Origin of the sequence: Moorella sp. E308F, assembly GCF_006538365.1 — a bacterium.
Lineage (GTDB): Bacteria > Bacillota > DSM-521 > Neomoorellales > Neomoorellaceae > Neomoorella.
Genome location: NZ_BJKN01000001.1, coordinates 172,341 through 230,011, shown reverse-complemented (window position 1 = coordinate 230,011; position 57,671 = coordinate 172,341). Strand labels below are relative to the sequence as shown.

Below are 57,671 nucleotides of genomic sequence, written 5' to 3'. Positions count from 1 at the left end.
ACCATCACGCCCATATGGTTTCTTGCCTGGCCGACAATGGCGTGGATGAGGAAGCAATCGGGGTAATCCTTGATGGAACCGGATACGGAACCGACGGGCGTCTCTGGGGTTTTGAGATCCTTACCGGGGATTGTGCCGATTTTACCAGGGAGTATCACCTGGCCTATGTACCGTTGCCCGGTGGCGAGCAGGCAGTACGTTACCCATGGCGGACAGCAGTAGCCTATTTAATGAAATACCTTTCGGCGCAAGGCGAGTCGCTTGCCGACCGCCTTTTTCAAAGCAGGGGGCAGGAGCTTGAGGTTATCAAACGCCTCGTCGCCACAGGCTTTAATTCACCGCTAAGCTCGAGCTGCGGTCGTCTTTTTGACGCCGTTTCGGCCCTCCTCGGCCTCTGCTACCATAATAGTTACGAAGGACAGGCGGCAATCGAGCTGGAAGAAATGGTCCTGGACCCGGCAGAGGGCAAAAAATTAATACCCTATCCATTTTTTATCGAGGGAAAGGTTATCCATCCGGGCGGGGTCATAGCCGGCGTGGCGGCCGACCTGGAACGGGGAGTTGCCAGGGAGATTATTGCCACCCGTTTCCACAATACGGTCCTGGCGATGGTACGCGAGGCGGTACGCCGGGTTGCTGAAAGAACACATATAAAGACTGTAGCCCTTAGCGGTGGTGCCTGGCAAAACCGCTATCTTTTCAGCCTTGCTAAAGAAATCCTGCCTGGTGACGGTTATCGCCTGCTGGTCCACCGGCAGGTACCGGCCAATGATGGGGGGCTTTCCCTGGGCCAGGCAGTAATCGCTTGCCGGAGGTGGCAACAATGTGTTTAGGTATTGTGGGTAAAGTAATTAAGGTAACTGCGGCTGATGAAACCGCGATAATTGATGTTCACGGCGCCCGCAGGGAGATATCCATAGCTTTACTGGGGCAGGTAAAGGTTGGCGATTATGTGCTGGTTCATGCCGGATTTGCCATAGAAAAGATTGATTTAAAAGAAGCAGAACAGATGGTAAAAATGTGGGAGGAACAATTAAACGATGTCACCCCTGGACAGGTTTTGTGATACGGAACTAAGCAGGAAACTCATGGGCCGGGTTGCCGCCCTGGCAGATGAGGTTGCGGAACGCCTAGGGCGGCCGGCAGTTTTTATAGAAGTATGCGGTACACACACAGTGGCTATTTCCCGGCTGGGATTGCGGAGCTTGCTGGCAGGTCGCGTAGAATTGCGAAGCGGCCCCGGGTGTCCTGTTTGTGTAACCGATCACCAGGAAATCGATATGATGGTCAATCTGGCCCGCTTGGCCGGGGTTACGCTGGGAACCTTCGGGGATATGTTACGCGTTCCCGGCAGCCGTTCTTCCCTGGAGAGGGAACGCGCTGGCGGTGCCGACGTGCGCATTTTTTACTCGCCCCTGGACGCAGTGGCCTTTGCTGAAGCCAACCCGGAAAGAGAGGTCGTGTTTTTAGGGATTGGTTTTGAAACGACTGCCCCTGTGGTTGCTTCGACCCTTACGAGGGCCCGGGCTAAAGGGGTGAAAAACTTTAGTATTTTTTCGGCCCATAAACTCATCCCCCCGGCCATCCGCGCCGTTCTCAGTGACCCAGTATTAAAACTGGACGGGCTTATCTTGCCGGGGCATGTTAGCGCTATTACTGGCAGGCGGGCGTTTGACTTTATCGTTAAAGAGTATGGCCTGCCATCAGTAATCAGCGGCTTTGAACCCATGGATATTCTGATTGCCCTTCATGAGCTTTTGCTTCAATTGCTCCGGGGCGAGGCCCGGGTTGTGAACAAGTACACGCGGGTAGTACGGGAAGAAGGCAACCTGGATGCCCGCAAGCGCATTGCGGAGTGTTTTGAGGAGGTCGATGTCCCCTGGCGCGGCCTTGGAGTTATTCCTGAAAGCGGACTTTCACTACGGGAAACTTTTCGGGATTTCGATGCCCGATTTAAACTAAATATAGAACCGGCCCCGCCAACATCTCATTACCCGCCAGGTTGTGCCTGTAAAGAAATTTTACGGGGAAAACTTTTACCCCCGGAATGCCGGCTATTTAGTAATGTATGTACACCTGTCCATCCTGTAGGCCCCTGTATGGTTTCCAGTGAAGGGGCCTGCGCGGCTTACTATCGATTTGAACGTTTTTCTCCAGTTGGAGGTGGCATTTAGGATGAAAGAGAATGGCAGGGATATTGTTTTGCTGGCTCACGGTGACGGGGGTGCCCTTACCCATGAACTCATTAATAACCTTTTTCTTTGTCACTTTGAAAGCAATATCCTGAAAACGCTCACCGATGCGGCGGTTTTTTCCATAAATGAAGGGAGAATGGCCATCACTACGGATTCCTTTGTTGTCGATCCGCCTTTCTTTCCCGGGGGAGATGTGGGAAAACTGGCGGTTTGCGGCACGGTAAATGATCTGGCGGTCAGCGGCGCCCGGCCCGTCTATCTCACGGCTTCTTTTATTTTAGAAGAAGGACTACCCCTTGCCGATCTTGAAAGCATTGTCCAATCTATGGCCGGGGCCTGCGGGGTCGCGGGCGTAGAAATTGTCACCGGTGATACCAAGGTGGTTGAAAAAGGTCATTTAGATAAAATTTTTATTAACACCACCGGTGTCGGTTATATTTTTCCAGGAGTAGATTTGGGTTACCACCGGATTAAACCTGGTGATAAAGTTTTAGTCAACGGCAGCCTCGGGCAACACGGTATCGCGGTACTTTGTAAACGGTATGGCTTTGATTTTGCAGGACAGGTCATGAGCGATTGTGCCCCGCTGAACGGTATAATTAGCCTGCTTTTAAAGGAAATTCGGGGGATCAAGATAATGCGGGATCTTACCCGGGGTGGCCTGGCAACAACCGCCAAAGAAATTGCGTCAGCCTGCGGTTTAGATATCTGGCTGGACGAAAATTGTATTCCTGTCGATGCCGGGGTAAAGGGTGCCGCCGAGATGCTGGGACTGGATCCCCTCTACCTTGCCAACGAGGGGAAGTTTATGGTTATTGTCACCCCGGAAGAAGCAGAAAAAGCTGTAGCGGTAATGCAAGGGCATGAATTGGGAAGGGATGCCAGGATTATAGGCGAAGTCAAACCTGGCAAGGGGAACGTTTATCTCTCCACATCCCTTGGAGGTACTAAACTCTTAGATCTTATGGCTGGAAGTCCTCTACCACGGATCTGTTGATTACTGTACCTTCTGAAATGTGATCGGCAAAGTTTTGATGATCGGAAAATCCGACATGCGTCCGGAGGATGATGGAACGCTATCTCCCGAAAAATTTTTTAAAAAAGTGTTAAGGAATAGCAGGAATCTAAATTTTAATGGCGAAATATATCAACGAACCGGAACCGATCTCGGAAAATGTACCACCTGGCGCTAAACATAACTTTATGTATCAAAGCAATTAAGCCCGGAAACCGTTTTCGGCAAACTAAATCGAACCGGGCAGAAAAGAGGGAGAAAATGCAGGATTTGCGTTATCAAACCACCCGCCGTTCACCGGCAGAGTTAATCCGGCACTTGCAAAATTTTGAGCTAAAACTGCGCTTTTCAGCCGGCATATGGTTCTTTTCCGGCAGCAACAGCCGCTTTCATACCCGCTATGGCAGGGAACTGACCATTGAGGAACGCCTGGAGAAATACGCGGCTCTGAAACAATATGGCCTGGAAGGTATTGAGGCCCATTATCCCAACGAGATCAATGAACATAACCTGACCCTTTACCGGGATTTTTGCCGGGATACCGGGATGCGGGTAGTAACGGTAGTGCCCAATCTTTTCTATGAAGAACAGTTCCGCCACGGCTCTTTATCTTCACCCCTGCCGGCGGCCCGGCAGGCAGCCATCCAGCGCGTTAAAGAAACACTGGAAATAAATAAAGAGCTGGGCACAGAGTTCATGGTTGTCTGGCCTGGAATAGATGGCTATGAAAACCCCTTCGGTATCGATTTCATAGAAATGCGCCATCGTTTCGCTACCGGACTGGCAGAAGCCATGGATGCTGTGCCCGGGGTACGGGTAGCCATTGAGCCGAAACCGTATGAGCCCCGGGGGAGAATAATCTACGGCACCACCGCGGAGGGGATTTTGCTGGCCGAGAAGGTGGAGGGGCTGCTGCAAAACCAGGAAAATAAACAACTCCTGGAGCAGGGCTATACCCTGGTCGGGCTCAACCCCGAGATCGGTCATGTCCTCATGGGTTATGAAGATTTGCCTTATGCGTTGAGCCTGCCCCTGGAGTACGGCCGGCTGGTGCATACCCACTGGAACAGCCAGCCCCTGGGTAACTACGACCAGGATTTGAATGTCGGCGTCGTAGCACCGGAACAGGCCGAGGCCGCCCTCTACGTCCTCAAGATGCACGGCTACCAGGGGTGGTTTGGCCTGGATATTAACCCGGAGCGGATGCCGGTAGAAAGGGCGCTGCTGAACTGCATAGATGCCTTACGGGCCATGAATGACCGCATAAACAGCCTGGATCATGAACGGGTAGTTACCTGCCTGCAGGATCCGGAACGCTATGCCGGCTACCTGGAGGCTATCCTCATCCGGGCCCGGGCCAGGAAGGCAGATATTTTGAGCCCTTTATCCTTCACGACATCATAATTCCATCTCCTGGAGCCCTGAACGGTTGCCAAAGTCCTTCAAGCCCCGGATAAGGTTCGTTGAGATGGGTTGTAACAAGTCCTGGCAGGAAGGGAAAAGATTATGCCGTATTTACTCGGGATCGATATCGGTACGTCAGGTACCAAAGCCGTACTGGTGGAGGAAGGCGGCAGGGTAGCGGCTTCCTCCTATGTAGAGTATCCTTTGAGCCAGCCCCGGCCGGGCTGGGCCGAGCAGAACCCGGAACAGTGGTGGCAGGCCGTGGTGGCGGCGGTGCAGGAAATCTGGGTTAAAACCGGCCTTGACGGCCGGGAGGTTGCCGGCGTTGGCCTTTCGGGCCAGATGCACGGGGCCGTAGTTTTAGGCGCCAACTACCAGGTTTTACGGCCGGCCATCCTCTGGTGCGACCAGCGCACCGGAGCGGAATGCACCTGGATGTACGAGGAAATAGGGGAAGAAAAGCTCTACCGGTGGACGGGGAACCCCGCCCTGCCAGGCTTTACGGCACCAAAGCTGGTCTGGCTGAAGAAGCACGAACCGGAAATTTATAATCAAATCCGCCATGTGTTACTTCCTAAAGACTACATCCGTTTCCGGCTCACGGGAGAACTGGCCACCGAAGTATCCGACGCTTCCGGAACGTTGCTCCTGGATGTGGCCCATCGCCGCTGGTCGGAGGATATGCTGGAAGCTCTGGATATCCCCCGGGAATGGCTGCCCCGGGTATACGAGTCGCCGGAAGTGACCGGCCAGATCACCCCGGAAGCCGCGGCCGCCACCGGCCTCCCGGCCGGAACGCCGGTGGTGGGTGGCGGCGGTGATCAGGCCGCCGGGGCTGTAGGTACAGGCATTGTGGCAGAAGGGCTTCTATCGGCGGCCCTGGGAACCTCCGGCGTGGTATTCGCCATGACCGCTAAGCCGAGTATCCAACCGGGCAGTACCCTGCACTCCTTTTGCCATGCCGTTCCCGGCAAGTGGCACCTTATGGGCGTGATGCTGGCTGCCGGGGCTTCATTACAGTGGTTCCGCAACCAGCTGGGCGGCGAAGAGGTCAGGGAAGCTGCGGCAACGGGCACGGATCCCTATGAGTTGTTGACGGCCCTGGCGGTTGACGCGGGTCCGGGTGCCGAAGGGTTGCTGTTCTTGCCCTACCTGCTGGGAGAAAGGACGCCTCATCCCGACCCGGCAGCCCGGGGCGGATTTATCGGCCTCACCATGCGTCACAGGAAGGGGCACCTGGTGCGGGCCGTCCTGGAAGGCGTGGCCTTCGGCCTGCGCGATTCCCTGGAACTTTTACAGCAGGCCGGGGTGAAGGTGGAAGAAATCCGCGTTTCCGGCGGCGGCGCCCGCAGTCCTTTATGGCGGCAGATTCTCGCCAGCGTCTTTAAGCACCCGGTGACCACGGTGAACAGTACCGATGGGCCGGCCTTTGGCGCCGCCTTGCTGGCCGGGGTGGGGGCGGGTATTTACCCTTCCGTGGAAGCTGCCTGTAGCTCTACCATCAAGGTGACCAGCCGGGCCGAACCGGTACCGTCAGAAGCTAGCACCTACGACCGCCTTTATACCCTGTATACGTCCTTGTATCCCCTCCTGCGGGGCACCATGCACGATTTGACCAAGATGACGGAGTGAAAAAGAGTTGGCAAATATCTCTGATGTTGCTAAAAGAGCCGGAGTATCGCGAACTACAGTATCCAGGGTTCTCAACGGCAAAGACGACGTCAACGAAGAGACCCGGCGCCGGGTGCTGGAGGCCATCCGGGAGCTTAACTACCGTCCCAGCGCCCTGGCCCGCAGCCTGGTGAAGCAAAAAACCGACACCATCGGCGTTATCCTGTCGGACATCACCGATCCCTTTTTCTCCCGCATCATCCAGGGAGTGGAGGATGTAGCCCATAAGTTTGGCTACGGCATCGTGTATGCCAGCATGCGCTGGGACCCGCAAATCAAGCACAACTATGTTAATTTCTTACGCAGCGGCCGGGTAGACGGCCTGCTCATGATGGGTCACACCGTAGGGAATGAAGACTATGTGCGCGAGATGGTGGAAGAAAGATTTCCAATAGTTCTGGTAGAGTACTGGATCGATAATCTGAAGGCGAACTTCATTGCCATCGACAACCGGGGTGGAGGCTACCTGGCCACCAGGCACCTGCTGGGCCTGGGGCACCGCCGTATTGCCCATGTAGCGGGGCATAAGAATGCCCGGGTGTCGCAAGAACGCCTGGCCGGCTACCGCCAGGCCCTGGCCGAAGCTGGTGTGCCCTACGACGAAAGCCTGGTAGTTTACAGCGATTTTACCACCGAAGGGGCCATACCGGTGGCGAAAAAACTATTATCCCTGCCTGAGCGGCCGACTGCTGTCTTTGCTGCCAACGACCTGATGGCCTATGGTGTCATCCATGCGGCGCGCGAACTGGGCTTAAAGGTACCCCAGGACCTGGCTGTGGTGGGTTATGACGATATTGAGCTGGCGTCCCTGGTAACGCCGCCCCTGACCACCATCCACCAGCCGCGGTACGAGATCGGCTCCATGGCCGCCTGGTCCCTGATCCAGCAGATCGAGAATAAAGAGATGCAGCCCACAGTAACCGAGTTTAAGACGAGCCTGGTTATCAGGGAATCTTGCGGTGCTGTTTTCCGGCGCGGCAGCCAGGGGTATCTAGAAGGAGGTAAACCGGCATGAGCCCCTGCTGGTGGCGGGAAATAAACTTCCGCGGCTGGGATGGCGCTGTCGAGTTCGGCAATGACCTCATCCGGGTGGTGATGGTCCCGGCCCTGGGCGGAAGAATTATGGCCTATGATCTTGGTGATTATTCCTTCCTTTACGTTAATAAAGAGTTAGAGGGCAAACTTTTCACGCCCGAAGAAAATTATGGCGATGGTTCCATTGCCGCCTGGAAGAATTACGGCGGCGATAAAACCTGGCCGGCACCCCAGGGGTGGGATACCGGGGAAGAATGGCACGGCCCGCCGGACCCGGTGCTTGATACCGGGGTATATACGGGGCGATGGCTGGAATGCAGTCCGGAAAAAGTAAGCTATGAAGTGGAAAGCCCGCCGGATCCCCGGACGGGGATTAAGATTTTTCGCAAGGTTACTATTCGGCAGGACAGCAGCAAGCTGTGGCTGGAGTTAAGGATGAAGAATGTCAGCTCCCGGCCGGTCGCCTGGAGTATCTGGAATGTGACCCAGTTAGATACACGATTGAGAAGTGACAATGGCTATGACACTAATTGCCGCCTTTATATACCTTTAAACCCTGAGAGCAGGTTCGCCAAAGGATATCGCGTGATCTTTGGCGAAGAAGATAACCCGCAATGGGGCCGAGGAGAAGACGACCTCTTAGTAGTACCTTATCTGTTCTATGTTGGTAAAATCGGCGTCGATTCACCGGCTGGTTGGATGGCCTTTGTCAATGGTACCGAAGGCTATACCTGGTGCCTGCGTTACCCCTACTATCCGGGAGAGAAAGATGCCTATCCCGACGGGGGTTGCACGGTGGAATGCTGGACGGTGGGACGCGGTGTAGTGACAGGCAAGGATTATTCGCAAGAAACCGGTTATCACCTGGAAGCGGAAGTATTGGGGCCCATCCGCAAGCTGAAGCCGGAGGAAATACAGATTCTTCCTTTGGAAATGGGAGTTGCTAAAGGGGGTGGGGGATTTGCGAGTGTAACAGCAGCGGGTTATATAGCCAGAGGGGGTGACGTCAGGTTACAACAAGGGAAATTAATAATAAATCTTTCTGGCGGTGTTTTTTATAAAGGAAGGTTGTGGGTAGTTGTAACTGATGCCAGGCATACCGTTATTTGGCAACAAGATTTAGGAGACGTATCTCCTCAAGAAGAGGTAAAAATTAACCGGAAAATAGACCTGCCCTTTTCCAACAAAAATTTGCTAACTCTGCAAGCTCATTTAGTCATTGACCATCCCGGAGGTATGGATGAATACTACCAAACGTACCTCTAATTCTAAGAAAAGGATAAATTTGACTTTAATTCTTAGTGTGAAAAGGAGGAGCTTTAAGAGTGCTAAAAAGGAGGACCTCCAGGATAATTGCCCTGGCTGCAGTTTTAATCCTGCTGGCTATGACCATTCTTATAGGTTGCGGTCAAGGTGGAAATTCGAACAAAAATGGAGGTAATCAGGGCGCTTCGGCCAAAAGTGGCGATAAGATAAAAATAGGTCTCTCAATGGATGATTTACGCCTGGAACGCTGGCAGCATGATAGAGACTTGTTTGTGGCTAAGGCCAAGGAACTCGGAGCTGAAGTACTGGTACAATCGGCAAACGGTGACGATGCTACCCAGCTTTCCCAGGCTGAGAACCTCATTTCCCAGGGTATTGATGTCTTAGTTGTAATACCCCATAATGGCGATGCTATGGCTCCTATTGTCGAAGCGGCGCATAAAGCTGGTGTGAAAGTCCTGGCTTATGATCGTTTAATAAGAAATGCAGATGTAGATCTCTATATTTCCTTTGATAATGTCCGCGTCGGTGAATTACAGGCCGAGTACCTGACCAAGAAGGTTCCTCAAGGTAAATATTTCCTTATGGGTGGATCGCCTACAGACAACAATGCTAAATTATTTAGACAAGGGCAGATGAATGTTCTTAAACCGCTTATTGATAAGGGAGACATTAAAGTTGTTGGCGATCAGTGGGTTAAAGATTGGCTGCCGGAAGAGGCCATGAAGATTATGGAAAATGCCCTGACCAGCAATAATAACCAGATTGATGCTGTGGTCGCATCTAACGACAGTACTGCGGGCGGAGCTATTCAAGCTTTGGCTGCTCAGAACTTAGCTGGTAAAGTGGCTATTTCTGGCCAGGATGCGGACCTTGCTGCCTGCCAGCGTATTGTTGAAGGAACACAATCTATGACTGTTTATAAACCTATTACGGCTCTGGCCACCCGGGCCGCGGAGGTTGCGGTAGCTCTGGCCAAGGGTGAGGATGTTAAACCTAATAGTAAAGTAAACAATGGGAAGATAGATGTGCCGTCCATTTTGCTGACACCCATTATGGTAGACAAAGATAATATGGTCCAGACCGTAATTAAAGATGGTTTCCACAAACTTGAGGATGTTTACAAAAACATCCCCAAAGAAAAGTGGCCGAAGCAATAGACAATCAAGAATACAGATGGGCAAGAGGCCACTATGGCCTCTTGCCTGTTAAATTTAAAGTCGGCTGATTCTATTGGGAAAGAAGGGGTCTATTATGGACCACTATATCCTGGAGATGCGGGAAATTACAAAGCAATTTCCCGGCGTCAGGGCACTAGACAAAGTTGATTTTAAGGCCAGGAAAGGTGAAATACATGCTTTATGTGGCGAAAACGGGGCTGGTAAATCTACCTTAATGAAAGTCTTAAGCGGTGTATATCCTTATGGCACCTACCAGGGAGAAATTTTGCTTAACGGTCAACCCCAAAAGTTCTATACCATTAAGGATTCAGAAAGAGCCGGAATAGCTATTATTTACCAGGAACTGGCTTTAGTTAGCGAATTATCTGTAGCGGAGAACATTTTTCTGGGCAATGAGCCTGTGCATCATTACTTGATTGATTGGGACAAAATGTATATGGAGGCGGCGAAATGGCTCAAAGAGGTGGGCCTGGAGGTAAGCCCGGGAACTAAGATTAAAAACCTGGGGGTAGGGCAACAGCAGCTGGTCGAGATAGCCAAAGCTTTAGTGAAGAACGCCAGTATTCTTGTTCTAGATGAACCTACCGCCGCTTTGACGGATAGTGAAGTAGAAATTCTGATGGGTATTTTACGCCAGCTAAAAAGTAAAGGAGTCACTTGTATTTATATTTCCCACAAGCTAAATGAAGTCTTTGCAATTGCCGATAATATTACCGTCCTTCGTGATGGGAGAACCATTGGTACCGTGAAAAAAGACGAAACGAACCAGGATAAGATCATATCAATGATGGTTGGCCGGGAACTGAACAGCCTTTTCCCCTCTACAAAGCATAGTCCTGGAGCAATTACTTTGGAGGTTCGTAATTTTAGCGTCTACAGTCCAGATAACCCCCGCAAAAAAATAGTAAAAGATGTCAGCTTTTATGTCCGCCGGGGAGAAATCTTAGGTATTGCCGGACTTATTGGCTCGGGCCGCACGGAATTAGTTACCAGCATTTATGGCGGTTATCCAGGTAAAAATGAAGGAGAAATATGGCTGGATGGGAAAAAGGTAAAAATAAAGAATTGTGAAGACGCCCTTTCGAATAGGATAGCTCTCGTGCCTGAAGATCGCCGGCGTCAAGGGCTGGTACTGGATATGGATATCCGCAGAAATATAACCCTTGCCAGCTTAAAAAGATCATATAATATTATGCTTAATGAAAGCGCGGAAATCAGAGATGCGGAATTCTATGTTGATAAATTGAAAATAAAGACCCCCTCCGTAGAAGCTTGTGTAGGAAACTTGAGTGGTGGCAATCAACAAAAAGTAGTCCTGGCTAAAGCCATGATGACTAAACCCAGGGTCCTAATTCTTGATGAGCCAACCCGGGGTATTGATGTGGGGGCTAAATATGAAATATATAATCTCATTAATAGTTTAGTTAGTCAGGGTGTAGCCATTGTTATGGTGTCATCCGAGTTACCTGAGATATTGGGTATGAGCGATCGTATCCTGGTGTTATGTGAAGGAAGAATAACAGGCGAGTTTTCCCGTGAAGAAGCCACAGAAGAAAAAATAATGGCCTGTGCAACTGGAGGTAAGGCAAGTGCTTAAAGTACAATCTAACCCTAAAGCAGGCGGGTTTTTAAGTAGAATAGATGTGCGCGCTTATACAATGATATTAGCCTTGCTGGGTATATGGGCTATTTTCACTTATACTACCCAGGGTGCTTTTTTAACTTCCCGTAATCTATCAAACCTCTTCAGGCAGATGTCAATGACTTCTATTTTAGCGATTGGTATGGTCTTTGTTATAGTCGCCGGTCATATTGACCTTTCCGTAGGTTCGCTCATGGGACTGACCGGAGGGGTAGCGGCAATTTTACAGGTCTGGTACGGGTGGCAGACCATTCCCGCCATTTTGGTAAGCCTTTTAATCGGCTTGCTGGCCGGCTTATGGCAGGGCTGGTGGGTAGCCTATAAAAAGGTTCCTGCTTTTATTGTCACTTTGGGCGGTATGATGATATTCCGGGGAATTCTTATAGGAATTAGCCATGGCGAAACTGTATCGCCTCTCATGGATAGTTTTAAACAGATAGGCCAATCTTATGTACCTGAAAATATAGGCTTCTTGCTAGCAGCACTCGGCATTATTTATGTGACCTATGTTACTGTAAAGCAACGGTATACTAGAATAAAGTACGGTTTTACTGTGCCTTCTTTAACTCTGGAAATAATGCGCACTACTTTTTATGCCGTTCTTATTGGCCTTTTTGTCTATCTACTGAATGATTACCAGGGTATACCTGTACCCGTCCTTATCGTAGTGGTGATGGCACTTATTTTTACGGGTTTGGCGACGAAGACACGCTTCGGGCGTTATGTCTATGCTATTGGTGGCAACAGTGAAGCAGCACGCTTATCCGGTATTAATATTCGCCGTAATGTCCTGGCTGTTTTTGCTCTCAGTGGGTTAATGGCTGCCCTGGGCGGCATCCTGTTAACAGCAAGATTGAACGCTGCTTCAGTAGCTGCGGGTCAAATGGCTGAGCTTGATGCTATTGCAGCGTGCGTTATTGGTGGTACAAGCCTCATGGGCGGCACAGGTAGTATTGGTGGGGCGATTATAGGAGCACTTGTTATGGCCAGTTTAGATAATGGCTTGAGTATGATGAATACCCCGCCTTTCTGGCAGTTTATAGTTAAAGGCTTGATTCTCGTGCTGGCGGTATGGATCGATATTGCAACTAAAACAAGGGCTCAAAATTAAGGGAAACGGATTATATTCGTCAAAGAAAGCCGGAGCATCTCCTGGAAGAATTAAGGGCCTCAATGGCAGCTTGCTTTGAGGCCCTAATTTATATTTTTCATTCCGGTCAGGAATTAACTGCCCAAGATATCGCGGCGAGTTATCTCAAGACCGGATCATGGTCAGGACCATCTTGAAATTTGTTAGCGCTCGCAGGGCGTGGGGCTGGTTGGCGGGCATGATTACGGCCTCCCCCGTCTTTACATGGAGGGGCCTGCCGGAGATGGTAATTTCCACTTCCCCGTCCAGCACGTACACCAGGGCGTCGTAGGGCGCCGTATGTTCGCTCAGGCCCTGGCCGGCAGCGAAGGCGAAGAGGGTTACCGTACCTGTCTTTTTATCAATAATCGTCCGGCTGACGATAGAGCCCTCCTGGTAACCGACCAGCTCGCTTAAAATGGCCGCCCGAGCTTCAAGGGGCTTGCTGTCAGCCTGTTTCTTATCCGGCTCCATTTCCTTCACCTCTACTTTGTTGTGAGATTTTTACTTGTTTATTATACCACCGGGAAGGAAGGAATAAAATAACAAAATAGTGCGAACAGTGCCCGGCGCCGACCTTGGCGTGCAAGTAAAGAGGGCTTTTTTGAGTGCGAAGATGTATAACCCGGACTTTGACCGGGGAAACATTAAATATATATATAACGCGAAAAGGAGAAATGGTCGTGAGTGAACTGCTGGATGCCCGGGAAGAGCGTCAGGAAATTTTAAAGGGGATTATCCGGGATTTACATGCCGGTAAGGACCTGGAAGAGCTGAAACAACGCTTTGCTAGGCTGATTCGTAACGTCAGCCCGGGTGAAATTGCGGCCCTGGAAAGCCGGCTCATAGCCGAGGGCATGCCGGAAGAGGAGATCAAGCGCTTATGCGATGTTCACGTCGCCCTGTTTAAAGAATCCCTGGCCGAACAGCAGGTGGATACCACCCCGCCCGGCCACCCCGTCCACACCTTCCGCCTGGAGAACGAGGCCATACGCAGCGTGGTGGAGGCCCTGAAGAAGCTCCTGGGGGAAATTAAGACGGCAGATAAGGAAGGCCGGGAAGTTTTCCGGCGGCGGAAGGAAGAAATTAAAAAAGAGCTGGCCCGCCTGGCGGAAATCGACAAGCATTTCCTCCGCAAGGAGCACCAGCTGTTTCCGCTGCTGGAACGGCGGGGAGTATACGGCCCGCCCAAGGTCATGTGGCAGCTCCACGACGACATCAGGGCTATGTTGAAAAAGGTAACCCGTGCCGTGGATGAAGATGATCTGGCTACTGTTATCAACCAGGGAAACGAACTGCTCACGGCTATAGCGGAAATGATTAATAAGGAAGAAAGCATCCTCTTCCCCATGGCCCTGGAAAAACTTACACCCTCCGACTGGGTTGAGGTACGCCGGGGTGAAGAGGAAATAGGCTACGCCCTGGTTTCTCCCGGGAACGAATGGCGGCCGCGCCAGGCGGCCGGAACCGCCCCGGATGCGCAGGAAAAAGAAGGCCCGGCAGGGGCAATCGAGTTAGCTACCGGCAAGTTGACCCAGGAACAGGTGAACCTCCTTTTAACCCATTTGCCTGTAGATATCACCTTTGTTGACGAGAATGACAACGTCCGCTATTATTCCGCCGGTAAGCACCGCATTTTTACCCGCAGCCCGGCTATCATCGGCCGTAAAGTGCAGAACTGCCACCCCCCGGTCAGCGTTCATGTGGTGGAGAAGATTCTGGCCGAATTCCGGGACGGTACCAAAGACCAAGCTGAATTCTGGCTAACCATGAACGGCCGTTTCATTCATATTCGTTATTTCGCCGTACGCGATGCTGAGGGTCGCTACCGGGGCGTGGTAGAGGTCACTCAGGACGTGACGGACATCCGCGCCCTGGAAGGAGAAAAGCGCCTGCTGGACTGGTAGGGAAGAAAAAACTCTGGCTTAGCCAGAGCTTTTCTGTGTACGCCCGGTATGGGCGTTGACTTGGTGGTGAAAGTCCGCTGCGGGCGGGGGAGCGCCAGCCTTCTAGAGATAGGCAAGGGTGCTTTTAAGCAACCAGGACCACTCCTTGCACGAGGGCCGGTTTTTGATGGCCATCTCTCCATCTAAGGAAGGATAGGCGAGGATATGGGAACTATGGTCAGCATATTTTAGGTATTTTTTACTCCGGGTTTTTGCCAAGAGCTTTTTACCGTTGATATACTGGAAAGTAGGTGTTTTTAACTTGACTATTCGTTTTAAATAATAATGATGATGATGAAAGGGGTGAATTGGGGATATGACAACCAAGGTGTCGGCCCAAAATATATATAAGATATTTGGACCTAACCCCGAAAAGGCTTTGAAGTTGCTGGAGCAAGGAATGAGCAAAGAGGATATTTTCCGTAAAACTGGCCACACCGTGGGGGTCAATAATGCCTCTTTCGATATTGAAGCCGGTGAAATCTTTGTTATTATGGGCCTCTCCGGAAGTGGGAAATCTACCCTCCTTCGCTGCGTCAACCGCCTTATCGAGCCAACCCGGGGTAGGATGCTCATTGATGGTGAAGATATTCTCCAGATGAACGAGGATCAACTACGTACCATCAGGCGTAAGAAGATGGGCATGGTTTTTCAACGGTTTGCCCTCTTTCCCCACCGGAATATCATTCGCAATGTAGAGTACGGGTTGGAGATACAGGGGGTTGATCCCGGCGAGCGGCGTCGGCGTTCCATGGCGGCCCTGGAACTGGTGGGGCTGGCAGGGTGGGCCGAGAGCTATCCTCACGAATTGAGCGGCGGCATGCAGCAGCGGGTTGGATTAGCTCGGGCCCTGGCCAACGATCCCGACATCCTGTTGATGGATGAAGCTTTCAGCGCCCTGGATCCATTGATTCGTAAGGAGATGCAGGATGAACTGTTGGATTTGCAGGCCAAGATGAAAAAGACAATTCTTTTTATAACTCACGATTTGGATGAAGCATTAAAAATCGGCGATCGTATAGCGGTGATGAAGGACGGTGTAATTGTTCAAATCGGCAGACCGGAAGAGATATTGACAAATCCCGCTAGCGACTATGTGGCGGAATTTGTTCAAGATGTAGACCGTAGCAAAGTATTGACCGCAGGCAGTATCATGAAAAAACCCGAAGTGATGATCTCGACCAAGGACGGCCCCCATGTAGCGTTGCGGAAAATGAGGGAGATGGGCCTTTCCAGCGTCTTTGTGGTAGATAAAGAACGGGAACTGCGGGGACTAGTGACGGTCGATAAGTTGATTCGCCGGGAAAACCTGGAGAAAAAAGATCTAAGTGAATTGATAGAAACAGATATTCCAACCACTTCACCGGAGACGCCGGTACGGGACCTCTTTGGGATGGCGGCTGAAACCAAAGTCCCTATTGCCGTGGTGGATGAGAAGAGGCGCCTGCTGGGTATAATTGCCAGGGTGCACATCCTGGCAGCCATGGCCGGAGAGGAGGTTGGTTCATGAGTATGATAGGTTGGGAGTTTCGTTTGCCCGTAGGCCAAGCCTTTGAAATCCTGGTTAACTGGCTGAATGCTAATTTAGATGTGGTCTTTAATCTTATTACCGTGGTTCTAAATACGCTGGTAGTGGCTTTGGAAAATGGCCTGGGGCTGATACCTGTTCCGTTGATGGTGGCTTTAATGGCGCTCCTGGCATGGCGGTTGGCCGGCCGGGGTCTGGCTATTTTTACAGTCATTGGTTTTACAGTTATAGCTGGCATGGACCTATGGACCGAAACCCTCCAAACCCTGTCCCTGGTGATTATATCGACCCTGGTGGCCCTGGGCATTGGCATACCCTTAGGCATCTGGGCCTCCCGGAGCAATTTGTTAAACAATTTGCTGCGCCCCATCCTGGATTTCATGCAAACACTGCCGGCTTTTGTTTATCTTATCCCTGCTATTCTTTTCTTTACCGTCGGCCGCGTGCCGGGAGTGATTGCCACCGTCATCTTTGCTATGCCTCCTGCTATCCGCCTTACCAACCTTGGTATTCGTCAGGTGCCGCAGGATGTCATCGAGGCGGCCCACGCCTTTGGTTCCACCAGCAACCAGCTCTTAACCAAGGTGCAGCTCCCCATGGCCCTGCCGACAATAATGGCCGGGATTAACCAGACAATTATGCTCGCCTTGTCCATGGTAGTAATTGCTTCTATGGTCGGGGCTCCTGGCTTGGGAAAGGAGGTGTTGTACGGTGTAACCCAGCTGGACATTGCCACTGGCTTTGAAGGCGGCCTGGCCGTGGTGCTGGTGGCGATGTTTTTGGATCGGGTAACCGAATCGCTGGGGAAGGGCGGCCATTCTAAAGGCAACGCCAATCAACACTAAAGGAGGTTATTTTATTGCGAGCTTTTAAAAGGAGTGTCATTTTAGTCGTTGTTTTAAGCTTAATAGCCCTGGCGGTGGCCGGGTGCAACAAGCCCGCTCAAAAGAAAAAAATTACGTTGGGGTATGTAAGCTGGGCGGAAGGGATTGCCATGACCCACTTGCTGGAGGCTATTATTGAAGATAAACTGGGGTATGAAGTAGAAACGGCCCAGGCGGATGTAGGTGTTGTATTTACCGGGGTAGCCAAAGGGGATTATGATGCCTTTGTCGATACCTGGTTGCCGGTAACTCACGAGAGCTACATGGCCAAAGTAAAAGATCAAGTGGACAACTACGGCACAGTTTACGAAGGGGCCCGCATTGGTCTGGTGGTGCCTGCTTATGTAAACATTAACTCCATCGAAGAAATGAACCCTGTGAAAGATAAGTTTAAAGGTAAAATCATAGGCATCGACGCCGGGGCAGGTATTATGAAGGCCACCAACAAAGCTATTCAGGAATATGGCCTTGATTACGAATTGGTCGCCAGCAGCGAGGCGGCCATGACAGCCAGCCTCAAAGACGCTATCGACAAAAACGAGTGGGTGGTAGTTACCGGCTGGACTCCCCACTGGATGTTTGCCCGCTGGGACCTGAAGTTTTTAGAAGACCCGAAGGGTGTCTATGGCGCAGCCGAGCGCATCGACAAGATAGCCCGCAAAGGTCTGGAGAAAGACGCCCCGGAAGTAGCCAGGCTATTAAAGAACTTTAAAATGAATGACCAGCAGCTTGGCGTACTGGAAGGTTATATTAACGAAGGCATGGAGCCGGTGGAGGCCGGTCGCCGCTGGATGAAAGAAAACGCGGACGTGGTTGAGAGCTGGTTGAAATAAACGGGGGTAAGATAAAATCTACTTCACTGGACCTACTAAAAGCTAGTAGGTCCTTTTTAATGTATGCCCGGGATAGTATTGAACCTCATGATGTGGACCCGCATGCCGGGTGGAAGGAGGGGCGGGGATAACCGCCCCGTCAAACTCGATTTTCAGGTGGGTTGAGGCCCATCTTTAGGACCTGGGCCAGCATACGGCCGGTAAACTGCTGGAATTCCGGGGTGCGAATGAGGTTCCACACTAATTGTAAGGATGAAGCCGGCAGCTGCATAGAAGTGGTGCTGGTGGTACTGGTGGCCGGAGTCAGGCCCAGTTCCTTTTCCAGGGTGCCTTTAGCGATGTTAACAATGTTACCGGTTGTCTCGATACCGGTATCAGCATACAGCAAGAAAGCCCGGATTTTTTCGATCCAGACCCGCAACTCATCCAGCAACTGGTTAACGGTGCCGTTTAAAATAGCTTCCCGGAATAGGGCCTGGCTGTGGGCGGCCAGGGTCAGGGGCTGGCCATGGCCTGGCGTTGGGCAGGGCGGCTCTTCTTCTGCGGGTGCAGGAGTACTGTCTGCCAGCTGGTTGGAGACGCTGGCATTTTTACCGCCTTCCTGGTAATCTTCTTCCAGGCCGGTCAGTGTAGCCGCGATGTCTTTCTCTTGCTGAGGAGCATTCAGGCGGAATACTTGCTTCTCTGCGTCCCTTATAAACAATTTGTTCACCTCACATATACTTTATTATCTTCTGCATTATATGCAGCACTGTCCTGGATGGAGAGAAAGAAAAGAACCGCGTAGCAGGTTTTTTATCTATCGGGGCGAATATAAGTTATGTTTAGGAGTGTGAAGATCTTGGCAGACTTTATGGCCTTGCTTAACAAGCCCCAACAAGAAGCCGTAAAGCACCGCGGTGCGCCCCTCCTGGTGCTGGCCGGTGCCGGGAGCGGCAAAACCAGGGTTTTGACCTACCGGGTAGCCTCCCTGATCCAGGAAGGGGTGGCACCGGAAAATATCCTGGCGGTGACCTTTACCAATAAAGCGGCTCAGGAAATGAAGGAACGCCTGGAGGGGCTGGTGGGTAACGCGGCCCGGCGCCTCCAGGTCAGCACCTTCCACTCGGCCTGTGTGCGCATTTTAAGGCGGGATGCCCACCTGCTAGGTTACCGGTCCAATTTCACCATTTACGACACCGATGACCAGCAGGCGCTCATTCGCGAGGTATTAAAGGAGTTAAACCTGGATGAGAAAAAGTTCCCGCCCCGCTCGGTAGCCCATGTTATCAGCAATGCTAAAAACTCCTTGCAGACACCCGAACAATACCTCGGCTGGAGTGCCACTGTAAAAGAACAGCAGCAGGGCACTATCTACCGTCGTTATCAGGAGAGGCTTAAAGCCGCCAATGCCATGGATTTTGATGACCTCATCATGCAGACGGTGGCCTTATGGCAGAATAACCCCCTGATTTTGCGTTACTATCAGCAGCGCTGGCAGCATATCCTGGTGGACGAGTACCAGGATACCAACCATGCCCAGTATGTCCTGGTGCGCTTGCTGGCCGGTAAAGGTGAAAACCTCTGCGTCGTCGGCGACCCGGACCAGGGCATTTACGGCTGGCGCGGGGCCGACATTGGTAATATCCTGGCCTTTGAAGAGGATTTCCCCAATGCCCGGGTAATCCTCCTGGAAGAGAATTACCGTTCCACCCAGCCCATCCTCAAGGCGGCCAATGCCGTTATCCAGCATAATGTGGGCCGCAAGGAAAAGCGCCTCTGGACGCGGCGGCGGGAAGGGGAACTGCTGCACCTCTACAGCGCCGCCGATGAGCGCGATGAAGGCAATTATATCGCTGCTGAAATTTACCGCCGCCACAGCCAGGAAAGCCGGCCCTTCAGCGATTTTGCCGTCCTCTACCGTACCCATGCCCAGTCGCGGGCTTTAGAAGAGGCCTTCCTCCAAGCGGGTATTCCCTATGAAATCGTCGGCGGCCTGAAATTCTACCAGCGGAAAGAGATCAAGGACATCCTGGCCTACTTGAGGGTGATAGCCAACCCCGATGACGCCACGAGCCTCTTAAGGATAATCAATGTCCCGCGGCGGGGCATCGGCGAAACTTCCCTGGCCCGCCTGGAAGCCTTCGCTGCCAGCAGGGCCTTAAGCCTTTACCGGGCTTTACAACAGCTGGAGAACATCCCCGGTATTCCCGCTAAAGGCCGGCAGGCACTCCAGGAAATGATAACCCTCCTGGATAACCTGCGCCAGCAGCAGGAAAACTTAACAATAACGGCTATGGTGACCGCCATTTTGCGGGAAACCGGTTACCAGGCGGAGTTAGAAGCGGAGAAAACGCCGGAAGCTCAGGCGCGGCTGGAAAACCTAAAGGAGTTCCTGACGGTCACCAGGAATTATGACCAGGGTAGTGAAAAACCTGAGCTCGCCGATTTTCTGGCCCAGGTGGCCCTGGTGGCCGAAAGCGATACCTACAGCGGCGGTAACGCCGTGGTCTTTATGACCATGCATACGGCCAAGGGCCTGGAGTTCCCGGTGGTCTTTCTGGCGGGCCTGGAGGAAGGGGTCTTCCCCCACTTTCGCTCCCTGGAGGACCCGGAGGAAATGGAGGAAGAACGCCGTCTCTGCTATGTGGGTATGACCAGGGCGAAAGAAGTCCTCTACCTGACCCATGCCTGGACCCGCAACCTTTACGGCAATACCATGAGCAACCCTCCTTCCCGTTTCCTGGCGGAAATACCGCCTGATTTAATCGCCAGGGATGGACAGGCGGGGCCGGCAAGTCCCGGGGGTGGTATGACCGGCCGCCAGCAGAGCCGGCACGGGAACGAGACGGCTCCCCGGGTCCAGTATGACTGGCAACTGGGGGATAAAGTCCAGCATAATAGTTTTGGCCTCGGCGTTGTTGTAAAAATCAGCGGCGAAGGCGAGGATACAGTTATCAGCGTAGCCTTTCCCGAAAAAGGTATCAAGCACCTCATGGTCCGCTACGCTCCCGTTAGGAAGGTGTAAGGGGAGGTAATACATGGATATCCAGACTGCCCGGCAGAGGGTTGAAGAACTGCGGCGCCTGATCGAAGAACACAATTACCGCTACTACGTCCTTGACCAGCCGGTGATCAGCGACCGGGAATACGACGCCCTGATGCAGGAATTAATAGCCCTGGAAGAGACCTACCCGGAACTACTGACACCGGATTCCCCCAGCCAGCGGGTAGGCGGGGCGCCCCGGGAGGATTTCAATCCCGTCCGGCATCCGGAAGTTTTATTGAGTTTAAATGACGCCTTCAATGAGGGCGATTTGCTGGATTTCGACCGCCGCGTGCGGGAAATAACCGGCGGCGAGGTGTCCTATCTTATCGAGCCCAAAATAGACGGCCTGACGGTTGCCCTCACCTATATTGACGGGGTTTTTAGCCTGGGGGCCACCCGCGGTGACGGCCAGGTAGGGGAAGAAGTGACGGCGAATCTACGGACCATCCCGTTGCTCCCCCTGCGCTTGCGGCGCCCCCTGCCCCACCTGGTAGTGCGGGGGGAAGTTTACATGCCCAAGGCAGCTTTTGCCCGCCTGAACGCCGAGCGGGAGGAGGCCGGGGAGCCCCTTTTCGCCAACCCCCGCAATGCCGCGGCCGGTTCTCTGCGCCAGCTGGATCCAAAAGTGACGGCCGGCCGCAATTTAAGCCTTTTTGTCTACCAGGTTATCAGCGTCACCGGGGCACAAGTTACTACCCAGGAAGAAGCCCTGGAATTTTTGGCCGGACTGGGCCTGCCCGTCAACCCCTACCGTTTTCTGGCCCCCGACATCCGGGCCGTGCTGGCAGAAATTAAAAACTGGACGGCGGAGCGCCGCGCTGCCTTACCCTATGAAATCGACGGCCTGGTGATCAAGGTTAATGACCTGGCCCTGCACCCCGTCCTGGGAGCGACGGCCAAAGCGCCGCGCTGGGCCGTGGCCTATAAATTCCCGGCCGAGCAGGCGACGACCCGGGTGGAAGGGATTATCCTCCGGGTAGGGCGTACCGGCGTCCTGACACCAACGGCTATTTTAACGCCGGTGCGCCTGGCCGGAACTACCGTCAGCCGGGCTACCTTGCATAATGAAGACTACATCCGGCAAAAGGACATCCGCATCGGCGATACGGTAGTTATCCAGAAGGCCGGCGACATCATCCCGGAAGTGGTGGAGGTTCTGCCTGAACATCGTACCGGAGCGGAAGAGGTTTTTACCATGCCGGAGAAGTGCCCGGCCTGCGGCGCGGCAGTCACCCGCCCCCCTGGAGAAGCAGCCCACCGCTGCACCGGGGGGTTAGCCTGCCCGGCTCAGGTTCTGGAGGGGATCATCCACTTTGCCTCCCGGGGAGCCATGGACATCCAGGGCCTGGGTCCGGCCATCATTTCCCAGCTCCTGGAGGCCGGCCTCGTCCGTGATGCGGCCGACCTCTACTACCTGAAAAAGGAAGACCTGTTAAAACTGGAGCGCTTTGGTGAGCAGTCGGCCAGCAACCTCATTGCGGCCATTGCCGCAGCCAAGGACAGGCCCCTGGAACGCCTGCTTTTCGGTCTGGGCATTCGCCATGTGGGCGAGCGGGCGGCGCGGACCCTGGCCAGCCACTTCGGCTCCCTGGAGAAGCTAATCGCGGCTTCAGAGGAGGAATTGACTTCCCTGCCCGATATAGGCCCCCGTATTGCTGAGAGTATCCGGGAATTTTTTGCCGAACCAAGAAATCTGGCCGTCCTGGAGAAGCTGAAAAAAGCCGGGGTACGGATGGAAGCTGAAAGAGCGGCCGCTCCGACCGGGCCTTTAAGCGGCAAGACCTTTGTTATCACCGGCACCCTGCCGGGCATGACCCGCCAGGAGGCAGAAGAGCTCATTACCCGCGCCGGGGGCAAGGTTGTAAGCAGCGTGAGCAAAAAGACCGATTACGTGGTAGCCGGCGAAAAGCCGGGTTCCAAGTACACCCGCGCCCTGGAACTAGGGGTGCCGGTAATAGATGTTACAGAGTTAAAGGAATTATTGAAGGAGGTATAGTTGAATTAGCAGATAATGTATAATATAATGTACAAGCGAAAGAGGTGAAAAACTAATGGAACGTATGATACGTAAGCAGTTATATCTCAATGCTGAACAGAATTTTATTCTAAAACAAAGGGCCAAGGAAATGGGGATAACAGAAGCGGAACTGGTCCGCCGTGCAATTACCAGTCATATAAGTACCGCTAAATGGCAAAAAAAAGATGTTAGAGCGTGGGAGGAAGAAAAAAAATTTATCCAGCAATTAATTAAACAAGGACCGGCTAAAGGACAGCGCACATGGAAGCGGGAAGAACTGTATGAACGCTAGCATATTTGTTGATACCAATGTTATGGTATATGCCTATGATCGTTCTGAACCAGAAAAACAAGTAAAGGCCCTACAAATCCTTGATTTATTAGCGACCAGGAAGATAGGTGCCATCAGTGCGCAAGTTCTGGCAGAGTTTTTTGTTACTGTAACCCGTAAAATTAAAGAACCATTAACTTTAGAACAGGCACAAAAACGGATTCAAAATTACCTTGCTTCTTGGACCGTTTTAGATGTAACGCCGTTAATTATAATTGAAGCCGTACGGGGTGTTCGCGAATATCAACTATCATACTGGGATGCCCAGATATGGGCTACGGCCCGTCTTAATCAAATTAGTACTGTTTTTAGTGAGGATTTTGCCACTGGTTCTATTTTAGAAGGCATTTCTTTTGTTAATCCCTTTGCAGCAGATTTTGATCTCGCCTCATGGCTTTAAAACTTTTAACTCGGAGCAATTGCTCCCTGATGCTCCGTTTGTTATAATTAGGCAAAAACCTTAACTTAAAAAGGTGGTTATATTATATATGCCTATCACGACAGCCGAGGTAGAACACGTCGCCCTGCTGGCCCGCCTGAAACTCACTCCCGAAGAGAAGGCGGCCTACACCGAACAGCTAAATGCCATCCTGGAATATATGGATAAATTGAACGCCCTGGACACGGAAAATGTGGAGCCTACAGCCCACGTGTTGCCCTTGCGCAATGTATTCCGCGATGACGTAGCGCGGCCCGGGCTACCCCGGGAAAAGGCCCTGGCCGGGGCACCGGCAGCCAGTGAAGGGCAGTTTAAAGTGCCGCGGGTAGTTTAGACCGGGAGGTGTGGAAGATGGATTTACACTATTTGACCGTCCATGAGCTGGGCGATCTTTTACAGCGCCGCGAGGTGAGCGCCGTAGAGGTTACCGAAGCCATGCTCGAGCGCATCGAGGCCGTCGATGGCCGGGTGCAGGCTTATCTAACCCGGACGGCCGAAGAGGCCCTGGAGCAGGCTAAAGCCGTTGATGCGGCCCGCGCCCGGGGCGAGGACCCTGGTATTCTAGCCGGCGTGCCTATGGCCTTAAAGGACAACCTCTGCACCGAAGGAGTGCGGACGACCTGCGCTTCCCGGATGCTGGCCGAGTGGGTACCGCCCTATGACGCCACCGTGGTCCGACGCCTCAAAACGGCCGGGGCGGTAATACTGGGCAAGCTCAATATGGACGAGTTTGCCATGGGTTCCTCCACGGAAAACTCCGGCTTTTTCCCGACCCGTAATCCCTGGGACCTGGAGCGGGTGCCGGGGGGGTCCAGCGGCGGTTCGGTAGCGGCCGTGGCCGCCGGGGAGGCCTGTTATGCCCTCGGGTCCGATACCGGCGGTTCCATCCGCCAGCCAGCCTCCTTCTGCGGCGTCGTCGGTATGAAGCCGACCTATGGCCGGGTATCGCGCTACGGCCTGGTGGCCTTCGCCTCATCCCTGGACCAGATCGGCCCTATTACTCGGGATGTCACCGACTGCGCCCTGGTCCTGGGGGTCATTGCCGGTCATGATCCCTCTGATTCCACCTCGGCCGACCTGCCGGTACCTGATTACCGGGCGGCTCTGCAACCGGAAATTAAAGGCTTAAAAATAGGTGTACCGCGGGAGTATTTCGGCGCCGGCATAGAACCAGAGGTTGAGAAGGTCGTCCGCCGGGCCATTGCCAAACTTGAGGAAATGGGGGCCATTTGCGAAGAGACTTCCCTGCCCCATACGGAATACGCCCTGCCGGCCTATTACCTGGTGGCCCCGGCGGAGGCTTCCTCCAACCTGGCCCGTTATGACGGTGTCAGTTACGGCCTCCGGGTGCCGGGCAAAGACATCATTGAAATGTATATGAACACCAGGAGCCAGGGCTTTGGACCAGAGGTAAAGCGGCGTATTATGCTGGGCACCTACGCCTTGAGTTCGGGCTACTACGACGCTTATTACCTGAAAGCCCTGAAAGTAAGGACCCTTATTCGCCGGGATTTCGAAGCCGCCTTTAGCAAATACGACCTGCTGGCAACACCGACATCGCCTACAGTCGCCTTCCGTTTAGGAGAAAAAGCAGGGGATCCCCTGGCTATGTATATGTCTGACCTCTGCACTATTCCTGTTAATATGGCCGGGTTGCCGGCCCTCTCCATCCCCTGCGGCTTTAGCCAGGGGCTGCCCGTTGGCCTGCAGTTGATCGGTAAAGCCTTTGATGAGGCAACCCTGCTGCGGGTAGCTTACGCCTTTGAACAAGCTACCGAATATCACCGGCGGCGGCCGGAGCTGGGAGTGGCTTAAAGTGGAATACGAAGCAGTAATTGGCCTGGAAGTCCATGTGGAGCTGAAAACCAATGCCAAGGCTTTCTGTGGCTGTACCACGGCCTTCGGCGGTGAACCCAACACCCATGTCTGCCCCGTCTGCCTGGGTCTGCCGGGAGTGCTGCCGGTCATTAACCGGCAGGTGGTGGAGTTCGGGCTAAAGACGGCCCTGGCGCTGAACTGCCAGGTGGCAACCTTCTGCAAGTTTGATCGCAAGAATTATTATTACCCGGATCTACCCAAAAACTACCAGATATCCCAGTACGACCTGCCCCTGGCCAGGGGGGGCCATTTAAAGATTACCGTTGACGGCGAAGAACGGGTTATCGGCATCACCAGGGTGCATATGGAAGAAGACGCCGGCAAGCTAATCCACGTCGACGGTCCCGACGGGGGCTATTCCCTGGTAGATTACAACCGGACGGGGGTGCCCCTTTTAGAGATCGTTTCCGAGCCGGACCTGCGCTCACCGGCCGAAGCCCGGGCTTACATGGAAAAATTGCGAACCATCCTCCAGTACCTGGACGTGTCCGACTGCAAGATGGAGGAAGGATCGTTACGCTGTGATGCCAATGTGTCGGTACGGCCCCGGGGTAGCCAGTCCTTCGGTACCAAGACGGAAGTAAAGAATCTGAACTCTTTCCGCTCTCTGCAGCGGGCCCTGGAGTATGAGATTGAGCGCCAGATTGCCATCCTGGAAAGCGGCGGCCGGGTGGAGCAGGCCACCATGGCCTGGGATGAGAATCGCGGCGTGACGTATGTCATGCGCACCAAGGAAGAAGCCCAGGATTACCGCTATTTCCCTGACCCCGACCTGGTGCCCTTAGAGATTGATGCCGCCTGGATCGAGCGGGTGCGCAGGGAGCTTCCCGAGCTGCCCGACGCCCGCTGCCGCCGCTTGATTGACGATTATGGCCTGCCGGCCTACGATGCCGGGGTGATTACCAGCTCGCGGGATCTCGCCGATTATTTTGACCGGGTGGTGGCCCTCTATCCCGACGCCAAGACCGTCAGCAACTGGATCATGGGCGACTTCCTGCGCCTTTTAAATGCCGGCAACCTGGAACCGGGACAATCTCCCGTACCGCCGGAAGAAATGGCGAGTCTCTTGCAACTGCAAAAAGAAGGGACCATCAGCGGCAAGATTGCCAAGCAGGTCCTGGAAGAGATGTTTGCCACCGGTAAAGGGGCGCGCCAGGTAGTCGAGGAAAAGGGCCTGGTCCAGATCAGCGATGTGGCCGCCCTGACGCAGATTGTCGAGGAAGTCCTGGCCGCCAACCCGGGTGTGGTTGAGGATTACCGCAACGGTAAAGACAAGGCCCTGGGCTTCCTGGTGGGCCAGGTGATGAAGGCCACCAGGGGCAAGGCCAACCCCGGTCTGGTGAACCAGCTGCTGAAGGAACGGCTGTAAGGGGTGAGGGTTTTGTTCGCCGGCGTACTTTTTGATTTTGACGGCACCCTGGTGGATACCTCCGAACTGGTGATCAAGTCCTTCCAGCATACCCTGGCGCCATACCTGGGACGGACGGTAGCCCCGGAAGAGATTTACCCTTATTTTGGCATCCCCCTGCGGGACGGCTTGAGCGCCTTTGTACCCGGTCAACCCAATCTCGTAGAAGAGATGATCCCCATTTACCGCCGCTTCAGCGAGGAACATTTTGCCACTCTGGTACGGCCCTGCCCGGGGGTGCGGGAAGGCCTGGAAGAGCTCCGGGCGGCAGGTATCAAGCTCGGTATCGTTACTTCTCGCGTGCGGGATACCACCCTCTATGGCCTGCGCCTTTTCAACCTGGAAAAATTTTTCCCGGTAGTTGTTACCATGGAAGACGTGCGCAGCCACAAGCCGGCCCCGGAGCCGGTCCGGCGCGGTCTCGAGCTATTACAGCTTGCTCCAGCTGATGTAGCAATGATCGGCGACAGCCCCCACGATATTCTGGCAGCAAGGGCGGGTGGGGTAACGAGCGTGGCAGCAGGGTGGAGCAGGATCCCGCGGGAACGCCTGCTGGCCGCCCGTCCGGACGCTTTCGTAAATACCATGGCGGAGTTTGTAGATTTTTGCCTGGAAGGCAATTTGGCAGCGGCCGATGTTTGCGGCCGCCTCTCTCATGAAGGCTGACCATGAGCCCCCCGGTAAGCGGAAAATGTTTTGGGAGTCAGGTTAAGAGGCCTGCAAAAGTTTAGGTTGACGGAGGAAGGAGAGCAGCCATGGATAAATTGGCCTTTTTCCGGCAGCTGCTGGCGGCCCTGGAGGGTCAGCAGCCGGGGGTAGCCGCTATGGTAGTTAAAGTAGAAGCAGGCCTGCCGGGAGTGGCACCTGGCAACCGTTTCCTATGGACTCCGGAGGGTCATTACGGCAGCCTGGGATCGGTAAATCTGGAAGCCGCTGTAGCTGAACGGGCCAGGGAGGTTTTAGCCGGGCGCCGGCCCCGGTTGGAAACCATAGACCTGGATGCGGGTAGCGTAACCCTTTTCCTGGAACCGGTGCTCCCCGAACCGGAAGTTATCGTCCTGGGGGGCGGCCATGTGGGCCAGAAGGTTGCTACAGTTGCCAAACTGGCCGGCTACCGGGTAACCGTAATTGACGACCGTCCTGACTTCGCAAATCGCGCCCTTTTCCCAACAGCCGATAGAATAATTTGTAATAACTTTACGGCGGCCCTGCAGGATATTAAGATCACTCCAGCCACTTTTATCGTTATCGTCACCCGGGGGCACCGCTATGATTATGACTGCCTGCGGGCCGTAATCGCCTCCCCGGCGGCCTATATCGGCATGATCGGCAGTCGGCGGCGCGTCCAGGGGGTTAAAGAACGCCTGCTGGCCGAGGGTGTAAGCGAAGCGGCCCTGGAGCGAATTCATGCTCCCATCGGCCTGGACATCGGTGCTGAAACGCCGGCGGAAATCGCCGTCAGTATCCTGGCGGAGATTATCCGGGTCTACCGGCGTGGAGCTTAAATCTACCGCCCCTCTTTAAGAGCCGGCGGTTATTTTTTGGCAGCGAAAAAATAAGGATAAAGATCGCCGGCGAAGAAGGAAAAGAGTTAAATATGTTGTAATAAATACTTAAGGAGTTCAGTTGCCTTAAGCGGGGGAGCCCAGAAGGTGGACCGGGAACTTATTCGAGGGGCGGTTAAATTAATAGAGCAGGGAAAGCCTTGTGCCCTGGCTACTATAATCCGGGTCAAGGGTTCGGCGCCCCGGGAAGCCGGCACCCAGATGCTGGTTACCACCGGGGGCCAAACCCTGGGAACCATCGGCGGCGGTTGTGCCGAAGCGGCCGTTCGCCAGCGGGCTTTGCTGGTCCTGGAAAAGGGGGAGCCGGAAATATATCACCTGGACCTGACGGCCGACACGGCTGCCGACGAAGGCATGGTCTGTGGCGGGATTATGGATGTATTTATCGAGCCACTGGGAGGGTAAAGAGTGCTTGGAGAGAAGATACGCAACTTACGCCGGGAGCGAGGCATGAGCCTCAAGGAGGTAGCGGAAAAAACCGGCCTTACTTCCAGTTTTTTGAGCCAGGTGGAACGGGATCTGGCCGATCCCTCTATTACCTCTTTACGCAAAATTGCCGAGGCTCTCGATATCCCTATTTTTTATTTCTTGTTAAACCATGAAGACCACAGCCCGGTAGTGCGGAAAGACCAGCGCAAGGTCCTGCGTTTTCCCCAGTCCCATTTGACCTATGAACTCTTGTCGCCGGATTTAAACCGTAAGATGGAAGTGATGATGGCCCGCCTGGAGCCGGGAGCGGCCAGCTGCGACGAGCCCCTGGCGCACCCGGGGGAAGAGTGTATTGTCGTCCTCGAGGGAATTATGGAAATCGACATCGGCGGGGAAGTATACCGGCTGGAAGCGGGGGACAGCATCTACTATTACGCCTCCATCCCCCACAAGCTGTGGAGTGTCGGCAACGAAGACCTGGTCTTTATTTCGGCCATTACGCCCCCCCAGTTTTAGAATCCCTGATGGAGGCCGGCGCCCTTAGCTGTTTATAATGCCGGTTTATTATTTATGTAAGTGTTCTTTTTGGGGGATTTTTTCGATGCGCTTATACCAGGCCCTGGGGTTGCAGGCCAGAGAGATCATTACTGTTGTCGGGGCAGGGGGTAAAACCTCGGCCCTTATTTGTCTGGCCCGCGAACTGGCAGCCGCGGGGCGCCGGGTTGTTGTTGCCCCGACCACAAAAATGCTTTTAAGCCAGCTCCGGCAGCTGGCAGAACCGGTCATTACCAGCGATACCGCCAGCCTGGCAGCAGGTGTGGCAACCGGTCTAAAGAGGGGGAATCTGGTCACCTGCGGGTCTGGGGTTACTGACCAGGGCAAGGTTAAGGGCCTGGACGCGGCAGGCGTAACGGCGCTGGCAGAACTGGATATTGATTACCTCCTCCTCGAGGGAGATGGAGCGGCGGGAGCCCTCCTCAAGGTCCCGGCGGGCCACGAGCCGGTCATCCCGCCGGTAACAACCATGGTGGTGACGGTGGCCGGCCTGCCGGTGCTGGGGCGGCCCCTGGCTGCCCCCTTTGTCCATCGCCCCCGGCTGGCAGCAGGGCTGCTGGGACGGGAAGAAGGCTTCCTGGTGACGGCGCATGATGTGGCCCGGCTCCTGGTCCATCCTCGCGGCGGGCGTAAAGGGGTGCCACCGGCAGCGCGATGGGTGGTTTTGTTAAACCAGGCTGAAGATTATGAACTGCTGCGGGCGGGCAGGTCCGTGGCCGGGGCCGTCTTCGCCGCCGGCGGCGAGAAGGTTATCCTGGGTGCGGTGGCCACCCCGGCGCCGGTGCGCCAGGTAATACTGCGACAGGCAACGAGAACGCCCGCGCCGGTGGGATTAGTTGTCCTGGCCGCCGGGGCCGGGGAGCGCTTTGGCGGCGGCAAGCAACTATTGTCAATAGCCGGCCAGCCTATGGTACGACGGGTGGTAGCCACGGCCCTGGCAGCTTTACCGGGGAATGTTGTCGTGGTCCTGGGTCACGAGGCCGGCAGGGTGGTAGCGGCCCTGGAAGGCTTACGGGTAAATCTGGCTTACAACCCCGGCTACCGCCAGGGCCTCAGCACCTCCCTGCAGACCGGGCTGGCCGCCCTCGGGCCGGAAAGCCGGGCCGCCCTTTTTGTCCTGGCCGACCAGCCGGGAGTCACGCCGGAAGTCATCACCCGGTTGTGTGACGCTTACCGGCAGGGAGGGAAAAAGATTATTGTCCCCGTTTACCAGGGACGGCGGGGCAATCCGGTTCTCATCGACCGCGCTCTCTGGCCGGAAATCATGGCCCAGCAGGGAGATGTGGGGGCCAGGGAGATTATCCGGGTTCATCCGGAGGAAGTGCTGGCGGTAGAAGTGGACTGCCCCGGAGTGGTGCAGGATATCGATACCCCGGCTGATTACCAGGACTGGCTGGGGAGGCAATAACTTTTGCCAAAAAGCGGGTCGATATTTCTACCAACACCTCTGATTTCTAATTTACAGGGGGCAGGAAAGTGCGGCATCTGGTGGTTATCAAAGGGGCGGGGGACCTGGCCAGCGGGGTGGCCCACCGTCTCCATCAAGCCGGTTTTCCGGTAATCATGACGGAGATACCCCGGCCAACGGTAATCCGCCGGGCCGTGGCCTTTGCGGAAGCGGTTTATTCCGGCGCCGTTACTGTAGAGGGAGTTACGGCCCGCCTGGTGACCGGCCCGGAGGAGGCCCTGACGAAAGCCACGCGGGGAGAAATTGCCGTGCTGGTGGATCCCCGGGCCGGGGTTATTGCGACCCTCCGGCCGGAAATTGTCGTAGATGCCATCATGGCCAAGACCAACCTGGGGACAAGTATGGAGCAGGCTCCCATTGTTATCGCCCTGGGGCCTGGCTTTACGGCCGGCCGGGACGCCCACGCGGTAGTGGAGACCAGGCGCGGTCATTATCTCGGCCGGGTCATCTGGCAGGGCGAAGCCCTTCCTAATACCGGTATCCCGGGTGAAGTCATGGGCTATACCGAAGAAAGGGTCTTGAGGGCGCCGGCAGATGGAATATTTATGGGTTGCAAGGCAATCGGTGACTTGGTAACCACCGGCGAAACAGTGGCCATGGTTGGCGAAGTGCCCTTGCCGGCGCGGATCAGCGGCGTGCTGCGGGGTATCCTCCACGACGGCCTGGAAGTCACCAGAGGAATGAAGGTCGGCGACATCGACCCCCGCGGTGAACGGGACTACTGCTTCACCATTTCCGATAAAGCCCGGGCCATCGCCGGGGGTGTGCTGGAGGCTATTTTGCACCTGCGGGAAAAGCTGCGGTAAAAATAATGAATTTATGTTATAATAGGGTTACTTCTTATAACGAGGGGGGACAGGAGTAGTGAGTGTGGCACAGCCGAAGGAAAATCAATATGCCAGTTCCCTGCTGCTCAAGCAGCTGGCCATAACCTGGATGGAACGGCGGGGGGTATCGCTGGAAGATATCGCCTGCCTGGTATATGAAGTCCAGCAAAAATATATTCCTAACCTTACCATGGCCGCCTGTCGCGAAAGCGTTGAGCGGGTGCTGGAAAAGCGGGAGGTCCAGAACGCCGTTTTTACCGGCATAGCCATTGATGAGCTGGCCGAAAAAGGGCAACTGGCCGAACCCCTGGCCACCATGCTAAAGAGTGACGACGGCCTTTACGGCATTGACGAGGTGTTGGCCCTGAGCATCATCAATATTTACGGTTCCATCGGTTTTACCAACTTCGGTTACCTGGACAAGGTCAAGCCGGGCATCATCGGCGTGGTCAACAGCAAGAAAAACGAGAAGGTCAACACTTTCCTCGATGACCTGGTGGCCGCCATCGCCGCCGCCGCTTCCTCCCGCCTGGCCCACCGCGACCGGGACGGGCTGCTGAAGTGAGGATGAAAAAAACCCTCCTTTTTAGCAATAAAAGGAGGGTTTATTTTTTCCACGTCGAACTATACCATAAGTATGAGTGAAGTTTTTTGCACTCAGTAATATTACATTTAACTGGAGGGAACCATATGGCGGGTAAAATTCCCTTTGGCCCGACCTTCACGGAGATGTGCGACCCGGCGCAAATTGACCCGGCAATAAGACAGCGGGCCTTAAAAGCCCTCAAGGAGGATGAGCTGGACCCCATTAACCTGTTCAACATCACCTGGAAAGACGGAAACAACCAGGTGCGGAAAATGGTGCTGCCCCCGGAAGTAACTGGGGTGGACGCCAATATCGTTGTCCTCCTGGGCCGGGGCTTCCCATCCGGCTCCCACAAGGTGGGCCCGGCCTACGCTACCCTGATTGAAGGCTGCGTTGACGGCGTCATCAAGCCCGGTGAACATACCATCCTGGGGCCCTCAACGGGTAATTTCGGCATCGGCGTGGCCTATATCTGCAAGCTCCTGGGCTTCCGGGCGGTAGTCATCATGCCCGACAACATGAGCAAGGAACGTTATGAACGCATCCGCAAGTACGGCGGCGAGCTGGACCTCACTCCCGGCACGGAGTCCGACGTTATTTTGACCCTGCAGCGCACCTATGAGCTGAAAAAAGATCCGAAAAATTATGCTCTGGCCCAGTTTGAGCTGTTGCCCAACTACCGCTTCCACCGCCACGTTACCGGTAATGCCGCCATTGAGGCCGTCCGGGGTATCGGTAACGGCCGTATCGCCTGCTTTATTTCGGCTCCCGGTTCGGCGGGGACGCTGGGTGCCGGCGACCAGATTAAGAAGGCTTTCCCGGAATGTAAAGTGGCGGCCCTGGAGCCCTATGAGTGTTCCACCCTGTATAACGGGGGCCGCGGCCAGCATCGCATTGAGGGTATCGGCGACAAGATGTGTACCCTCATCCATAACGTCCTCAATACGGATTTTATTGTCCTCATCCACGATGAAGATACCGTCCGGGGCTTGAAGGTCTTTCAGGATGGTACCGAAGTCCTGATGAAGAATGGTGTCAAAGAAGCCGATGCCCTGGCCTTACGCGACAATTTCGGTCCTTCCGGCATTTGCAACATCCTGGGCGCCATTAAGATGGCCAAATACCTGCGTTTAGGCCCCGGCGATAATGTGGTGACCGTTGCCACCGACGGTTTTGACCGCTATCCTTCCGTGCTGGAGGACCTGGCTCGGCGGACCCTGGAAATTGAGGACTTTGTCCTGGAACGCTGGTTTAAAGATATTTTCCTCAAGGCCCATACCCATTATATTCTGGACACCCGCAGGGCGGAGGCCAAGGAACGGCTCTTCCAGCAGAAGGAGAAAGACTGGTTGCCCTTCGGGTACACCAGAGAATACCTGGACGCCATGAAGAGCCCCTCCTTCTGGGATGACGAGTACGCCAAAGTTGAATATTACGACGCGAAAATAAAAGAGATGCGTTAAAATCCCTTTTACCTGCAGGAGGGGACTGCACCTAGCAACCGGGAAACCAAGCCGAACGGGGGGAACGGCATGCGGCTGGAATTGCAGGTTAATGGCCAGCGACGGGTGGTTGATGTTCACCCGGACGCTACCTTGCTGGAAGTGTTACGGGAGGATTTACGGCTAACGGGGGCCAAAAACGGTTGTGGCGAAGGTACCTGCGGTGCCTGCACTGTACTCCTGGGGGGAAAGGCGGTTCGGGCCTGCCGGACGCTGGCCGCCAGGGCCGCCGGTCGGGAGATCATTACCATCGAGGGCTTGAGCCCGCGGGAAAAGGAGATTTATACTTTTGCCTTTACGGCGGCCGGGGCCGTGCAGTGCGGCTTTTGCACGCCGGGGATGGTCATGGAAGCCAAAGCCCTCCTCGAACGGCAGCCTTTCCCAAGCGAAGAGGAAATCCGCCAGGCCTTCAAGGCCCACCTCTGCCGTTGTACCGGTTACCAGAAGATAATTGACGCTGTACTGCTGGCCGGCCGCGCTTTAAGGGGCGAGATTGAGCCCCGGGCAGGTGAACCGGCCGGTATGGGCAAAGCCTTTTTCCGGCCCGATGCCAGGGCAAAAGTCCTGGGGGAAGCCGTCTTTGTCGACGACATGCAGGTGCCCGGCATGCTTTACGGCGCCGTTTTTCGCCTGCCCTGTGCCCGGGCGAAGGTAAAGGCCATTGATGTCACGGCGGCTAAGGAGCAGCCCGGAGTGGTGGCCGTCCTCACGGCGGACGATATCCCGGGAGAGCGCTATCAGGGGCATATCTTTAAAGACTGGCCGGCACTAGTGGCGGTAGGTGAGGAAACCCGCTATGCCGGCGATGCCCTGGCCCTGGTGGCGGCCAGAAGCTTACAGGAAGCCCGGGCGGCACTGGACTATATTAAAGTTGATTATGAAGAATTGCCCCACCTGACTTCGCCCCAAGACTCCCTGGCGCCGGGGGCGCCGGCCCTGCACCCCAAAGGTAATTTATTAAGCGAAACGGTGGTCAAAAAAGGTGACGCTGAGGCAGCCTTAAAGTCCTGCGCCCACGTGGTAACCAATACTTATACCACGCCCTTTACGGAACACGCCTTCCTGGAGCCGGAGAGTGCCCTGGCGGTACCGGAGGACGGCGGCCTGACGGTATACACTAGCACCCAGGGCGTTTACGAGATCCATACCCAGCTGGTTTCTCTCCTGAACTTACCGCCGGAAAAGGTACGGGTTGTCAACAAGTGTGTTGGCGGCGCTTTTGGCGGCAAAGAGGACCTGAGCGTCCAGCACCATGCCGCCCTGCTGGCCTGGGCAACCAAGAAACCGGTGAAGCTCACCTGGACCCGACGGGAAAGTATCCTCTGCCACCCCAAGCGCCATGCCATGACCATTACCATGACGACAGGGTGCGATGAGAAAGGTAACCTGGTGGCCCTGGTGGCCGATCTGGTGGCCGACACCGGCGCTTATGCCTCCCTGGGGGCTCAGGTGCTGGAGCGGGCTTGCACCCATGCTACCGGTCCCTACCGCATCCCCAACGTGACCATTCGCGGCCGGGCCGTCTATACCAATAACCCCCCGGCCGGGGCTTTCCGCGGTTTTGGGGTACCCCAGTCCAACTTTGCCATGGAGAGCCAGATGAACCTCCTGGCAGAAGCTGCCGGCCTATCCCCCTGGCAAATCCGCTGGCAGAACGCCCTGGAACCGGGCGACACCCTGGGCACCAGGCAGGTAGTCAGCGCCGACATCGGCTTGAAAGACACCCTGCTGGCCGTCAAGGAAGCCTTTGAAAGCAGCCCTTACGCCGGCATTGCCTGCGGTTTTAAAAATGTCGGCCTCGGTGTTGGTACTCGCGATGTGGGCCGGGCCAGGCTGGCGGTCAGCGGCGGAAGGGTAAAAATCTACTCCGGTGCGGCCTGCATGGGTCAGGGACTGGAGGCGGTCCTCATCCAGATTGTCGCCGAGACTACCGGACTGCCGGCAACGCTCATTGATTGCGTCCTTGCCGATACGGCCCGGACTCCCGACGCCGGCTGCACCACGGCTTCCCGCCAGAGCCTCTTTACCGGGGAAGCAACCCGCCGGGCGGCGGCGGACCTGGCGGCAGCCTTGAAAGGCCGAACCCTTGCCGACCTGGAAGGCCGGGTTTTCCAGGGCGAATTCTACGGCGCCACTGATCCCCTTAATTCCAACAAGGAGCACCCTGTAACCCATGTCGGCTACAGCTATGCCACCCAGGTAGCCATTCTGGATGAGGAGGGACGCGTGGCTAAAGTAGTGGCTGCCTATGATGTGGGCCGGGCCATTAACCCCTTAAACCTGGAGGGTCAGATTGAAGGGGGCATTGTCATGGGCCTGGGCTATGCCCTGACGGAAGACTTTCCGGTACAGGATGGAATACCTGTACGCCAGACTCTCGGCAGGCTGGGGCTCTTGCGGAGCCACCAGGTACCGCAGATGGAGGTGCACCTGATTGAAAAGGGCGGCACTCCCTATGCCTATGGCGCCAAGGGTATTGGCGAGCTGGCGACCATTCCCACGGCGGCGGCCGTCGCCGGCGCCTACTACCGCCGCGACGGCAAATTGCGCCTGCACCTGCCCCTGGAAGGAACACCGTATGCGCGAAATGGGAAGTAAGATTGATCAGTTATTTTCGTAGGAGATGACCTGAGGTGAGCAATATAACCCAGTTGCGCTGCATTAATTGCAGCCGGACTTATCAGCCCCGGCCCGGCTTTTATACCTGCCCCATCTGCGGATCAACTGACGGTATCTTAGACGTGGAATATGATTATGACTATATTAACAAATATATTTCTAAAGAGAGCCTGGCCGGCAACAGGGAGCCTTCTATGTGGCGCTACCGTCCTTTCCTGCCGGTGGCCCAGGAGGGACCCCTGCCGCCTTTAAGGGTAGGCTGGAGTCCCCTCTACCGGGCCGGGCGCCTGGCGGCCGAGCTGGGTTTAAAGGAGTTATATATTAAAGATGATGGGATTAATCCTACTGGCTCCCTGAAGGACCGGCCCTCGGCCGTGGCCGTGGCCCGGGCCCTGGCTGAAGGGGCGGGGGTGGTGGCCTGTTCTTCCACCGGCAATGCCGCTTCCTCCCTCGCCGGAGCGGCGGCTTCCGTGGGCCTAAAGGCCGTGATCTTTGTCCCCGGCCGGGCACCCCAGGGCAAGGTGGCCCAGCTCTTGATCTTCGGGGCTACGGTCATTAGCGTCCAGGGCTCCTATGAAGACGCCTTTCGCCTGTCGGCGGCCGCCATAGAGGAACACGGCTGGTATAACCGCAATGCAGCCATTAACCCCTACCTGGTGGAAGGCAAGAAGACCGCTTGCCTGGAGGTGGCCGAACAGCTGCAATGGGAAGTACCCGACTGGGTAGTGCTTTCAGTGGGTGATGGCTGTACCATGGCCGGGGCCTGGAAGGCCTGGGTGGACCTGAAAAAAGCTGGCTGGATTGAGAAGCTGCCACGGATGCTGGGGGTCCAGGCCGAAGGCTGCTGTCCTATTACCCGTGCCTTCCGGGAGGGCACCAGGGTGCGTCCTATGGAAGAAAATACCCTGGCAGACAGCATTGCCGTCGGCGTACCCCGCAATCCCGAAAAGGCCCTGCGGGCCGTTCGTGATTCCCGAGGGACTATGATTAATGTTAGCGATGAAGAAATACTGGCGGCCATGCGGGTCCTGGGCCGGACGAGCGGCGTTTTCGGTGAACCGGCCGGGGTGGCCGGTACGGCCGGCCTCATCAAAGCCGTCCGGGAAGGGATTATTAAGCCGGGGGAAAGGATAGTCGTCCTGGTAACCGGCAATGGACTCAAAGACGTGGCCAATGCCATCAAGGCTGCCGGGGAGCCCGTCCGGGTGGCACCCTCCCTGGAGGCCCTTCATAAAGCACTGGGGGATTTAAAATTGCCCAATTATGGGTAGGGATATGTCCCGGAGCTTCTGAGCGGCGCAGGGTCATATCCCCACCAGAAGGTACATTTCTGGCAGAACCCTACTTTTGGGGGAGGGGTTAAAGTGGACCTCTTGCTGAAGGGCGGGTGGGTTGTCACCGCCGAACGGGTCGAGCAGGCCGACGTGGCCATTAAGGGAGAAAAGATTGCCGCCGTAGGTGCGGATTTGACTGCGGAAGGTGCGGTAGTCCGGGACGTAACCGGCAAATATATAATGCCCGGAGCCATTGATGCCCATGTCCATTACCAGATGCCCATCGGTGAGCTCATGACGGCCGACGACTGGTTTACCGGGACACGGCTGGCTGCCTGCGGTGGCGTCACTACCGTCATCGATTATGCCGAGCCGGCAAGCCCGGCGGAATCTTTGACTGCATCCCTGAACAAGCGCCTGGATGAAGCCAGGGAACAGGCCTGCGTCGATTACGGCCTGCACCAGGTGGTCCTGCCCGGCCAGGAGGAAGATGAAGCGGAACTCAAGGCGGTCGTTGACAAGGGTGTTACCAGCTTCAAGGTATTTACCACCTATGCCCAGCGCCTGAGCCTTGCCGCCATAGGCCGCCTGCTGAAAATAGCGCGCCGGCTCGGGGCCCTGGTCACGGTTCACTGTGAGGATCATGAAATAGTTACAGCTAAGAGGGAAGAGTTAATCGCCGCCGGCCGGACGGACCCGGCCTACCATGCCTTGAGCCGCCCGGCAACGGCAGAGGTCAAGGCTACCCAGGACGTTATTGCCCTGGCCGGGGAAGCCGGAGCACCTGTCTATATCGTTCACGTCTCAACCATGGGCGGCGCGGAAGCCATTGCCGCCGCTCGCAGCAAAGGCCAGCAGGTCTACGGCGAAACCTGCCCCCATTACCTGCTCCTGACCGGGGATAAATACGCCGGACCGGACAGCCGCCTTTACCTGATGTGCCCGCCTTTAAGAACAGCAGCCGATAACGAGAGCCTCTGGCGACACCTGGCCGCCGGCGCCCTCCAGGTGGTGGCTACCGATCACTGCAGCTACAGCCGGGAGCAGAAGGCCGCCGGTACGGCCTTTTATAACACTCCCTCCGGCGTACCTGGGACGGAAACTTTATTACCCCTGCTTTATTCCTTTGGGGTCCGCAACGGCTGGCTGACCCTGCCCCAGCTGGTGAGGGTGCTATCCACCAACCCGGCCCGCCTTTTCGGCCTTTACCCGCGCAAGGGAAGCCTCAGGCCGGGGAGCGACGCCGACGTGGTAATTTTTGATCCCCGCCGGCAGATTACCCTGACGGCGGCAAACCTTCATTCGGCGGCCGGTTACACTGTCTTTGAAGGTTTTAACCTTCTGGGCTACCCGGAAGCAACCTACCTGCGGGGCCGGCTTATTTATGATCACGGACGTTTCCTGGGTCAGGCCGGCCAGGGCCGCTTTATTCCCGGCCGTGTTTAAAATTTTTTCTTTACCCGGCAGGATTTTACTAAAAAAAGTTGAATTGGATTAAACGTGATTTAATTAATTAAGCAAAATTTAGCTTAACGGGGGGAACAATATGCAGACCGATTTACGCGGGAGACACCTGATTACCCTGCAGGAGTGGACCAAAGAAGAAATCGATACGGTGCTGGATATTGCCTTTGATCTAAAAAGGCGTAAAGCCTTAGGAGAAAAACACCGCCTTCTCGAGGATAAAACCTTTTATATGCTTTTTTTTGAAAACTCCACCCGTACCCGTAACGCCTTCGAAACCGGTATGACCCAACTGGGCGGGCATGCCATTTTCTTGACTCCCTCGGCAACCCAGATTGGCCATGGCGAGACGGCCAAGGATACGGTAGAAGTCTTAAGCCGCTTTGGTGATGGTCTGGGCGTACGTTACTGCACTTACAAACAAGGAAACGCCTATATCCGGGAGCTGGCCAAATATTCCCGCATCCCCGTTATCAACATGCAGTGCGATTTATACCATCCCACCCAGGCCCTGGCTGATATCATGACCATCCAGGAGAAGTTCGGTAAAAACACGCGAGGCCTCAATTTCACCATTAGCTGGACTTACGCACCTAATTATATCCGGCCCCTGTCCATGCCCCAATCCCTTATCCTCCTGATGAGCCGTTTTGGCATGAATGTCACCCTGGCCCATCCGCCCGAGTTCCATTTATTACCTGAAATTGTAGAACAGGCGAAGAAAAATGCGGAAGAAAACGGCGTCAAATTTAATATTGTCCATGACATGGACGAAGCCTGTAAAGATGCCCATATTATTTATGCCAAGAGCTGGGGCCCCATTGCCTATACCGGCAGCAGGGAGGAAGGCCTGGATCTGATTGAAAAATACAATACCTGGGTAATGGATGGCCGCCGCATGAAGCTCGGCCATAAGGATGCTATTTACATGCATTGTATGCCGGCCGACCGGGGCGTTGAAGTGACGGAAGAAGTTATGGACGGCCCGCAATCGGTAATCTACGATGAAGCCGAAAACCGTCTGCACACCATCAAGGCCCTCCTGGCGGCAACGATGAGGTAAAGGTTGCAACTACGCCGGAGCCGCCCGGTTTGCTGGCTGCGTGGCTCTTGCCCAGCAGCGAGGCCGCCTTGCTTCGAGAGCGAAGCGAGGCGGCTTTTTTCTATCTAGAAAGCTGGTATGCCTACTTCATCACCTTAAAGGTTACATAATCACCGCAGGTAAAAAAGGGCTGTAAGACCTGCGGATTTTTTTGCGCCCAGCGGTAATAAAGGGAGGTAGTTGTTGTTAAGAAATACTGGCTGTCCCAGGCTTGCAGTTGGGCCAGCATGTCCGCTTCCGAAGTAGCAATGACGCGGTAGACCCGGTTTTCCAGGCGGGGGCCAAACAGCAGGTAGGGGAAGGCTGTTTCCGTAAAAGCGATGCGCGAACCAGGAGGCACCCGATCAACCCAGGCCAACTCATCACCCCAGGGTGTGATCTGGAAAAAGGTACGTTGCTCCGAGGGCAGGGCCAGGAAGCGGGCTATTACCTGGGGGGTGAAATAACCGTGGGTTAAGCTGCCGGCCAGGGAGATGAGAACCAGGGCCAGGGTAGCGGCCCGCAAGGGCTGCGCCCAAAAACGGGGCAACCTCTCCTCCAGGTAAGCCAGGCTCAAAGTCCCGGCGGCGACAATGAAGATGGTATAACGTGTCCACCAGCTGGACGGCTGGAGCGAGAACAGCAGGGTCAGAGGCAGGAGGATGAGCAGGAGGCGCCGCTGCCTCTCGACCAGCGCCAGGATAAGGGTCACAAGCAGGGCCGGCGCTTCCAGGTAGAGCCACTGAGGGCCGAAGCCTCCCAGGCGCTGGTCAAAGGTGTAGGGACCACTGGTTTCCTGCCAGGAACGCAATAACTGCTGCCAGAAAGGCAGGCCTGCCAGTTCCGGAGGCGTATTTTTGACCATAACCAGGTCGGTTACGCTGCCCTGGCCTGGCCAGAGGGTATACCCCAGCACTTTAAACGTAAAGGGGAAAAAGGGGTTGCCGTACGCCAGCCAGTTACGCAGGTACCAGAAACTGCCCCACACGAGCAGGGCTCCGGCAAAGATAACCAGGGAAAGGAGCAGGTTTTGCCTGTAAGGCTGGTTGGCTGCCCGCCTGGCCGCCCGGTTGCCCGCGATGATAAAGAGAAAAACTACCGCCACATAGGGAGCGGCGGAAGCCTTTATCCCGAAAGTCAGGCCGCCGGCCAGGGCGGCCAGGAGTAAATAGGCGCGCCGCGGGTCATGGTAATAGCGGTAAGCAAAGTAAAAGGCCACCAAGAACATGCCCGCAAAGGCGACATCCACATAGCAGGTCTTGCTCTGGACCAGGACAATGGGCGTCAGGAAAAAAAGGCAGGCTGCTACGGCGCTGTTGGTCTGTCGCAAACCGGTTGCGCGCCCCAGGGCATAGACGGCCACTCCTCCGGCCAGGGCAAAGGGCAGCTGGGTCAGGTCAACCAGAAGGTCGCTGCCGGCAAGCAGCATGTTCCAGGCAAAGATAAGCTCGGTATTCATGGGATACACGTTGGCCCAGATGGTATAGGGGCTTAAAACAATCCGACCGGCCTTTAGCCAGGTGGCCACTGCCGTCAGGTGATAATAGAGGCTGTCCCAGGCATAGGGGGGAAACAGGTATCCCAGGAATATGAGCCAGATGGTTTCCAGCAAGGCCAGGAAAAGTAAAAGCCTGGCCCAGAAATTATGGCGCCAGCAGGCATAAAGCCGGAATTGGTAAGGATACCGGGGGCCAGGGAAGAGGCGCTCCATGAGGATTGCAGCGGCAAGCAGAATTAAATTTAACACCAGCAGGTTGGCAGTTGTCAGGCGCAATACGGTACCGGCCAGGAGCATGGTGAATACGATTTGCCCCGCAGCCAGGGTAAAAATAGCCAGAAACTTTTCAGCGGGGGCCAGACTCCGGCGACGGGTCAAGAAAAAGGCCGTGAGAAGAACTATTAAATTGCCGCTAGTAAAGGCCATCCAGTTCAAATACCAACCCTCCGGTTGCCGCTCGCTGCTGCTGTTTTTATTTTAGGTATCAGAGGCTTCACAACCTTATAACCAGTACAGGATGACAAAGCAGCTGGCCGCCCAGAGGAGGATGGTGGCTGCCAGGGGCTTATCTTTGAGGACCAGGCTTTCCGGCTCGCCGCCGCCCTGGCGGTGGTAGGTCAGGTACAGGTAGCGGCAGATGCCAAAGAGAACCAGGGGTACGGTATACATTAGCTGGGGCCGGGCAGCGCCGATAAAGGTGTAAATGGCATAGACGACAACGGTGGCCGAGGTAACTGTGGCGATAAGCTGGTCCAAGAGTACCAGGGAATACTCAGCCAGGATTCGCCGGTGGGCGGTAGCGTTGTCCAGGAGGACTAATTCATGGCGGCGTTTACATAAAGCCAGGAAAAGGGCCAGAAGGATAACAGCAATGAGCAACCAGGCCGAAACCGGTACCATGATGGCCGCCGCGCCGGCCGTCACCCGTAGGACGAAACCAAGGGCGACGATGAAGACATCAATGAGGACCATATCCTTTAAATAAAAGGAATAGGCCAGGGTCTGGAGGGCATAGGTGAGGCTTATTAGGCCCACCTGCCAGCTCAAAGTGAAGGCCCAGGTGAGGCTACCGGCCAGGATGATGACGGCTGCCGCAGCCGCCGGTAGGGAAGCCAGCAGGCCGGCGGCAATGGGGCGGTGCTTCTTGCGGGGATGGCGGCGGTCCCTTTCCCGGTCGACCAGGTCATTAACCAGATAAGTGCCTCCGGATAGGAGGCAAAAAATGACAAACACCTGGATGGTGCGTACCAGAAGGGGAAAATCCAGCAGGTGGCGGGAAAAAAGGATGGGGGCAAAGACAAAGGCATTTTTCGTCCACTGTTTGGGACGCAGGCTTAAAAAAAGATAACGCCAGAAGTAGCGGCTCATTATAGCTTGCGCCCTGCCGGAGGTTTCCAGTAAACTCATATATCTTTTGACCTCCACGTTACGTGCTGTGTCCCTACCTATTTTATCCTAATTTACATGGGCATAACAACACTCTTGGTATACTGCTGCCTTAAAAAACGTATCCAGTTGCCGCTGATAATAATGGAAATGAAAAGGGACAGGTGGAAACCTGTCCCCGCTATAACCTGTAAAATTAGCTCTGGCAACCCCTTATCCCAGCACTTTCTTCTTGACGTAAGGAATGATAATGGGCATGGTAATAATCATGGTCAAGATGAAAACCCATATCGTTCCGCCTATACGGGCCACAGCCGTATAGGTTCTCCCGTCAAGGAAGGTGATTACCAGGAAAAGCAGGGCCAGCGCCAGCGAGATACCGGTGTAAATTGTCGCCGCCTGCCTTGCGGCTTTCGCTTCCAGATCTTGCATCCTGTTTTACCTCCTCATTAACCCATTTGGTGGGCCAGCTGCCTATGATGTTCTGCTTTGGCGGCATCTTTCCGCAGGGAGGGCTGGAAGCGCTTTAAAAGGAGTGTATTTAGTGTAACCGAAACCGAACTTATGGCCATGAAGAACGCCGCCAGTTCGGGGCTGACAATCAGCCCGGTAAAGGGGTACAGCAGGCCGGCTGCAATGGGAATACCCGATATATTGTAGATAAAAGCCCATACCAGGTTCTCCTTGATCTTGCGCATGGTGGCGCGGCCGATTTCGAGGGCTCCCACCACATCGCGAATATCGTCTTTGATGAGGATGATGTCACCTGTTTCCTTGGCCACATCGGTTCCGGAGCCAATGGCAATCCCGACGTCAGCCTGGGCCAGGGCCGGAGCGTCGTTAATGCCGTCACCCACCATGGCCACTTTAAGACCCTGGGCCTGGAGTTTCTTTACTTCCTCGGCTTTATCCCGGGGCAAGACCTCGGCCAGGACGGTCTTGATACCGAGCTCACGGGCAATAGCCTGGGCCGTACGTCGGTTATCACCGGTAATCATGGCCACCTTAATGCCCATCCTGTGCAACCGTTCAATAGCGACTTTCGCGTTTTCCTTCAGGGTATCGGCCACGGCAATAATACCGGCGGCTTTACCGTTTACGGCTATCAGCATAGCGGTTTTGCCCTGCTCTTCAAGTTTTTCCATCTGCGCGGTCAGATCGCCCACATTGATGTTATGCTGCTGCATCAAACGGCGGTTGCCTAAAAGGATTTCCTGACCCTGGTAAGTGGCTCTGACACCATGGCCTGGAATGGCTTCAAAGTCCTGTACTTCCTCTAATCCTAAGCCTTCCTCCCCGGCGCCGCGGACAATGGCCTCGCCCAGGGGATGCTCGGAGGGTTTTTCGGCCATGGCGGCCAGCCGCAGGACCTCGCGTTTCTCAAAACCCGGGGCGGCGATCACATCGGTGACCGAAGGCTCGCCTTTAGTCAAGGTCCCCGTTTTATCAAAAACAATGGCATTCAGCTTGCTGCACGCCTCCACAGCATCGGCTCCCTTAAAGAGGATGCCGTTTTCAGCCCCCTTACCTGTACCGGCCATAATCGCACTGGGGGTGGCAAGACCTAAGGCACAGGGGCAGGATATGACCAGAGTGGTTACCGAAAGCAGAAGGGCGAAACCGAAGACGCCGATTTCAGCCAGGCTATAGGGCGAGAGGATAAAGCGGCTATCGGGCAAGAAGAAGGCGTTATAGCCAATAAAGAACCAGAACAGGAACACGATCAGGGCCAGCACGTGGACACCGGCGATAAAGTGGCCGGCCACAAAATCGGCCAGTTTTTGAATGGGAGCTTTGGAAGCCTGGGCTTCCTCCACCATCTTGATAATCTGGGCCAGGGCCGTTTCGCTCCCGACCCGGGTGGCCCGGAACTTGAAGGAACCGGTCTTGTTGATAGTCGCCCCCACGACCTGGGAACCAGGACGTTTTTCTACCGGAATACTTTCGCCGGTAATCATGGATTCGTCCACGGCCGAATAACCTTCGATGACTTCTCCGTCCACCGGGATGCTTTCACCGGGACGGACCACGACAACATCTCCTACCTCGACTTCATCGGCAGCAATCTCCATTTCCCGGCCGTCCCGGATAACCCGGGCGGTTTTGGCCTGCAGGCTCATGAGCTTGCGGATGGCCTCGGAAGTACGGCCGCGGGTAATAGCTTCCAGGTAACGGCCCAGGACGATGAAGGCGGTAAGCAATGCGGCAGACTCGAAGAAAGTGGCTCCGCGCCCCCCGAAACCGGCCTCAGGCCAGAGGGTATTGATGGTGGCGATGATATAGGCCGCACCAATACCCGTCGCATAGAGGAGGTTCATATCCGTAGTTCCACGTTTAAGGCCGTTCCAACTGTGAACGAAAAACTGCCAGCCGGGGATAAAAGTGACAGGTGTGGTTAAAGCCCACAGCACATACACGTTCCCCAGCCATTCTGGTATAAAGTAGGGGAAAATCCATACATCGCGGAACATACCGAGCATCACCAGGGTTGCCAGGGGCCAGGCAATCCACATATTGCGGCGCTGGAACCGGATCTCCCTCTCCCGGGCCTCTTTCTCCTGGTCCAGGGCGGCCTGGCCGGTGAGCTTCTCCGTAGCTTCATACCCCAGGGCGTTGATTTCCTTTTTAATGCGCCCCTTGTCCACGGCCCCGGGGTAGAACCGGACTCTGGCCGATTCTGCTGGCAGGTTCACTACTACTGAAGTTACGCCGGGCAGGGCTTTAACGGCTTTTTCCACCTTGGCCACACAGGCGGCACAACTCATTCCCCTTACTGTCAGGAGGACTTCCTCTTCCGGTACCTCATAGCCGAGGGCCTGGATGGTCTTGGCCATCTGAGGCACGCTGACCTGGTCCGGGAAATATTCCACGGTTGCCTTCCCGGCAACCAGGTTGACACGGGCGTCCACTACACCCGCCATATTTTTTAGAGCCTTTTCCACTTTGGCCACGCAGGCCGCACAGGTCATACCATGGACGGCGAAACTTACCTTGACAGGGCCAATCTTTTCACTGTTAGACACTATTTTTCACCACCGGGTAAGTGATTATAAAATATCAGATAAAATGAGTCTTGCCGGCTAGGTCAACATTTAATCTACCCCCCACCGGTATCTTTATCTTGATTATATTTTGATGGCCACATACTGTCAATGAACTTCACAAAAACTACAAAATTTTTTTGGGCGTTTTTCCCAACCGGCGTTACAATTTCCCGGGCGATTAAGTCTATTGAAATCTATTGCAAATAACACCTTCCTTTTTGGGTGATTAGCCGTCCTGTCCGGTGCATTATAAAAGCCTTCCCCTTTCTTTTAGGGAAGGGGAAGGCCGGCTCCTTGGTTTCAACTGGGCAGTTTAACGTCATGCCCGGGACTAAATTCAGCAGCCTTCTTTGCAATGGGCAACTGCCCTCAGCATCCAGCGCTTCCTGGTCAATTTTGATCCCTCCTCGTGGTGGTAGCCTATATAAAATTGTACTAGAACATGTTTTATCCTGTCTATAGTTTGCGGCATGGAGATCTTATGGTCCCAGGCTATAAAAGACTGTGAGGGACAGACCAATCAGCAAAACCAGGACTAAAAGTTGCACCGCAAGCCGGTCTTCTATAGCTGCTACCAGGCCTCGGAGTTCAGCTGTGGCGTCCACCACGGGAGCGTCGGAGTTTTCCGGCGGTCTGGTACGTTTCTTCAAGATCATACCGGCCAGGGCGGCAGTAGCAATAAACACCAGGCTGGTCACATGGGCTACGGACAGGGGGCCTAACACCAGCGGGTTGTAACGTACAAACTCTACTAGTCCCCTGATGGCAGCATAGAGGATAATAAAGTGGATAAAGAGCTGGCCCTCATAGGTAATTTTCTTCCTTCGCCGCCACAGGTAGAAGAGAAGGAGGTAGTCGAGGATAAACTCATAGACCTGGGCCGGGTGGAGCAGTTGCCCGTTGACCATAACCCCCCAGGGCCAGGCGCTGCCCATTGGGCGGCCGAAAACGTCACAACCTACCCTGCCAATAGCAATTCCCAGGGCCAGTCCTGGTGCAACAATATCGGCCAACCGCCAGAAGGGTATGCGCTGGCGTCGGCAAAAGATTAGGCCCGCTAATACGCCCCCGACCAGCGCTCCCTGGATGGAAAGACCGCCAGCCTGGAGGTGGAAGAATTGCCATGGATTTTGCCAGTAATAGACGGGATCGGCAATAACTACGTAGCCGACCCGGGCGCCGATAATACCTAAAATAAGGGCCAATAAAGTAAAATCAAGGACCTTATCTTCGTTTAATCCTTTCCGCCTGGCCTCCCGTAAAATGATAAAGACGGCTGCCAGGACGCCCAGAGCGATCATAAAACCGAAAGTGTTTATTGGCAAGGGACCTAAAGAAAAAAGTACCCGTCGCATTCGCTACCCCTCTAACTTTAGCATCTTCGTGCCGGCATCTAAATGTTTCTCCCTGTTACCTCGTTACCGGGCCACTTTCTGGTGCGATCCCTGGGGCAACTTTCGTCCTACGCCAGTTTTCTAACAGGTGATCTCTCCAGAAACGCTCCATTCAGATCGATATACTCGTTAATACCACCATGAAGAATAGCAATTCTATATCCTAACAGGGTTAGCAGAGACCCTATCAGTGAGGCTCTCTGTCCGGTATTACAGACAAGTAGCAAAGTCTTGTCTTGAGGAATGGATTTCAGGGCAACGCCAATTTGATCCCAGGGTAGATTCCAGGAATATCTTATTCTTACTGCTTGGAAGGCTTCAGCATTACGGATATCCAAGATGACCATATTTGCACACGGCCCGTTCTGCAAAAGTTCATCCAGTTCATCAGCTTCAATATAAATCCGTTGGGAAGTAATTTGTTCTAAGATTTCCATGACTTTAGCTGGTTCCACTTTGTATACCCCCATCGCTTTCGACTACCCACCACCGGTATCCTATGCCGATTATATTTATCAAGCTATCCGGTGTCAAGGAACTTCACAAAAACTACAAAATCTTAGCACATCATATCGGTCCCGCCGGGTGGGTTCATTTTAAAGGCAGGGTTAATTCCTTTTACCGTTGTAAGGAGTCTTTATACTATCTTCTATTTTACATCAAAAACATATCACAATTAGCAGCTACAATAGAGGCAACAATATTACTACAGGGGGCGGTTGAATGAGTGCAGCTAAAAACTTGGGCTTAAAATCAGCAGTAATAACCGGAATCATAGCGGCCCTCGCCTTAATGGCTTTCTATTTTTTGCTGGTTGGTATCAGCTCCCGTTCATGGCAACATAGCCTTGAACTCCTGAGGCAGGATCGCTTTTATGTTGGGGCCATTGCGGTCGGGTTTGGGATTCAGGTAGGCCTTTTTGTCTATATCCGGCAACTACAAAAACTGGTGCGGGTAGGTGGTGCAGGTGCAGTGGCTGCTTCGGGCACCGGTACCTCGACAGTTTCCATGCTGGCTTGCTGCCTGCATCACGTTGGGGACTTGTTACCTGTTATTGGTGCTTCTGGGGCGGCAATCTTTTTTGAACAGTACAGATATCCTCTTATGTGGCTGGGTATCAGTATCAATTTGCTAGGTATTTATCTTATGTTACGGATCATCGCCAGAAATAACCTCTGGCCATCACGGGTGGCGGCCAAAATTACGGTACCTCCAGTTGCCAGGTAGAGGAAGGTGGAGCACGCAATGAAAAAGCACAGAAGCCTATTATTTATAATTTTTACTAGTACCGTTATCGTGATAGCTGTCTTCCTGTCTGGCTGCGGACAGAGCAAAAAAGAAGTTAAAGAAGTACCCCGGGTTTCCCAGGAGCAGGTAAATACTGGAGGAACAAATGCCCCGGAAAATTCCCGGACAGGTCAGGCCGGAGAAGAAAAGACAGCGGCCACCGCAAGCCAGCCGAAAACTAACCCCGACCAAAATAACCAGGATAAGAGTCAAAAGCCGCCAGGTAATCGGTCGCCGCTACCCGGCAGGCCTTCTGATACCAGGTTTTATGAACGTCAGGATTTCCAGGGCGGGATTGAGGTTGAAGTTATCTGGTTAACACCTGAATATTTGCAAGCCCTTGGACAAATATTGACTCCAGAGGAGGAGAAGGACCTGGCTACCAACTTTGTTTTTAATATAGCTTTGACAGCCCATTCCGGCAACCTGATGGAATTTAACTTTAGCGGAAACACGTCTTTAAAGGTCAACGGTCGCGATGCCGGCCAGGGCACCTGGGAATTTGTATACCAGGATTTCCATCATCCGGAAGGCATGATCCGTTTCAAAGTTCCTGCCAACGAACCTGTAAGAGAGTTAACCTTAAGTATCAATAACCTAGGTGGTGTACCAGTACGCGAGTTTAAATGGGAATTATAGGGCCAGTTGTCCTTTTAATCCGGACGGAAAAGCAGACCACCGGTTTTAAGACAACAATATTGCAGGCAATTAGCAGGCGTATTGGCAACTGCTTACGCCTGTTTTTGTTTTAATCCCGTTCTGGAATACTCGGCTCTCGCCCACAAAATAACTTTTCAGGTATACCCATTATCATACCTGCTCTCGACAAGTCGCCCCTTAAATAAAAGTGTTTTTATCTGATAGCTTGACATTGGCAGGAGTGGTAAATATAATTAGTAACGTAAAGAATGAAAATCATTATCAATGAGAGGTGATATCAAAGTGAGCCTGAGATTGAGATTTTTAAACATGAAGCCATTTTAACATAGATTATGTCAGGCTTTATATTTTTACAATGAGATTGATAATCAATATCAATTAAGGCAAAAACCCATGGCCCGGCGTTTTCTTTGCTGGCGGCATTGTTTTTCCTGTTATGACCGCCAACGGCCAAGGCGCCGCCTTCACACCGGCAAAAGAAGTTTTGGGCCAAACTACCCGTGGTCGGCCGGCTTAATGGCTCTACGGGCAATAGTAAAGAATCTTGACAGAAAGTGGGTAGGGATAATGCGTCGAGTGTTGCTAACCATTCTGGTGTTACTGATACTTATCCTGGCCTGGCAACGCACGGGCCTGGCGGCAATAGCATGGAAAAAAGTTGCACACGATATAGAGGATGTGATGCAGCATTCCCTCAATGCCTACCGGCAGGGAGATATAGAGAAGGCCAAAGGACTGGTTAACGATGCGTACTTTGACTTATTTGAAAAGGAAGGCATGGAAAGGGCGATACTCTCCAACATTTCAGGTCGCCGGGCTGCCATGCTGGAAGATGAGTTTAGCAACATTAAAAAGATGATGACTAACCAGATGCCCGTTGCCCAGGTTGAACGGGCCATCGGGGAACTGGTTGTGATGCTGCGGGAAGATGCTGCCCGGCTGGACGGTACGGAACAAAACCCATTTGAGATATTCCTTTCATCCTTTCTTATTTTAATCCGCGAAGGCTTTGAAGCTATCCTGATCATCGGTGCCATAATCGCCTACCTGATCAAATCAGGTAACGGCCACAAAGTAGGTACTATCTACTCCAGCTCCGTCCTGGCTGTGCTGGCCAGTCTCGTGACGGCCATAGCCTTACAAATAGTCTTTCGAGTCAGCAGTGCCAGCCAGGAAGTCCTGGAAGGCATAACCATGCTGCTGGCAACAGTAGTCCTTTTCTCCGTCAGCCACTGGATGGTAGGGAAGGCCGGAACAAAAGCCTGGCAACGTTATATTGAAGATAAAGTTCAGGACTCTTTGAGCAGTGGCAGCACCCTGGCCCTGGGGGCCGCTGCTTTCCTGGCCGTCTACCGTGAAGGAGCGGAAACGGTTCTCTTCTACCAGGCCTTATTAAGTAACACCGGTAGCGCTACAGGTATGATTTGGCTGGGCTTTGCCCTGGGTTGTGTGGCCCTGGTCGCCGTCTTTCTGCTGGTCCGTTACGGGAGTTTAAAGATACCCATGAAGCCTTTCTTCCTGGGCACCAGCCTCCTGCTTTACTACCTGGCTTTTGTTTTTGCCGGCGATGGCGTTAAAGAACTGCAGGAAGCCGGATTTGTAGGCGTAACGCCTGTACCGGGCGTTCCAGCAATAGACCTCCTGGGGATTTACCCCACCTGGCAGACCCTTTTCCCACAAATAATTCTCCTGGCGATGGCAATAGGCGGGGTGATGTATCAACGGCGGAATGACCGAAGCTTCTCGGCAAGGGAATAACATTATGGCTATGTATTTAACGTGAGCGGCGTGAAACTTCACGGCCGGCGGGATATATACCCGGCCAGGAGGAAAAGGTTCCTCACTGGCCGGCATTCTCCTGGGTTCAGGCCTGGCGTTAATGGCCGGCTTGGCTGTTCTCCGGGTGGCACCTGCCCTGCCGGAAAGTATATTATTAGCCGTCATTACGGCAGGCTTCATGACTTAGCAGCTTGCTCCCGGAGTTGACGGGTATTTTTGTGTATAAATTAACCTTTAAAGGGTATTCTATCTCTAGCGGAGGAGGTGATAGTAGTGCCCCGTATCAAGTGCTCGGTAGACGATTGCCTTTACCAGGAAGGAAGCGAGTGCAAGGCCTCCAGTATCCAGGTTCGCCCGACAGCTATGGATCACATGATTACTGTATCCGACGATACGGCATGTGGAACTTTTGTCCCCCGACATACTATTACCATGAAAAAGTAAGAGTTAAAGGCTCCGCCACCAGGGACGGAGCCTTTAATCTTAAAGTGCACCGGTATACCACATTACAGGCGTTCAGATATAGTATTCCAATTCTTCCTTGTGTTTCATCTGGAAGGCAGTGAAGATCTGGTCCCGCAGGTCAGCAAAATCTGAGCGGCTGCGATCCCGGGGCCGGCTGATATCAACAGGGATTATATTTTTAATCCGGCCCGGGTGGGCGGTAAAAAGTACTACCCGGTCCGCCAGGAAGACCGCCTCGTCAATATCGTGGGTGACGAAGACGATGGTCTTTTGTTTTTCCTGCCAGATACGCACCAATTCCTCTTGCATTTGGATGCGGGTGATGGCATCCAGCGCGCCAAACGGTTCATCCATAAAAATAACATCGGGGTCTACCGCTAATGCTCTAGCGAGGGCTACCCGCTGCTGCATGCCCCCGGATAGCTGGTGCGGGTGGTGGTAAGCAAATGATTCCAGTTTTACCAGGCGAATATACTCCATAGCTGTGGCGCGCCGCTGGGGGGCGGGCACCCCTTTTACCTCCAGGCCGTATTCCACGTTGCCCAGCACCGTGCGCCATGGAAACAGGCCGTAGTTTTGAAAAATGGTGATGTAACGAGGGTTCGGTCCGGTTACCGGCCGCCCGTCAATCAGCACCTGACCCTGGTCGGACCGTTCAAACCCGGCCATGATGCTTAACAGGGTGCTTTTACCGCATCCGCTGGGACCCAGCAGGCAGAGAAATTCGCCGTCCTGCACCTGAAGTTGGATGTCAACCAGTACCGGACGGCGTTGCCCCTTACTGTCGGTGTAGGCCTTGTTTATATGCTGGACATCGATCTTTACTGCTGCCAAATCCCTTACCTCCTATCGCGCTGCGCCCCAGCGGCGGTGGGCCTTTCCCTCCAGCCAGGCAAACATCCGATCAATGGTGAGACCCAGCAGGCCGATAATTAGCATGGCGGCCACCACCAGCCCGGTTTCCATGCTGTTGCGGGCATCAATAATGAGAAAACCCAGTCCCGATCTAACCCCCATCATTTCCCCGGCTACCAGGAACACCCAGGCAGTACCCAGGGCGATGTGCAGTCCCATGGTAATGTAAGGGAAGGCGGCCGGAATGACAACCCGCCACAGGATGTGGCGCCCGGGGGTACCGAAGTTTTGGGCCACCTTCAGGTACACCGGGTCAACATTTTTGACCGCCGTTACGGTGCCCAGCAGGATGGGGTAGAAGGCGGCCATGAAAATGATGACCATAGCCGGCAGATCGCCGATACCGAACCACAGGGTGACCAGCGGCAACCAAGCGATGGGGGATATCGGTCGCAGCACCTGCACCAGCGGGTCAGCAGCAGCCCACAGCCGCCGCGACCAGCCCAGCAGGAGCCCCAGGGGCACACCTGTTGCCGCGGCGGCCAGATAGCCCCCGGAGAAACGGTACAGGCTGACACCGATATGTTCCCAAAGAGCACCGTTTTTGATTTGCTGGGACAGGCCCAGCACCACATCCGCCGGCCAGGGGAAAAGGTACCTGGGATAGATGCCGGACCAGGCCACTGCCTGCCAGATGATTATGGCGGCTGCCGGGCCGGCCAGCGGCAGCAAAAAGCGTTCGAGGCGTGTCAATCTAATTCACTCCTCCGGCGGCCTGCCGGGCAAACCGGTCGTTGACCAGCTCTTCCACTTTGATTTCAGATGGTAACAGGCGCCCCGGGTGACCGTCCCAGGGGATTTCCCGTAGGTTTTGCTGGATAAGATCCAGATCGGATACTGCCGGTAGCAAATTGTCGTAGTCGATCCACTCCAGGGATTGCTCCCAGGTCTCCTTGGATACGGGCATGTATTGCTGGGCAATGGTGATGGCGCCGGCTTTATTGGTCATGATGTAGCGGCCGGCTTCCACCAGGCGGCTTACCAGCTCCTGGACGGCGGCAGGATTATCCCGGGTCAGCCGGGGGTTGAGCACCAGCCCGCAGCAGGCCCAATCAGGGATAATGTCCTGGGCTCGTTTCAACACCCGCGCCTTTCCCGCCACCACCGACTGGGCGCCGAAGGGTTCAGCGACAATGTACGCTGCCACTTCCCCCCGGGCCAGGGCAGCTGGCATTTCCGGCGGGGCCATCTCTATCTTTTCCACGTCCTCATAAGCCAGGCCGGCCTTTTGGAGGGCTTGATGGAGGAGGATGTTGTGGCCGGACAGGCGGTGCGGGATGGCTACCTTTTTCCCTTTCAGGTCCTTAACCTCGCCAATGGACGGATCCGCTACCAGGACATCGCCGTTCCTGTGGCTTAACAGCACCACTTCGGTAGGAATACCTTTCCCTTTGCTCACCAGAGCCAGCTCCAGCATGGTGATGGCACCCTGAATCTGGCCGGAATTGAGGGCTTCGGTCAGGTCCGGCCAGGAGCCGAATTTGACCAATTCCAGTTGGAAATTTTGAAAACCGGCTTTATTCTGGGCCTCCGCTACTAAAAGTGGCAGGGAATGGGTAATGGGCAAGTAGCCTATTTTAATCGTCAGTTTTTGGCCCTGGGCCGTGTCCGGCTTGTTGCCTCCACACCCGGTCACCAGGCCGGCTACCAGTAATAATACCAGTAACAGGAGGATGATTTTTCTGCCTCCCATAATCTTCGCTCCGCTCCCTTCGTTCGTTGCAGCCGTTATATCCTCCAACTGCCGACCGGTTTATTGGCCGGTTACCGCCACCCCAGGCCCAGGCGCTGGCGACGAATTAACAATCGGATGGTCTGAGCAGCCAGCTTCGGGTAAGGCTCGGTATAAATCCGCGCCCCCACCTTTGCAAACAGGCCGTCACCGGCAAAAAAGTCGGCTACTTCGTTGCTACCGCGCTCATATTCATCGGGTGCCGCCCCCTCTTTGGGCCGCGGCTGGGGGACGGGGATAGGCCCGGGAAAGCCGATGACGTTGGATACCCCGTGGGCCAGGAAAGTAACCCCCTGCCCAACCGTCTTTTCGTTGCCGGGTTCCGGGCCGACGAAGACAAAGGGCATTTGTTTGACGGCTACACCAGCTGCTGCTGCCAGATCGATAAACAAGCGCAAAGTGCGAGTATTATCTACACACCCACCTACTGCCAGAACCGGCGGGATGCTCCTGGTACGGCATACTTCCTTGAGGCCGGCACCGGCCAGGTCTGCCGCCTCCGGGTCACAAAGTCCGGCATTTAAAAGAGCGTGAGAACAGCATCCGGTGGTGGTTACCAGGATGTCAGCCTCGATGAGGCGCCGGACCACCGTTACGTGATTATATTCATACGGGACCTTCGGGGTATTGCAGCCTACCACTGTAGCAATACCTTTAATTTTCCCTTCCCGCAGGAGGTTAAGCAAACCTGTAATACCGTCAAATGTATCGACGATGGCTTCGTAACTCCAGCCAACCATAGCTCTGCTAGTGACCCTGGGGATACGAATTTTACTGCGGTCCCGGCGGGCAAAAGCTTCTACCGCCAGCCGCGCAACTTTTAGGGCATCTTCCTCCAGAGTTTCCGGCCGCTCCGCGTCAAAGGGAATGTGCACCGCCCCGGGGATGCGGTTGGAGTTGCAGGTGGTGATCACCTGGGTGCCGAAGCAGTCGGCGATGATCTTCATGCCGGGAATAACGCATTGCATGTCCACCACCACCGCATCCACCGCCCCGGTGCCCAGGGCCAGTTCCTGGCCCATAATATTGGTTACGGTGGGGATGCCGTAGCGTGCCAGCAATTCGTCGCCGGTGCAGCACATGCCGCCAATCACGATGCCTTTGGCCCCCAGGCTCTTAGCCAAACTCTGGATTTCCGGGGTGGCTATTTTCTCCAAGATTTTTTCCACCATCACGGGGGAGTGGCCGTGCACCAAGATGTTAACGTGGTCTTCCCGCAGGATGCCGTAATTCACCGTGGCCAGTTTGGGCCGGGGGATGCCGAACAGCATCTCGGTGGCCAGAGAGCTGCCGAACAGGGTGCTGTAGCAGTATGCCAGGGCGGAGCGGAGTTCCTGTTCCGCCAGTGACATCCAATCACTGGTACCGCCCAGGGTGGTCATGTGCAGGGTTTCCATGATCTCATAGGCGGCCGAACGCGGCAGCACGCCGAGGGTTCGCCAGGTCTCCAGCCTTTCCGCCGGGGCGTAGGCTTCCAGGGTGCGCAAGGGGCCCATGGTCATCCGGCTCAGGTCGTCCAGCAGCACCTGGGCCACCTCACGGGCTACTTCCTCCGGCTTTCGCCCTTGTGTTTGAAGCCCCAGCCGCCGGGCCAGGTCCCACACCCGTTCTTCCCCTTTGAGGGGGAGGTGGGCCTTACCCTCCGCCGCCGCCATCACCGCCAGGATAACTTCATGGGCGTGCCGGCCGTGTGCCGCCATGCCGGCCACCAGTGCCCGCACCAGGTTGGCCATAATGACGGTGCTCATATCCCGGCCGCAAATGCCCCGGGGGCGTTTGTCACTGAGCCGGCAGGGACCCCACTGGCACATGCGGCAGCAGAGTCCCCGAAGGCCGAAACCGCACATGGGCTGCTGGGCCTCATAACGGTCCAGCCAGGTTTCCACCCCCTGCTGGTGCAGGTGCTGCAGCAGGTCTTTGCTGGCCGGGTTGGGGGTCAGGTTCAGGACGTCTTCCCGGTCCGGCATTTCGGCATTTAATTGGGGATACTGGTACTTCATGGACAAGACCCTTTCTGCAAAGTTTAAATGTCCTTGAAAAGGGAGGTTGACAGGTAGCGCTCGCCGGTATCCGGCAGCACGGCCAGAATTCTCTTGCCGGCATTTTCCGGCCGGGCCGCGAGGCTCAGTGCCGCGTAACAGGCGGCCCCGGAAGAGATGCCCACCATCATTCCTTCTTCCCGGGCCAGGCGCCGGGCTGTTTCAATGGCATCTTCATCGCTGACCTGGATGATTTCGTCAAAAACCTCGATATTCAAAACCTCCGGTACGAAACCGGCTCCGATGCCCTGAATCTTGTGGGGTCCGGCCATACCTCCGGAAAGGACCGGCGAGGCGGCCGGTTCCACCGCCACCACCCGCAACCCGGGAATGCGCTCCTTTAATACTTCACCGGCACCGGTAATGGTACCGCCGGTCCCTACCCCGCAGACCAGGACATCCAGCCGGCCGCCGGTATCGGCGTAAATTTCTTCTGCCGTAGTGCGGCGGTGGACAGCCGGGTTGGCCGGGTTTTCAAACTGCTGGGGGATAAAAGCCTTGGGATATTTGGCTGCCAGTTCTTCCGCCCGGCGGATGGCACCTTTCATGCCTTCTGCCCCCGGTGTAAGTACCAGCTCGGCGCCGTATCCCTTTAGAAGCTTGCGCCGCTCCAGGCTCATGGTCTCCGGCATGGTGAGGATTAGCTTGTACCCTTTGGCGGCCGCTACCATGGCTAGGCCAATCCCCGTATTGCCGCTGGTCGGTTCGATAATCACCGTCTCCTTATCCAGGAGTCCCCTGGCTTCGGCGTCTTCGATCATGGCCAGGGCAATCCGGTCTTTGACGCTGCCACCGGGGTTAAACAGTTCCAGTTTCACCAGTACTTCTGCCGCCGTCTGGTTAATGCGGTTGAGCCTGACCAGCGGCGTTCCTCCGATGAGGTCGATTATGTTCTGGTAAATGCGCTCCATGAAAATCCTCTCCTTAGATAAGTATTATTCCAATCAAAATACACGGAATTAATGTCATAGTAATTTTATCATTTTAATATACTTTAGATCAAGGGGATTTTAACGCCTGCTCCAGGTCGGCCTGAAGATCCGCGGCATCCTCCAGGCCTACCGACAGGCGTACCAGGTCAGGGGTAATCCCCAGGCGCTTTTTAAATTCTTCCGGGAGGCTACCATGGGACATGGTAGCAGGCAGAGAAATGATGCTCTCTACTGCGCCCAGGCTGGAGCCGATGATCGGCAGGCGCACCTTATTGATTACCTGGCGGGCCAGCTCTGAAGTTGCCAGGCGGAAGGAGAATACACCTCCGGCGCCAAGGGC

At 54.8% G+C, this 57,671-nt stretch carries 53 protein-coding genes (2 of these 53 cut by a window edge); 38 read left to right on the top strand and 15 right to left on the bottom strand.

What is annotated here, in order from left to right; translation table 11 throughout:
• The 11 genes from hypF to E308F_RS01015 all read left to right on the top strand — a co-directional run.
• Nucleotides 1-833 carry the 3' portion of a carbamoyltransferase HypF gene (gene hypF / locus E308F_RS01065; protein WP_141262839.1) on the top strand. Its footprint begins 1,471 nt before the window's first position, so the window shows 833 of its 2,304 coding nt (coding positions 1,472-2,304); its start codon lies beyond the left edge, outside the window; its stop codon occupies nt 831-833.
• Nucleotides 824-1,066 (top strand): HypC/HybG/HupF family hydrogenase formation chaperone, encoded by a 243-nt coding sequence (locus E308F_RS01060; protein WP_071549727.1) that lies wholly within the window; start codon nt 824-826, stop codon nt 1,064-1,066. Before hypF ends, E308F_RS01060 begins: the two co-directional genes overlap by 10 nt.
• Nucleotides 1,041-2,174 (top strand): hydrogenase formation protein HypD, encoded by a 1,134-nt coding sequence (gene hypD / locus E308F_RS01055; protein ID WP_141262838.1) that lies wholly within the window; start codon nt 1,041-1,043, stop codon nt 2,172-2,174. The genes E308F_RS01060 and hypD overlap by 26 nt, the downstream gene beginning before the upstream one ends.
• Before the next feature lies 1 nt (nt 2,175).
• Nucleotides 2,176-3,192 (top strand): hydrogenase expression/formation protein HypE, encoded by a 1,017-nt coding sequence (gene hypE / locus E308F_RS01050; protein ID WP_141262837.1) that lies wholly within the window; start codon nt 2,176-2,178, stop codon nt 3,190-3,192.
• 279 nt (nt 3,193-3,471) lie between these two features.
• On the top strand, nt 3,472-4,614 hold the full coding sequence (locus E308F_RS01045) for a TIM barrel protein (RefSeq protein ID WP_141262836.1): 1,143 nt from the start codon (nt 3,472-3,474) through the stop codon (nt 4,612-4,614).
• Nucleotides 4,615-4,716: 102 nt separating this feature from the next.
• On the top strand, nt 4,717-6,246 hold the full coding sequence (gene xylB / locus E308F_RS01040; RefSeq protein WP_141262835.1) for a xylulokinase: 1,530 nt from the start codon (nt 4,717-4,719) through the stop codon (nt 6,244-6,246).
• A gap of 7 nt (nt 6,247-6,253) precedes the next feature.
• Nucleotides 6,254-7,300, top strand: a complete 1,047-nt coding sequence (locus tag E308F_RS01035) for a LacI family DNA-binding transcriptional regulator (RefSeq protein WP_141262834.1) — start codon at nt 6,254-6,256, stop codon at nt 7,298-7,300.
• Nucleotides 7,297-8,586: a DUF4380 domain-containing protein gene (locus E308F_RS01030; protein WP_141262833.1), complete on the top strand. Its 1,290-nt coding sequence runs from the start codon at nt 7,297-7,299 to the stop codon at nt 8,584-8,586. The genes E308F_RS01035 and E308F_RS01030 overlap by 4 nt, the downstream gene beginning before the upstream one ends.
• 119 nt (nt 8,587-8,705) lie before the next feature.
• A complete protein-coding gene (gene xylF, locus E308F_RS01025) occupies nt 8,706-9,746 on the top strand; it encodes a D-xylose ABC transporter substrate-binding protein (RefSeq protein ID WP_141264058.1) in 1,041 nt (346 codons plus the stop codon).
• 94 nt (nt 9,747-9,840) lie between these two features.
• On the top strand, nt 9,841-11,364 hold the full coding sequence (locus tag E308F_RS01020) for a xylose ABC transporter ATP-binding protein (protein ID WP_141262832.1): 1,524 nt from the start codon (nt 9,841-9,843) through the stop codon (nt 11,362-11,364).
• A 61-nt stretch (nt 11,365-11,425) separates the two neighbouring features.
• Nucleotides 11,426-12,520, top strand: a complete 1,095-nt coding sequence (locus E308F_RS01015) for a sugar ABC transporter permease (protein WP_253256548.1) — start codon at nt 11,426-11,428, stop codon at nt 12,518-12,520.
• 144 nt (nt 12,521-12,664) lie between these two features.
• On the opposite strand, the gene E308F_RS01010 is transcribed toward E308F_RS01015, so the two are convergent.
• Nucleotides 12,665-13,012: a cupin domain-containing protein gene (locus E308F_RS01010; protein WP_141262830.1), complete on the bottom strand. Its 348-nt coding sequence runs from the start codon at nt 13,010-13,012 to the stop codon at nt 12,665-12,667.
• Nucleotides 13,013-13,221: 209 nt separating this feature from the next.
• Here E308F_RS01010 and E308F_RS01005 point away from each other — a divergent pair, with 209 nt between their 5' ends.
• From E308F_RS01005 to E308F_RS00990, 4 genes are all read left to right on the top strand, one after another.
• Nucleotides 13,222-14,445: a DUF438 domain-containing protein gene (locus E308F_RS01005; protein ID WP_172613794.1), complete on the top strand. Its 1,224-nt coding sequence runs from the start codon at nt 13,222-13,224 to the stop codon at nt 14,443-14,445.
• Between the two features lie 355 nt (nt 14,446-14,800).
• Complete coding sequence (locus E308F_RS01000) at nt 14,801-15,994, top strand: quaternary amine ABC transporter ATP-binding protein (protein WP_141262828.1); 1,194 nt, start codon at nt 14,801-14,803, stop codon at nt 15,992-15,994.
• A 2-nt stretch (nt 15,995-15,996) separates the two neighbouring features.
• Nucleotides 15,997-16,857, top strand: a complete 861-nt coding sequence (locus E308F_RS00995) for an ABC transporter permease (RefSeq protein WP_141264057.1) — start codon at nt 15,997-15,999, stop codon at nt 16,855-16,857.
• Nucleotides 16,858-16,865: 8 nt separating this feature from the next.
• Nucleotides 16,866-17,729 (top strand): glycine betaine ABC transporter substrate-binding protein, encoded by an 864-nt coding sequence (locus tag E308F_RS00990; RefSeq protein WP_141262827.1) that lies wholly within the window; start codon nt 16,866-16,868, stop codon nt 17,727-17,729.
• Between the two features lie 139 nt (nt 17,730-17,868).
• Here the strand turns inward: E308F_RS00990 and E308F_RS00985 are convergent, their stop codons facing one another.
• On the bottom strand, nt 17,869-18,441 hold the full coding sequence (locus tag E308F_RS00985) for a hypothetical protein (protein WP_141304831.1): 573 nt from the start codon (nt 18,439-18,441) through the stop codon (nt 17,869-17,871).
• A 108-nt stretch (nt 18,442-18,549) separates the two neighbouring features.
• Here E308F_RS00985 and pcrA point away from each other — a divergent pair, with 108 nt between their 5' ends.
• From pcrA to argF, 19 genes are all read left to right on the top strand, one after another.
• Complete coding sequence (gene pcrA, locus E308F_RS00980; RefSeq protein ID WP_172613793.1) at nt 18,550-20,736, top strand: DNA helicase PcrA; 2,187 nt, start codon at nt 18,550-18,552, stop codon at nt 20,734-20,736.
• Nucleotides 20,737-20,749: 13 nt separating this feature from the next.
• Nucleotides 20,750-22,753, top strand: a complete 2,004-nt coding sequence (gene ligA / locus E308F_RS00975; protein WP_141262824.1) for an NAD-dependent DNA ligase LigA — start codon at nt 20,750-20,752, stop codon at nt 22,751-22,753.
• Nucleotides 22,754-22,808: 55 nt separating this feature from the next.
• Entirely contained in the window at nt 22,809-23,066 is a 258-nt protein-coding gene (locus tag E308F_RS00970) for a CopG family transcriptional regulator (RefSeq protein ID WP_141262823.1), read from the top strand.
• Nucleotides 23,056-23,505 carry a PIN domain-containing protein gene (locus E308F_RS00965; protein ID WP_141262822.1) on the top strand — a complete coding sequence of 150 codons (450 nt, stop codon included), beginning with the start codon at nt 23,056-23,058 and terminating at the stop codon, nt 23,503-23,505. The genes E308F_RS00970 and E308F_RS00965 overlap by 11 nt, the downstream gene beginning before the upstream one ends.
• 88 nt (nt 23,506-23,593) lie before the next feature.
• Nucleotides 23,594-23,878 (top strand): Asp-tRNA(Asn)/Glu-tRNA(Gln) amidotransferase subunit GatC, encoded by a 285-nt coding sequence (gene gatC / locus E308F_RS00960; protein ID WP_141262821.1) that lies wholly within the window; start codon nt 23,594-23,596, stop codon nt 23,876-23,878.
• Nucleotides 23,879-23,895: 17 nt separating this feature from the next.
• Entirely contained in the window at nt 23,896-25,359 is a 1,464-nt protein-coding gene (gene gatA, locus E308F_RS00955) for an Asp-tRNA(Asn)/Glu-tRNA(Gln) amidotransferase subunit GatA (protein WP_141262820.1), read from the top strand.
• Nucleotide 25,360: 1 nt separating this feature from the next.
• Nucleotides 25,361-26,791 carry an Asp-tRNA(Asn)/Glu-tRNA(Gln) amidotransferase subunit GatB gene (gatB, locus tag E308F_RS00950; protein ID WP_141262819.1) on the top strand — a complete coding sequence of 477 codons (1,431 nt, stop codon included), beginning with the start codon at nt 25,361-25,363 and terminating at the stop codon, nt 26,789-26,791.
• 12 nt (nt 26,792-26,803) lie between these two features.
• Nucleotides 26,804-27,496, top strand: coding sequence for an HAD family hydrolase (locus E308F_RS00945; RefSeq protein ID WP_141262818.1), 693 nt, complete (start codon nt 26,804-26,806; stop codon nt 27,494-27,496).
• A gap of 89 nt (nt 27,497-27,585) precedes the next feature.
• Nucleotides 27,586-28,335, top strand: a complete 750-nt coding sequence (locus E308F_RS00940; protein ID WP_141262817.1) for an XdhC family protein — start codon at nt 27,586-27,588, stop codon at nt 28,333-28,335.
• A 147-nt stretch (nt 28,336-28,482) separates the two neighbouring features.
• The gene (locus E308F_RS00935; protein ID WP_141262816.1) at nt 28,483-28,800 is read left to right on the top strand and encodes an XdhC family protein; all 318 of its coding nucleotides are present in this window, start codon (nt 28,483-28,485) and stop codon (nt 28,798-28,800) included.
• Between the two features lie 3 nt (nt 28,801-28,803).
• Nucleotides 28,804-29,340: a cupin domain-containing protein gene (locus E308F_RS00930; RefSeq protein ID WP_141262815.1), complete on the top strand. Its 537-nt coding sequence runs from the start codon at nt 28,804-28,806 to the stop codon at nt 29,338-29,340.
• An 85-nt stretch (nt 29,341-29,425) separates the two neighbouring features.
• Nucleotides 29,426-30,787, top strand: coding sequence for a selenium cofactor biosynthesis protein YqeC (gene yqeC / locus E308F_RS00925; protein WP_141262814.1), 1,362 nt, complete (start codon nt 29,426-29,428; stop codon nt 30,785-30,787).
• 68 nt (nt 30,788-30,855) lie between these two features.
• Complete coding sequence (yqeB, locus tag E308F_RS00920; RefSeq protein WP_141262813.1) at nt 30,856-31,653, top strand: selenium-dependent molybdenum cofactor biosynthesis protein YqeB; 798 nt, start codon at nt 30,856-30,858, stop codon at nt 31,651-31,653.
• A 130-nt stretch (nt 31,654-31,783) separates the two neighbouring features.
• A complete protein-coding gene (locus E308F_RS00915; protein WP_172613709.1) occupies nt 31,784-32,239 on the top strand; it encodes a phosphatidylglycerophosphatase A family protein in 456 nt (151 codons plus the stop codon).
• A 125-nt stretch (nt 32,240-32,364) separates the two neighbouring features.
• Nucleotides 32,365-33,723 (top strand): PLP-dependent cysteine synthase family protein, encoded by a 1,359-nt coding sequence (locus E308F_RS00910; protein WP_141262811.1) that lies wholly within the window; start codon nt 32,365-32,367, stop codon nt 33,721-33,723.
• Nucleotides 33,724-33,792: 69 nt separating this feature from the next.
• Nucleotides 33,793-36,360, top strand: coding sequence for a selenium-dependent xanthine dehydrogenase (xdh, locus tag E308F_RS00905; RefSeq protein ID WP_141262810.1), 2,568 nt, complete (start codon nt 33,793-33,795; stop codon nt 36,358-36,360).
• A gap of 35 nt (nt 36,361-36,395) precedes the next feature.
• A complete protein-coding gene (locus E308F_RS00900; RefSeq protein ID WP_141262809.1) occupies nt 36,396-37,652 on the top strand; it encodes a threonine synthase in 1,257 nt (418 codons plus the stop codon).
• 93 nt (nt 37,653-37,745) lie between these two features.
• Entirely contained in the window at nt 37,746-39,101 is a 1,356-nt protein-coding gene (gene hydA, locus E308F_RS00895) for a dihydropyrimidinase (RefSeq protein WP_141262808.1), read from the top strand.
• 100 nt (nt 39,102-39,201) lie between these two features.
• Nucleotides 39,202-40,182: an ornithine carbamoyltransferase gene (argF, locus tag E308F_RS00890; RefSeq protein ID WP_141262807.1), complete on the top strand. Its 981-nt coding sequence runs from the start codon at nt 39,202-39,204 to the stop codon at nt 40,180-40,182.
• Nucleotides 40,183-40,303: 121 nt separating this feature from the next.
• Here argF and E308F_RS00885 read toward each other — a convergent pair whose 3' ends face one another.
• The 6 genes from E308F_RS00885 to E308F_RS00860 form a co-directional block, all read right to left on the bottom strand.
• Nucleotides 40,304-42,133, bottom strand: coding sequence for a glycosyltransferase family 39 protein (locus E308F_RS00885; protein ID WP_141262806.1), 1,830 nt, complete (start codon nt 42,131-42,133; stop codon nt 40,304-40,306).
• A gap of 66 nt (nt 42,134-42,199) precedes the next feature.
• Nucleotides 42,200-43,105 (bottom strand): decaprenyl-phosphate phosphoribosyltransferase, encoded by a 906-nt coding sequence (locus E308F_RS00880; RefSeq protein ID WP_141262805.1) that lies wholly within the window; start codon nt 43,103-43,105, stop codon nt 42,200-42,202.
• Nucleotides 43,106-43,297: 192 nt separating this feature from the next.
• Complete coding sequence (locus E308F_RS00875) at nt 43,298-43,516, bottom strand: hypothetical protein (RefSeq protein ID WP_141262804.1); 219 nt, start codon at nt 43,514-43,516, stop codon at nt 43,298-43,300.
• A gap of 17 nt (nt 43,517-43,533) precedes the next feature.
• Complete coding sequence (locus tag E308F_RS00870) at nt 43,534-46,107, bottom strand: heavy metal translocating P-type ATPase (RefSeq protein ID WP_256369508.1); 2,574 nt, start codon at nt 46,105-46,107, stop codon at nt 43,534-43,536.
• A 500-nt stretch (nt 46,108-46,607) separates the two neighbouring features.
• Nucleotides 46,608-47,483 (bottom strand): prolipoprotein diacylglyceryl transferase, encoded by an 876-nt coding sequence (gene lgt / locus E308F_RS00865; protein ID WP_141262803.1) that lies wholly within the window; start codon nt 47,481-47,483, stop codon nt 46,608-46,610.
• Nucleotides 47,484-47,590: 107 nt separating this feature from the next.
• On the bottom strand, nt 47,591-47,977 hold the full coding sequence (locus E308F_RS00860) for a rhodanese-like domain-containing protein (RefSeq protein ID WP_172613792.1): 387 nt from the start codon (nt 47,975-47,977) through the stop codon (nt 47,591-47,593).
• Between the two features lie 268 nt (nt 47,978-48,245).
• Between E308F_RS00860 and E308F_RS00855 the strand changes: the two genes are divergently transcribed.
• Both E308F_RS00855 and E308F_RS00850 read left to right on the top strand, forming a co-directional pair.
• Entirely contained in the window at nt 48,246-48,749 is a 504-nt protein-coding gene (locus tag E308F_RS00855; RefSeq protein ID WP_172613531.1) for a hypothetical protein, read from the top strand.
• An 18-nt stretch (nt 48,750-48,767) separates the two neighbouring features.
• Complete coding sequence (locus E308F_RS00850) at nt 48,768-49,448, top strand: hypothetical protein (RefSeq protein ID WP_141262801.1); 681 nt, start codon at nt 48,768-48,770, stop codon at nt 49,446-49,448.
• Nucleotides 49,449-49,746: 298 nt separating this feature from the next.
• Here E308F_RS00850 and E308F_RS15665 read toward each other — a convergent pair whose 3' ends face one another.
• Complete coding sequence (locus E308F_RS15665) at nt 49,747-49,923, bottom strand: hypothetical protein (protein WP_172613791.1); 177 nt, start codon at nt 49,921-49,923, stop codon at nt 49,747-49,749.
• Nucleotides 49,924-50,036: 113 nt separating this feature from the next.
• Between E308F_RS15665 and E308F_RS00845 the strand changes: the two genes are divergently transcribed.
• Nucleotides 50,037-51,227, top strand: a complete 1,191-nt coding sequence (locus E308F_RS00845; RefSeq protein ID WP_141262800.1) for an FTR1 family iron permease — start codon at nt 50,037-50,039, stop codon at nt 51,225-51,227.
• A 294-nt stretch (nt 51,228-51,521) separates the two neighbouring features.
• Nucleotides 51,522-51,692: a DUF1540 domain-containing protein gene (locus E308F_RS00840; RefSeq protein WP_141262799.1), complete on the top strand. Its 171-nt coding sequence runs from the start codon at nt 51,522-51,524 to the stop codon at nt 51,690-51,692.
• 72 nt (nt 51,693-51,764) lie between these two features.
• Here the strand turns inward: E308F_RS00840 and E308F_RS00835 are convergent, their stop codons facing one another.
• From E308F_RS00835 to E308F_RS00810, 6 genes are all read right to left on the bottom strand, one after another.
• On the bottom strand, nt 51,765-52,547 hold the full coding sequence (locus E308F_RS00835; protein WP_141262798.1) for an ABC transporter ATP-binding protein: 783 nt from the start codon (nt 52,545-52,547) through the stop codon (nt 51,765-51,767).
• 12 nt (nt 52,548-52,559) lie between these two features.
• Entirely contained in the window at nt 52,560-53,321 is a 762-nt protein-coding gene (locus E308F_RS00830; RefSeq protein WP_141262797.1) for an ABC transporter permease, read from the bottom strand.
• 1 nt (nt 53,322) lies between these two features.
• A complete protein-coding gene (locus E308F_RS00825; RefSeq protein ID WP_216364422.1) occupies nt 53,323-54,369 on the bottom strand; it encodes an ABC transporter substrate-binding protein in 1,047 nt (348 codons plus the stop codon).
• Nucleotides 54,370-54,392: 23 nt separating this feature from the next.
• Nucleotides 54,393-56,360, bottom strand: a complete 1,968-nt coding sequence (cooS, locus tag E308F_RS00820; protein WP_141262795.1) for an anaerobic carbon-monoxide dehydrogenase catalytic subunit — start codon at nt 56,358-56,360, stop codon at nt 54,393-54,395.
• A gap of 23 nt (nt 56,361-56,383) precedes the next feature.
• On the bottom strand, nt 56,384-57,310 hold the full coding sequence (cysK, locus tag E308F_RS00815) for a cysteine synthase A (RefSeq protein ID WP_141262794.1): 927 nt from the start codon (nt 57,308-57,310) through the stop codon (nt 56,384-56,386).
• A gap of 88 nt (nt 57,311-57,398) precedes the next feature.
• On the bottom strand, nt 57,399-57,671 hold the final stretch of the coding sequence (locus E308F_RS00810; protein ID WP_141262793.1) for a trans-sulfuration enzyme family protein. It continues 867 nt past the right edge of the window; the window shows 273 of its 1,140 coding nt (coding positions 868-1,140); the start codon falls outside the window, past its right edge; its stop codon occupies nt 57,399-57,401.

Coding starts and splice junctions, on each gene's coding strand:
- E308F_RS01060 (WP_071549727.1), top strand. CDS start 824: ATGTGTTTAGGTATTGTGGGTAAAGTAATTAAGGTAACTGCGGCTGAT.
- hypD (WP_141262838.1), top strand. CDS start 1,041: ATGTCACCCCTGGACAGGTTTTGTGATACGGAACTAAGCAGGAAACTC.
- hypE (WP_141262837.1), top strand. CDS start 2,176: ATGAAAGAGAATGGCAGGGATATTGTTTTGCTGGCTCACGGTGACGGG.
- E308F_RS01045 (WP_141262836.1), top strand. CDS start 3,472: ATGCAGGATTTGCGTTATCAAACCACCCGCCGTTCACCGGCAGAGTTA.
- xylB (WP_141262835.1), top strand. CDS start 4,717: ATGCCGTATTTACTCGGGATCGATATCGGTACGTCAGGTACCAAAGCC.
- E308F_RS01030 (WP_141262833.1), top strand. CDS start 7,297: ATGAGCCCCTGCTGGTGGCGGGAAATAAACTTCCGCGGCTGGGATGGC.
- xylF (WP_141264058.1), top strand. CDS start 8,706: ATGACCATTCTTATAGGTTGCGGTCAAGGTGGAAATTCGAACAAAAAT.
- E308F_RS01020 (WP_141262832.1), top strand. CDS start 9,841: ATGGACCACTATATCCTGGAGATGCGGGAAATTACAAAGCAATTTCCC.
- E308F_RS01015 (WP_253256548.1), top strand. CDS start 11,426: ATGATATTAGCCTTGCTGGGTATATGGGCTATTTTCACTTATACTACC.
- E308F_RS01010 (WP_141262830.1), bottom strand. CDS start 13,012: ATGGAGCCGGATAAGAAACAGGCTGACAGCAAGCCCCTTGAAGCTCGG.
- E308F_RS01000 (WP_141262828.1), top strand. CDS start 14,801: ATGACAACCAAGGTGTCGGCCCAAAATATATATAAGATATTTGGACCT.
- E308F_RS00995 (WP_141264057.1), top strand. CDS start 15,997: ATGATAGGTTGGGAGTTTCGTTTGCCCGTAGGCCAAGCCTTTGAAATC.
- pcrA (WP_172613793.1), top strand. CDS start 18,550: ATGTTTAGGAGTGTGAAGATCTTGGCAGACTTTATGGCCTTGCTTAAC.
- ligA (WP_141262824.1), top strand. CDS start 20,750: ATGGATATCCAGACTGCCCGGCAGAGGGTTGAAGAACTGCGGCGCCTG.
- E308F_RS00970 (WP_141262823.1), top strand. CDS start 22,809: ATGGAACGTATGATACGTAAGCAGTTATATCTCAATGCTGAACAGAAT.
- E308F_RS00965 (WP_141262822.1), top strand. CDS start 23,056: ATGAACGCTAGCATATTTGTTGATACCAATGTTATGGTATATGCCTAT.
- gatC (WP_141262821.1), top strand. CDS start 23,594: ATGCCTATCACGACAGCCGAGGTAGAACACGTCGCCCTGCTGGCCCGC.
- gatA (WP_141262820.1), top strand. CDS start 23,896: ATGGATTTACACTATTTGACCGTCCATGAGCTGGGCGATCTTTTACAG.
- E308F_RS00940 (WP_141262817.1), top strand. CDS start 27,586: ATGGATAAATTGGCCTTTTTCCGGCAGCTGCTGGCGGCCCTGGAGGGT.
- yqeC (WP_141262814.1), top strand. CDS start 29,426: ATGCGCTTATACCAGGCCCTGGGGTTGCAGGCCAGAGAGATCATTACT.
- E308F_RS00915 (WP_172613709.1), top strand. CDS start 31,784: ATGGAACGGCGGGGGGTATCGCTGGAAGATATCGCCTGCCTGGTATAT.
- E308F_RS00910 (WP_141262811.1), top strand. CDS start 32,365: ATGGCGGGTAAAATTCCCTTTGGCCCGACCTTCACGGAGATGTGCGAC.
- xdh (WP_141262810.1), top strand. CDS start 33,793: ATGCGGCTGGAATTGCAGGTTAATGGCCAGCGACGGGTGGTTGATGTT.
- argF (WP_141262807.1), top strand. CDS start 39,202: ATGCAGACCGATTTACGCGGGAGACACCTGATTACCCTGCAGGAGTGG.
- E308F_RS00880 (WP_141262805.1), bottom strand. CDS start 43,105: ATGAGTTTACTGGAAACCTCCGGCAGGGCGCAAGCTATAATGAGCCGC.
- E308F_RS00875 (WP_141262804.1), bottom strand. CDS start 43,516: ATGCAAGATCTGGAAGCGAAAGCCGCAAGGCAGGCGGCGACAATTTAC.
- lgt (WP_141262803.1), bottom strand. CDS start 47,483: ATGCGACGGGTACTTTTTTCTTTAGGTCCCTTGCCAATAAACACTTTC.
- E308F_RS00855 (WP_172613531.1), top strand. CDS start 48,246: ATGAGTGCAGCTAAAAACTTGGGCTTAAAATCAGCAGTAATAACCGGA.
- E308F_RS00850 (WP_141262801.1), top strand. CDS start 48,768: ATGAAAAAGCACAGAAGCCTATTATTTATAATTTTTACTAGTACCGTT.
- E308F_RS00845 (WP_141262800.1), top strand. CDS start 50,037: ATGCGTCGAGTGTTGCTAACCATTCTGGTGTTACTGATACTTATCCTG.
- cooS (WP_141262795.1), bottom strand. CDS start 56,360: ATGAAGTACCAGTATCCCCAATTAAATGCCGAAATGCCGGACCGGGAA.
- cysK (WP_141262794.1), bottom strand. CDS start 57,310: ATGGAGCGCATTTACCAGAACATAATCGACCTCATCGGAGGAACGCCG.